At 67.2% G+C, this 57671-nt stretch carries 51 protein-coding genes and 3 tRNA genes (2 of these 54 only partly in view); 21 read left to right on the top strand and 33 right to left on the bottom strand.

The features are described from left to right. The 8 genes from RCH21_RS06310 to RCH21_RS06275 all read right to left on the bottom strand — a co-directional run. A protein-coding gene (locus RCH21_RS06310) for a glycosyltransferase family 2 protein (protein ID WP_326963642.1) crosses the window boundary here: on the bottom strand, nt 1-617 show its 5' portion. It extends 259 nt beyond the left edge of the window; the window shows 617 of its 876 coding nt (coding positions 1-617); its start codon is at nt 615-617; its stop codon lies off the left edge, out of view. A gap of 549 nt (nt 618-1166) precedes the next feature. Next, a tRNA-Met gene (locus RCH21_RS06305) sits at nt 1167-1243 on the bottom strand. Between the two features lie 54 nt (nt 1244-1297). Continuing rightward, nucleotides 1298-1369 (bottom strand) — tRNA-Thr (locus RCH21_RS06300). Between the two features lie 126 nt (nt 1370-1495). Further along, nucleotides 1496-3415 carry a DEAD/DEAH box helicase gene (locus tag RCH21_RS06295; RefSeq protein ID WP_442784675.1) on the bottom strand — a complete coding sequence of 640 codons (1920 nt, stop codon included), beginning with the start codon at nt 3413-3415 and terminating at the stop codon, nt 1496-1498. 334 nt (nt 3416-3749) lie between these two features. Next, nucleotides 3750-4406: an MOSC domain-containing protein gene (locus tag RCH21_RS06290; RefSeq protein ID WP_326963641.1), complete on the bottom strand. Its 657-nt coding sequence runs from the start codon at nt 4404-4406 to the stop codon at nt 3750-3752. 48 nt (nt 4407-4454) lie between these two features. Beyond that, nucleotides 4455-5129: a response regulator gene (locus RCH21_RS06285; RefSeq protein WP_326963640.1), complete on the bottom strand. Its 675-nt coding sequence runs from the start codon at nt 5127-5129 to the stop codon at nt 4455-4457. Further along, nucleotides 5126-6682: an ATP-binding protein gene (locus RCH21_RS06280; protein ID WP_326963639.1), complete on the bottom strand. Its 1557-nt coding sequence runs from the start codon at nt 6680-6682 to the stop codon at nt 5126-5128. Before RCH21_RS06280 ends, RCH21_RS06285 begins: the two co-directional genes overlap by 4 nt. Next, the gene (locus RCH21_RS06275) at nt 6682-8019 is read right to left on the bottom strand and encodes a glycosyltransferase 87 family protein (RefSeq protein WP_326963638.1); all 1338 of its coding nucleotides are present in this window, start codon (nt 8017-8019) and stop codon (nt 6682-6684) included. The genes RCH21_RS06280 and RCH21_RS06275 overlap by 1 nt, the downstream gene beginning before the upstream one ends. Nucleotides 8020-8165: 146 nt before the next feature. Between RCH21_RS06275 and RCH21_RS06270 the strand changes: the two genes are divergently transcribed. Further along, nucleotides 8166-9365, top strand: coding sequence for an amidohydrolase (locus RCH21_RS06270; RefSeq protein ID WP_326963637.1), 1200 nt, complete (start codon nt 8166-8168; stop codon nt 9363-9365). Between the two features lie 9 nt (nt 9366-9374). Next, nucleotides 9375-9791, top strand: coding sequence for a hypothetical protein (locus RCH21_RS06265; protein WP_326963636.1), 417 nt, complete (start codon nt 9375-9377; stop codon nt 9789-9791). A gap of 250 nt (nt 9792-10041) precedes the next feature. On the opposite strand, the gene RCH21_RS06260 is transcribed toward RCH21_RS06265, so the two are convergent. Further along, nucleotides 10042-11205, bottom strand: coding sequence for a cystathionine gamma-synthase (locus RCH21_RS06260; RefSeq protein WP_326963635.1), 1164 nt, complete (start codon nt 11203-11205; stop codon nt 10042-10044). Nucleotides 11206-11233: 28 nt separating this feature from the next. Continuing rightward, nucleotides 11234-12610, bottom strand: a complete 1377-nt coding sequence (locus tag RCH21_RS06255) for a cystathionine beta-synthase (RefSeq protein WP_326963634.1) — start codon at nt 12608-12610, stop codon at nt 11234-11236. Nucleotides 12611-12799: 189 nt separating this feature from the next. Between RCH21_RS06255 and RCH21_RS06250 the strand changes: the two genes are divergently transcribed. From RCH21_RS06250 to RCH21_RS06240, 3 genes are all read left to right on the top strand, one after another. After that, nucleotides 12800-13876: a tartrate dehydrogenase gene (locus RCH21_RS06250; RefSeq protein WP_326963633.1), complete on the top strand. Its 1077-nt coding sequence runs from the start codon at nt 12800-12802 to the stop codon at nt 13874-13876. Nucleotides 13877-13950: 74 nt separating this feature from the next. Next, a complete protein-coding gene (locus tag RCH21_RS06245) occupies nt 13951-14925 on the top strand; it encodes a DNA-3-methyladenine glycosylase family protein (protein WP_326963632.1) in 975 nt (324 codons plus the stop codon). 56 nt (nt 14926-14981) lie between these two features. Continuing rightward, complete coding sequence (locus tag RCH21_RS06240; protein WP_326963631.1) at nt 14982-15272, top strand: putative quinol monooxygenase; 291 nt, start codon at nt 14982-14984, stop codon at nt 15270-15272. 99 nt (nt 15273-15371) lie between these two features. Here RCH21_RS06240 and trxA read toward each other — a convergent pair whose 3' ends face one another. Then, on the bottom strand, nt 15372-15755 hold the full coding sequence (gene trxA, locus RCH21_RS06235) for a thioredoxin (protein ID WP_120147155.1): 384 nt from the start codon (nt 15753-15755) through the stop codon (nt 15372-15374). 88 nt (nt 15756-15843) lie between these two features. Here trxA and RCH21_RS06230 point away from each other — a divergent pair, with 88 nt between their 5' ends. Beyond that, nucleotides 15844-16275 carry a DUF1810 domain-containing protein gene (locus tag RCH21_RS06230; protein WP_326963630.1) on the top strand — a complete coding sequence of 144 codons (432 nt, stop codon included), beginning with the start codon at nt 15844-15846 and terminating at the stop codon, nt 16273-16275. Between the two features lie 40 nt (nt 16276-16315). Here the strand turns inward: RCH21_RS06230 and RCH21_RS06225 are convergent, their stop codons facing one another. Beyond that, nucleotides 16316-16756, bottom strand: coding sequence for a MarR family winged helix-turn-helix transcriptional regulator (locus tag RCH21_RS06225; protein WP_326963629.1), 441 nt, complete (start codon nt 16754-16756; stop codon nt 16316-16318). 96 nt (nt 16757-16852) lie between these two features. Here RCH21_RS06225 and RCH21_RS06220 point away from each other — a divergent pair, with 96 nt between their 5' ends. Continuing rightward, complete coding sequence (locus RCH21_RS06220) at nt 16853-17368, top strand: DUF6314 family protein (RefSeq protein ID WP_326963628.1); 516 nt, start codon at nt 16853-16855, stop codon at nt 17366-17368. 5 nt (nt 17369-17373) lie between these two features. On the opposite strand, the gene RCH21_RS06215 is transcribed toward RCH21_RS06220, so the two are convergent. Further along, a complete protein-coding gene (locus RCH21_RS06215) occupies nt 17374-18354 on the bottom strand; it encodes an acyltransferase (protein WP_326963797.1) in 981 nt (326 codons plus the stop codon). A gap of 349 nt (nt 18355-18703) precedes the next feature. On the opposite strand from RCH21_RS06215, the gene RCH21_RS06210 reads away from it, so the two are divergent. Then, the gene (locus RCH21_RS06210) at nt 18704-20809 is read left to right on the top strand and encodes an acyltransferase family protein (RefSeq protein ID WP_326963627.1); all 2106 of its coding nucleotides are present in this window, start codon (nt 18704-18706) and stop codon (nt 20807-20809) included. 112 nt (nt 20810-20921) lie between these two features. On the opposite strand, the gene RCH21_RS06205 is transcribed toward RCH21_RS06210, so the two are convergent. Both RCH21_RS06205 and RCH21_RS06200 read right to left on the bottom strand, forming a co-directional pair. Beyond that, a tRNA-Tyr gene (locus RCH21_RS06205) sits at nt 20922-21003 on the bottom strand. Between the two features lie 88 nt (nt 21004-21091). Beyond that, a complete protein-coding gene (locus tag RCH21_RS06200; protein ID WP_326963626.1) occupies nt 21092-21466 on the bottom strand; it encodes a hypothetical protein in 375 nt (124 codons plus the stop codon). 162 nt (nt 21467-21628) lie between these two features. On the opposite strand from RCH21_RS06200, the gene RCH21_RS06195 reads away from it, so the two are divergent. Both RCH21_RS06195 and RCH21_RS06190 read left to right on the top strand, forming a co-directional pair. Continuing rightward, on the top strand, nt 21629-22117 hold the full coding sequence (locus tag RCH21_RS06195) for a YajQ family cyclic di-GMP-binding protein (protein ID WP_120147161.1): 489 nt from the start codon (nt 21629-21631) through the stop codon (nt 22115-22117). Nucleotides 22118-22983: 866 nt separating this feature from the next. Then, the gene (locus tag RCH21_RS06190; RefSeq protein ID WP_326963625.1) at nt 22984-23988 is read left to right on the top strand and encodes a glycosyltransferase family 2 protein; all 1005 of its coding nucleotides are present in this window, start codon (nt 22984-22986) and stop codon (nt 23986-23988) included. 94 nt (nt 23989-24082) lie between these two features. Here RCH21_RS06190 and htpX read toward each other — a convergent pair whose 3' ends face one another. The 3 genes from htpX to RCH21_RS06175 form a co-directional block, all read right to left on the bottom strand. Continuing rightward, nucleotides 24083-24961, bottom strand: coding sequence for a zinc metalloprotease HtpX (htpX, locus tag RCH21_RS06185; RefSeq protein ID WP_326963624.1), 879 nt, complete (start codon nt 24959-24961; stop codon nt 24083-24085). Nucleotides 24962-25080: 119 nt separating this feature from the next. Beyond that, nucleotides 25081-26367 carry an MFS transporter gene (locus RCH21_RS06180; protein WP_326963623.1) on the bottom strand — a complete coding sequence of 429 codons (1287 nt, stop codon included), beginning with the start codon at nt 26365-26367 and terminating at the stop codon, nt 25081-25083. Between the two features lie 157 nt (nt 26368-26524). After that, a complete protein-coding gene (locus RCH21_RS06175) occupies nt 26525-27229 on the bottom strand; it encodes an alpha/beta hydrolase (RefSeq protein ID WP_326963622.1) in 705 nt (234 codons plus the stop codon). A 92-nt stretch (nt 27230-27321) separates the two neighbouring features. Here RCH21_RS06175 and RCH21_RS06170 point away from each other — a divergent pair, with 92 nt between their 5' ends. Beyond that, entirely contained in the window at nt 27322-27810 is a 489-nt protein-coding gene (locus RCH21_RS06170) for a Fur family transcriptional regulator (protein ID WP_326963621.1), read from the top strand. A 7-nt stretch (nt 27811-27817) separates the two neighbouring features. After that, nucleotides 27818-29305 carry a catalase gene (locus RCH21_RS06165; RefSeq protein ID WP_120147166.1) on the top strand — a complete coding sequence of 496 codons (1488 nt, stop codon included), beginning with the start codon at nt 27818-27820 and terminating at the stop codon, nt 29303-29305. A gap of 158 nt (nt 29306-29463) precedes the next feature. Here the strand turns inward: RCH21_RS06165 and RCH21_RS06160 are convergent, their stop codons facing one another. Continuing rightward, entirely contained in the window at nt 29464-30414 is a 951-nt protein-coding gene (locus tag RCH21_RS06160; protein WP_326963620.1) for an SDR family NAD(P)-dependent oxidoreductase, read from the bottom strand. 223 nt (nt 30415-30637) lie between these two features. Between RCH21_RS06160 and RCH21_RS06155 the strand changes: the two genes are divergently transcribed. Continuing rightward, complete coding sequence (locus RCH21_RS06155; protein WP_326963618.1) at nt 30638-31648, top strand: adenosine deaminase; 1011 nt, start codon at nt 30638-30640, stop codon at nt 31646-31648. Nucleotides 31649-31743: 95 nt separating this feature from the next. Here RCH21_RS06155 and RCH21_RS06150 read toward each other — a convergent pair whose 3' ends face one another. After that, complete coding sequence (locus tag RCH21_RS06150; RefSeq protein ID WP_326963617.1) at nt 31744-34299, bottom strand: MMPL family transporter; 2556 nt, start codon at nt 34297-34299, stop codon at nt 31744-31746. Between the two features lie 35 nt (nt 34300-34334). Further along, complete coding sequence (locus RCH21_RS06145; RefSeq protein WP_326963616.1) at nt 34335-34994, bottom strand: TetR/AcrR family transcriptional regulator; 660 nt, start codon at nt 34992-34994, stop codon at nt 34335-34337. 126 nt (nt 34995-35120) lie between these two features. Here RCH21_RS06145 and RCH21_RS06140 point away from each other — a divergent pair, with 126 nt between their 5' ends. Beyond that, nucleotides 35121-36095 (top strand): aldo/keto reductase, encoded by a 975-nt coding sequence (locus tag RCH21_RS06140; protein ID WP_326963615.1) that lies wholly within the window; start codon nt 35121-35123, stop codon nt 36093-36095. Between the two features lie 22 nt (nt 36096-36117). Here the strand turns inward: RCH21_RS06140 and RCH21_RS06135 are convergent, their stop codons facing one another. Then, nucleotides 36118-36864 carry a GAF and ANTAR domain-containing protein gene (locus RCH21_RS06135; protein WP_326963614.1) on the bottom strand — a complete coding sequence of 249 codons (747 nt, stop codon included), beginning with the start codon at nt 36862-36864 and terminating at the stop codon, nt 36118-36120. Between the two features lie 129 nt (nt 36865-36993). On the opposite strand from RCH21_RS06135, the gene RCH21_RS06130 reads away from it, so the two are divergent. Both RCH21_RS06130 and RCH21_RS06125 read left to right on the top strand, forming a co-directional pair. Then, nucleotides 36994-37908, top strand: coding sequence for a cation diffusion facilitator family transporter (locus RCH21_RS06130; protein WP_326963613.1), 915 nt, complete (start codon nt 36994-36996; stop codon nt 37906-37908). Then, on the top strand, nt 37908-38240 hold the full coding sequence (locus tag RCH21_RS06125; RefSeq protein WP_182976827.1) for an ArsR/SmtB family transcription factor: 333 nt from the start codon (nt 37908-37910) through the stop codon (nt 38238-38240). The genes RCH21_RS06130 and RCH21_RS06125 overlap by 1 nt, the downstream gene beginning before the upstream one ends. Before the next feature lie 77 nt (nt 38241-38317). Here the strand turns inward: RCH21_RS06125 and RCH21_RS06120 are convergent, their stop codons facing one another. From RCH21_RS06120 to RCH21_RS06100, 5 genes are all read right to left on the bottom strand, one after another. Then, complete coding sequence (locus tag RCH21_RS06120; RefSeq protein WP_326963612.1) at nt 38318-38776, bottom strand: DUF779 domain-containing protein; 459 nt, start codon at nt 38774-38776, stop codon at nt 38318-38320. A gap of 8 nt (nt 38777-38784) precedes the next feature. Continuing rightward, nucleotides 38785-40308 carry an acetaldehyde dehydrogenase ExaC gene (gene exaC, locus RCH21_RS06115; RefSeq protein ID WP_326963611.1) on the bottom strand — a complete coding sequence of 508 codons (1524 nt, stop codon included), beginning with the start codon at nt 40306-40308 and terminating at the stop codon, nt 38785-38787. 133 nt (nt 40309-40441) lie between these two features. Next, the gene (locus RCH21_RS06110) at nt 40442-42241 is read right to left on the bottom strand and encodes a M23 family metallopeptidase (protein WP_326963610.1); all 1800 of its coding nucleotides are present in this window, start codon (nt 42239-42241) and stop codon (nt 40442-40444) included. A gap of 142 nt (nt 42242-42383) precedes the next feature. After that, nucleotides 42384-43724 (bottom strand): GAF domain-containing protein, encoded by a 1341-nt coding sequence (locus tag RCH21_RS06105; RefSeq protein WP_326963609.1) that lies wholly within the window; start codon nt 43722-43724, stop codon nt 42384-42386. A gap of 62 nt (nt 43725-43786) precedes the next feature. Beyond that, complete coding sequence (locus tag RCH21_RS06100; protein WP_326963608.1) at nt 43787-45208, bottom strand: FAD-dependent oxidoreductase; 1422 nt, start codon at nt 45206-45208, stop codon at nt 43787-43789. A gap of 197 nt (nt 45209-45405) precedes the next feature. On the opposite strand from RCH21_RS06100, the gene rarD reads away from it, so the two are divergent. Beyond that, nucleotides 45406-46365, top strand: a complete 960-nt coding sequence (rarD, locus tag RCH21_RS06095; RefSeq protein ID WP_326963607.1) for an EamA family transporter RarD — start codon at nt 45406-45408, stop codon at nt 46363-46365. 10 nt (nt 46366-46375) lie between these two features. Here rarD and RCH21_RS06090 read toward each other — a convergent pair whose 3' ends face one another. From RCH21_RS06090 to RCH21_RS06075, 4 genes are all read right to left on the bottom strand, one after another. Then, entirely contained in the window at nt 46376-47218 is an 843-nt protein-coding gene (locus RCH21_RS06090; RefSeq protein ID WP_120147178.1) for a universal stress protein, read from the bottom strand. Between the two features lie 107 nt (nt 47219-47325). Beyond that, nucleotides 47326-48846, bottom strand: coding sequence for an APC family permease (locus RCH21_RS06085; RefSeq protein ID WP_326963606.1), 1521 nt, complete (start codon nt 48844-48846; stop codon nt 47326-47328). Then, entirely contained in the window at nt 48843-49736 is an 894-nt protein-coding gene (locus RCH21_RS06080; protein WP_326963796.1) for a universal stress protein, read from the bottom strand. Before RCH21_RS06080 ends, RCH21_RS06085 begins: the two co-directional genes overlap by 4 nt. A gap of 2 nt (nt 49737-49738) precedes the next feature. Continuing rightward, complete coding sequence (locus tag RCH21_RS06075; protein ID WP_326963605.1) at nt 49739-51202, bottom strand: flavin monoamine oxidase family protein; 1464 nt, start codon at nt 51200-51202, stop codon at nt 49739-49741. Nucleotides 51203-51288: 86 nt separating this feature from the next. Here RCH21_RS06075 and RCH21_RS06070 point away from each other — a divergent pair, with 86 nt between their 5' ends. Together RCH21_RS06070 and RCH21_RS06065 are read left to right on the top strand one after the other, a co-directional pair. After that, nucleotides 51289-51969, top strand: coding sequence for a TetR/AcrR family transcriptional regulator (locus RCH21_RS06070; protein WP_120147182.1), 681 nt, complete (start codon nt 51289-51291; stop codon nt 51967-51969). A 199-nt stretch (nt 51970-52168) separates the two neighbouring features. Beyond that, complete coding sequence (locus tag RCH21_RS06065) at nt 52169-52765, top strand: GNAT family N-acetyltransferase (RefSeq protein WP_120147183.1); 597 nt, start codon at nt 52169-52171, stop codon at nt 52763-52765. Nucleotides 52766-52849: 84 nt separating this feature from the next. Here RCH21_RS06065 and gabT read toward each other — a convergent pair whose 3' ends face one another. Continuing rightward, nucleotides 52850-54235: a 4-aminobutyrate--2-oxoglutarate transaminase gene (gene gabT / locus RCH21_RS06060; protein ID WP_326963604.1), complete on the bottom strand. Its 1386-nt coding sequence runs from the start codon at nt 54233-54235 to the stop codon at nt 52850-52852. Between the two features lie 24 nt (nt 54236-54259). Then, nucleotides 54260-55690, bottom strand: a complete 1431-nt coding sequence (locus RCH21_RS06055; protein WP_326963603.1) for a gamma-aminobutyraldehyde dehydrogenase — start codon at nt 55688-55690, stop codon at nt 54260-54262. A 167-nt stretch (nt 55691-55857) separates the two neighbouring features. On the opposite strand from RCH21_RS06055, the gene RCH21_RS06050 reads away from it, so the two are divergent. Beyond that, a complete protein-coding gene (locus RCH21_RS06050) occupies nt 55858-57285 on the top strand; it encodes a PucR family transcriptional regulator (protein WP_326963602.1) in 1428 nt (475 codons plus the stop codon). Between the two features lie 125 nt (nt 57286-57410). Next, nucleotides 57411-57671: the start of a sensor histidine kinase gene (locus RCH21_RS06045; RefSeq protein ID WP_326963601.1), read on the top strand. 984 nt of this gene lie beyond the right edge of the window; only the first 261 of its 1245 coding nucleotides appear in the window; the start codon lies at nt 57411-57413; its stop codon lies beyond the right edge, outside the window.

The raw sequence follows: 57671 nt of genomic DNA, 5'->3' as shown, positions 1-57671 counted from the left end.
AGGCCTGCCCTGGCGGCCCTGACAATCAGCTCCGTCTCGATCTCGAATCCGTCGGATTCCAGCTGCAGAACCTCCAGGCATTCCCGCCGGAACGCGATGTAGCCGTAGCAGAGGTCCGAGTAGTTGCTGTGCAGAACTGCGTTGGCCAGCCCGGTCAGCGCACGGTTTCCTGTACGCCGTAGCCACGTCAGGTCCTCCGAGCCTCCTCCGGTGACGTATCGGGAACCCTTGACGAAGTCGTAGTCGTGCTGGAGCGGAGATACGAACCAGCCGATCTCTTGGGGATCCATGCTTCCATCGGCATCGAGCATGACGATGATGTCACCCGTTGCTGCAGCGAATCCTGACCGCAGTGCCACACCTTTGCCCTTACGCTTCTCGTTCACCACCACGATGTCCTCGCGGAGTGCCTGCGCCACCCCGACGGTATTGTCCGTGGAACGACCGTCGACGATGACGACTTCGTCCACGTACGTGGGCATGCGCCGGAGAACCCAAGGAATGTTCCTGGCCTCGTTCAGGGTCGGGATTACGACGCTTATGGACGCTCTCCCCGGCGTTGCCGTCGGCTTGGAGAAGGAAATTGGGAGCTGGATCGAGATAGACAAATGCCTCACCACTTCTTGGCGTGTGTAGGGAACTTCGGCCGATGGGATGCGTTGCTGCAGGACGCACCGCACCAGCGCTCACCGGGCCTCGGTCCGTTCCGTGGTCCCGGCGACTAATCCAGCCAGCGCCCCTGAATGGAATTGGAATCCCACAAAGTGGCTCTGCCCGTTGTTGGAGAATATGCCGACCCCGTGGGGTAAACACCAGTAGTGAATACTCGCTTTGAAATCGCGCCATACCTAGGGAATTTCACGCCCCCACTCGAACTAGGGGTGGAGGGGTAACAATGTGGAACCCGTTAGGTACATTGGGGGAATTTCCCCTAAGCGCGTTAGGTAGGGGGGTACTTCCAGCTGCTGGACCGGAGTGCTCCGCTCCGACTCGAGGGACGGCTCAGCGGGACTGCTCAGCGGGGCGGCGGTCGACGGCGCACAGGTCCCCGGGGTGCTCGTGTTCACAGCGTCGAGGGCGCCTGTCTGCGGGAGGGCGGCCCAGCATCCGGACGATGGGCGCAGACAACGAAAAAGGCCCCGGAGCCGAAGCTCCGGGGCCTTTCTTGGTAGCGGTGGTGGGACTCGATCCCACGACCTCACGATTATGAGTCGTGCGCTCTAACCAGCTGAGCTACACCGCCCTAAATGAGGCTGCCCGCACCGATCCGATGATCGTCACGGGCCCCTCATTCACGAGCCCCCCACCGGAATCGATCCGGTGACCTCGTTCTTACCAAGAACGCGCTCTACCACTGAGCTAGGGGGGCAACAGCAAGAAACTTTACCAGTTCCGAGCCGCTGGTGCGAAATCGTCAGCTGCTCTCAGGAGCAGACCGGGATTCCCCAGCGGACCCATGCAGAGCATGGGCCCGCTGGGGTTCAGACGCTGCTTCCTACCACTGATCGGACGTTGCGCTGGAGCGCCCGGCTCCGGCTCCGGCACCCTTCACGTGACGTGCCTTGCGGTTGGCATCGCCCGCGAAGCGGGTGTCACCGTCGCGCTTGGGGAAGTCCTTCTTGAAAGGCTTCTTAAACTCGCCGGCGCTACGGCTTCCCGCGGGCTTGCGCCCCTTGTCGAGCTCGAGGTGGATGAGCTCACCGCCGATGCGCGTCTTGGAGAGTGCTCGCAGCTGGTCCGTCGAGAGGTCGGCAGGAAGCTCCACCAGGCTGTGGTCCGCGCGGATATCGATGCCACCGATCTGGGCGGAGGACAGGCCACCCTCGTTCGCGATGGCACCGACGATCGAACCTGGCATCACCCGCTGGCGACGACCGACCGCAATGCGGTAGGTGGCGTTGCCCTCGGTGAGCGTGCGCGTCGGGCCACGCGATCCGAATGCGTCCTTGCGACCGTCGGCCCGCTCGCGCTGTCCGGCGGGAGCGACAGGGATGTCCTGAACGAGGATCGGCTGGCCGCCCTGCGCCATGACGGCAAGGGCAGCAGCGATCTCGTTGGCGGGGACGTCGTGGTCACGCTCGTAGGTGGCGATCAGGTCGCGGAACAGCCCGACCTCCTTGCCTGCAAGGGTCTGCGTGATCTTGTCCGCGAACTTGCTGAGGCGCAGCTCGTTGATCTTCTCCGTGGAGGGCAGCTGCATCTGCTCGACCGGCTGGCGCGTGGCCTTCTCGATAGAACGGAGCAGGTACTTCTCACGAGGAGTGATGAAGAGGATCGCATCGCCCGAACGGCCCGCGCGGCCGGTGCGGCCGATGCGGTGGACGTAGGACTCCGTGTCGTTCGGGATGTCGTAGTTTACGACGAGCGAGATGCGGTCCACGTCCAGGCCACGGGCAGCAACGTCCGTGGCGACCAGGATGTCGATCTTGCCGTCACGCAGCGCCTCGACGGTGCGCTCGCGCTGCTGCTGGGGGATGTCTCCGTTGATGGCTGCAGCCGAGAAGCCCCGTGAACGCAACTTGTCCGCCAGGTCTTCGGTAGCAGCCTTGGTGCGGACGAAGGCGATGATGCCGTCGTAGTCCTCCACCTCGAGGATGCGGGTCATCGCATCCAGCTTGTGCGGACCCATGACCTGCAGGTAGCGCTGGCGCGTGTTGGTGCCGGTCGTCGTCTTGCCCTTGACCGAGATCTCGGCCGGATCGTTCAGGTACTTCTTCGCGATGCGACGGATGGCAGGGGGCATGGTCGCGGAGAACAGTGCAACCTGCTTCTCCGCGGGGGTCGACGACAGGATCTGCTCGACGTCCTCGGCGAAGCCCATGCGCAGCATCTCGTCGGCCTCGTCGAGCACGACGTACTCGAGGTTGGAGAGATCCAGCGAACCCTTCGAGATGTGGTCGATGACGCGACCCGGGGTACCGACGACGACCTGCGCACCGCGGCGCAGCCCGTTGAGCTGCGGTCCGTAGGGCGCTCCGCCGTAGACGGGAAGGACGGTGAAGCCCTCCATGTGCTTTGCGTAGGAGGTGAACGCATCGGCTACCTGCAGCGCGAGCTCGCGGGTCGGTGCGAGCACCAGAACCTGCGTGTTCTTGCTGGGGCCGCCGTTGACATCCGCCAGTTCCGCCATTTTCGACAGCGCGGGGACGGCGAACGCGGCGGTCTTGCCGGTGCCGGTCTGCGCCAGTCCGACGACGTCGCGGCCTTCGAGCAGCGCGGGGATCGTCGCAGCCTGGATGGGTGAGGGCTTCTCGTAGCCGAGATCGGTCAGCGCAGCGAGGATGCGGCCGTCGAGGTTCAGGTCGGTGAAGCGGATGTCCACGCCGTCGTCGTCGGACTCTGCCGCGGGAACCGCTGCGGTGGCCTCGATGACGGGGGTGGTGTCGATGATGTGCTCGGACAGGTTTTCAGGCACGGGGAATGATCCTCCAGGTAGGTGCCGGTCGGCCCTACGGACTGGAGTCCGGGGAGCCGAATGAACATAGAGTTCCGGCACTGTTTCAATCCCGAGGCCGAACTCCTCGTCACACGTGGTTCTCTGCTCTCTCAGCAGTGATGTGTGACTTTTCTTCTAGCCGGCGCTCCCTGATGAATCTGCTCGCGAGTCTGTGCTCCGAGCCCCAACACAACCTATCCGACCCTGAAGGGCGGAAGTAATGGGAATACCGGTGTGGGGATGTTTCAAGTCTACGGCACTCCCATGCCGGTGCGATCCAGGAAGGGCAGTTCGGGAGGTGACCTTCGGCACGTCAGGCCAGGGCGGCGACCTTCAGTCCCTGTAGTGCGGACTTGCGCACCTGCGGCGTGAGGGTGATCTCCCCTGCCTCGGCGGAATCGAGCAGGCGCTGCGCCTGCCGGTCGTCGAGGCCCGCGTAGACCTGCGCCGCGGAGACGCCGTGCCCCGGGACTCCGGTCACGCGAATCCCATCGCCGGCGCGGATGCTGCCCTTGGTCACGACGCTGAGGTACGTGCCGACCCGGTTGGCCTCGGCGAACCTCCTGACCCAGGACCTCTCCCCCAGGTAGCGCGCGAAATTGACGCACGGCGTGCGCGGCATGGTGACCTCGAGCACCACCTGCTCTCCGACCGCCCAGCGTTCGCCGATGACGGCGTTCGACGCGTCTATCCCGGCGACGCGAAGGTTCTCGCCGAACAGGCCCGGCGTCACCTCCCGTCCCAGCTGCCGTGTCCAGAAATCCGCGTCCTCCTGGGAGTAGGCATAAAGGGCCTTCGTGGGTCCGCCGTGGTGTTTCCTGCTCGCCTGGATGTCGCCGGTGAGGCCCAGCGGATGCACGTTCACCGGTCCCTCGACAGCACGCTTGTCGATCGCCGTGACACCGGTGGAGTCCTTCGTGGGCAGGAGTTCGTGCACGCGGCAGACAGCGAGGAGGCTTCCAGTGGTCATGGCGATCATCCTATGCGGCGCCCTTTGCCGACGCGGTGTGCGGCCGGGTCAGGGCTCGAAGCGGTAGCCCATCCCGCTCTCGGTGAGGAAATAGCGGGGCACGCCGGGATCGGTCTCGAGTTTCTTGCGCAGCTGCGCCATGTACACGCGGAGGTACTGCACGTCCTTCGCGTACGCGGGACCCCAGACGTCGAGCAGGAGCTGTTGCTGCGAGACGAGCTGTCCGGGGTGGGCGATCAGCCTGTCCACGATCTTCCACTCGGTCGGCGTGAGCCTGATGTCCCGTCCGTCCCTGACGACACGCCGCGCGCCGGCGTCGAGCGTGAAGTCGGGCGTCACGATGACCGGTGCATCGACGTCGATTGCTGCCCGCCGTGCCGCCGCCCGCAATCGGGCCAGGAGTTCGTCGAGGCCGAAGGGCTTCGTCACGTAGTCGTCCGCGCCGGCGTCGAGCGCATCCACCTTGTCCTGCGAGCCGTGCCTGGCTGACAGCACGATGATGTGCACCTGAGACCAGCCGCGAATCCTACGGATGACCTCCACGCCGTCGATGTCCGGCAGGCCCAGGTCCAGCACGATGATGTCCGGGTGATGCTCCGAGGCGGCGTCGAGTGCGGTCTCGCCGTCGACCGCCGTCACGCACTGGTAGCCATGGGCGCGGAGGTTGATCTCCAGGGCGCGCAGGAGCTGCGGCTCGTCGTCGACCACCAGCACGCGGGTCACAGCTCCACGACCCCGGTCGAGATGGGAAGACGAATCACGAGCGTAAGGCCCCCGCCGGGTGTCTGTTCGGCGTCGAGCACTCCGCCCATCACCTCCGTGAACCCCTTGGCCACCGCCAGGCCGAGTCCGACGCCCGCACCCGATGGTGCATCATCGAGGCGCTGGAACGGACGGAACATGGCCTCGACATCGTCCCGCGAGACGCCGTGCCCGTGGTCGATGACGCGCAACTCGCTCGCAGGGAAACCCTTGATCAGCGCCCTGCCTGTTCCACCGACAGAGGCGGTGACCTCGATGGCAGCGTCAGGCGCGTACCTCACCGCGTTCTCTACGATGTTTGCGATCACACGCTCCAGCAGGCCGGAATCCGCCTCGATCGCGGGCAGGTTCGGCGGGATGGTCACCTGCACCCGGTCCTGCGGCACATTGGCGAGTGCGGGCCCGACGACGTCGGTCCATTTCAGCGGTCGCACGTGCGGGTTCACGGCATCGCCCGTGATGCGTGACATGTCGAGCAGATTGTTGACGAGCGCATCGAGCCGGTCGGAGTAGTCCTCGATGGTCTCGAGCAGCTCGTCCTCGTCCTCCTGCGAGAAGGTCACATCGGACTGCCGCAGGCTGCTCACTGCGAGCTTGATACCGGCCAGCGGCGTGCGCAGGTCGTGGGAGACGGAACGCAGGATAGCCGTGCGCATGACGTTGCCCTCGACGAGCCTCCTGTTGGTGCGCGTGCTGGCGAGTAGCTCCTGGCGCTGGAGCAGGGATCGGAGTTGGCCGGCGAAGGCCCGCAGCAGGCCGCGCTCGCGGGCAGAGAGCGGGTGTCCGTAGAGGGCCAGGGAGAAATCTCCGTCGATGGGCTCCGCCGCAGTGGCCTCGGCCAGGGCCCACCGGTCGGAGTCCATCATCGAGGAGGCTCCCGAACTGCCGCGCTCGGCCGGTGTGGAGGAGGACGCTCCCCCGGGTAGCTGCGCCCTGACCGCGAGGGCCTTGCGTCCCACGGCGCTCCCATCGGGGGCCGCCGGCATCACGTCGTCGTCCGGTCCCGTCCGTCCGAACAGGACCACCGCATCGACGTCGAACTGGATCTGGACGTGCCGCAGGAATCCCTGCAGGGTGTCCTCCTCCGCCAGGGCGCCACGGGCCAGCTCGCCGAGCAACGCCGCTTCCTGCTGGGCCATGGCCGCCTCCCGGGACCGGCGCGCCGACAGCCCGACCACGAGGGAGACCGTCACGGCGACGGCGATGAAGATCAGCACCGTCGCGACGTTCTCGGCCTCGGAGATCTCGAGGGAGCCGAAGGGTTCGGTCGAGGTGTAGTTCAGGATGATGCTGCTCCACAGGGCCGCCAGTAGCGCCGGCCAGAGCCCGCCGATCAGCGCGACGGCGATGACCCCCGCGATCTGGAAGAGGACGTCCACCGCGAGCAGCGAGCTGCCCACCGAGAAGACGGCCACCTCGAGCAGCGGCGGGAGGACGAGGGCGACAACGCACCCGGCGGCGACCCTCAAGCGGCCAACGGGAGCCACGAGGGTCCGCCGGGATGCGGTCACCATCAGGGGTTGCGGCTGCCGGTGCCGTGGACGACGTCGTCGACAGGGCTGTCCTGCCACGCATCCTCCGCGCCTGTTCGCGGGGCGACCTGTCCGGCGGCCGCGGACAGCGGTGCCAGGGTCCGGGACAGGAGGACCCAGAACACGGTGACGGCGAGCGCGCAGACCACGCCCGCGCTGGAGGCCATCAGCCATCCGGTGGTCAGCTGCGAGTTGAGGTCCTCGGCACCGAGCAGCAAGCCGATGGTCTTCGGCGAGTAGATGAAGACCAGGAGTGTGACGACGAAGAGAACTGCCGCCGTCGCCCGTAGTCCGCGCAGTTCCGTCGGCAGCCCTGCCGCCTGCCCCGCAAGGACTGCCAGGACCACGACGATCCAGACCCAGTGGTGGGACCACGAGATCGGGGAGATGAGGAGCATGAGCACAGCGGTCATGGCCATCGGCAGGAACCGGTCGCCACGTTGCTTCGACGTGCGGATGATGTACGCCGTTGCCGCGACCAGCAGCAGGGAGACGAGCAGCCACGGGACGGTGGAGGGGAACCCGGGGCCCATGAAGTGGAGGATCGCGCCGCGGATCGACAGGTTGTCCACATAACCCTCGCCGCCGATGCGGCCCGTATCCCGAAGCATCTGAAGCCAGTACGTCGTCGACTCGGCGGGCAGGAGGAGGAAACCGAGGGCGATCGTGCCGAAGAAACCGCCCGCCATCGTGAAGAGCTGCTTCCACTCCCCGCGCACCAGGAAGTACAGCCCGAAGACCAGGGGCGTCAGCTTGACGCCGGCCGCAATGCCGGTGAGCAGTCCTGTGGGCATTCTGCGGTGAGGGCCCGAGAGCAGGTCGGCGGCGATCATCGCGAAGAGCAGGATGTTGACCTGGGAGAAGGCCATGGTCTCGCGCCACGGACCGAGCAGGCAGACGAGGCCGGTGCCGGCGATCGCCAGGGGTAGCGCGGACGGGTGGGCGACGACGTCGCGCACGCTGCGGAAACCGCCGAGGTAGCGCGTGATCAGCAACGACGTCACAGCGGCGACGAGAACGGACAGTCCGACGAAGAGGACGGCTCCCGTCTCGGCGCTGACGAGGGTCAGAACGGTGAAGGCGAGCGCGGCGAACGGCGGGTAGGTGAAGAGGAGCGAGCCCTCGCCCTCGCCGAAGGACCGCGTGTAGAGAGAGCCATCGCCGTCGACCACGGACTGTCCGCCCATCCGGTACACGCGGAAATCGAGGCCGATCACATCGGCCCAGGCATACGCCCACACCGCCAGCGCTGCGGCGACGACCACTGCGGCGACGAGGCCGAGCACCCGCAAAGCTGCCGGTGTACTGCGCTGACTCATGCTTGCCTTCCGGAGGTCCTGAGGTGGAGCCGGGCCCCCTCGAACCCGGGGAACGGCTCATCCAGTGTAGGCACGGCCCCCTCGAAGCCGTTCGCAGGCGGATATGGTGGAAATCACCCCTCCCCCTGCGAAAGGCCGATCCACCGATGTCATCCTCCAGCGGCACCACCGCTCCCGTCACAGCCATCACGAACGCGCACGTCGTCCCGATCGACGGCGAACCGTTCGACGGCACCGTCATCGTCGAGGACGGCCGGATCACCGCGCTGGGCGCTTCCGTCGCCGTGCCCGACGCCGCCACCGTCGTCGATGCGGGCGGCAAATGGCTGCTCCCCGGCTTCGTCGACGCGCATGTCCACCTCGGTACGCACGAAGAGGGTGAGGGCACCGCGGGAGACGACACCAACGAGATGACGCAACCGAACACAGCCGGTGTCCGGGCCATCGACGCCATCAACCCCTACGACCCCGGGTTCGACGACGCCCTCGCGGGTGGGGTGACCACGGTGAACGTCAATCCCGGGTCGGGCAACCCCATCGGTGGACTCGCTGTCGCCATCCACACCCATGGGCGCTACCTCGAGGAGATGGTGCTGCGCTCCCCCAGCGGCCTGAAGTCGGCGCTCGGCGAGAACCCGAAGCGCGTCTACGGAGGCAAGGACAAGATGCCGTCGACCCGCCTGGGCACGGCACTCGTGATCCGTGAGGCGTTCATGAAGGCCCAGAACTACATGGGCAAGGCCGACGAGAACGCGCGCGATCCTCACCTCGAAGCACTCGCCATGGTGCTGCGCCGGGAGATCCCCTGGCGCCAGCATGCACACCGCGCCGACGACATCGCGACAGCCATCCGCATCGCCGACGAGTTCGGGTACGACCTCGTGCTGGACCACGGAACCGAGGCTCACCTGCTCGGTGACGTCCTGGCGGAGCGCGGGATCCCCGTGTTGATCGGGCCCCTCTTCACCACGAAGTCCAAGGTGGAGCTGCGAGGCCGCTCGATCGCGAACCCCGGCAAGCTCGCGAAGGCCGGCGTCGAGATCTCGATCATCACGGACCACCCCGTCATCCCGATCAACTTCCTGGTGCACCAGGCCACCCTCGCGATCAAGGAGGGCCTGGACCGGGAGACCGCACTGCGCTCGATCACCATCAATCCCGCGAAGGTCCTCGGTCTCGCCGACCGCCTCGGCTCGCTCGCCGTCGGCAAGGACGCGGATCTGGTCCTGTGGAGCGGCGATCCCCTCGACGTCATGCAGCGCGCCCTGCAGGTCTGGATCGGCGGTGCCGAGGTCTACTCGTACGACACCGGGACGCACACCGCCACCGTCGCTCCACGGGGCTAGGTCATCCCCTTGGCGGGTCCCCTGCCGCGGCGGCCGTTCACGCTGCGCGCCGCGATCATCCTGTGGCTCGTGGTCTCGGTGCTGCTGGCGGTCGCGGCGGGCACTTTCGTCGCGTCGGCCGCTGCGCAGAACCTCGAGCGGGCCGGCCTCATCGGACTCGGGGCGCTCTTCGGGGGGCTCGCGGCCCTCCAGTTGCTCCTCCTGCTTCCGCTGCGTCGGGGCAGGCGGGGTGCCCGGGAACTGCTGAGCACCATCGGCATCATCGTGGGGGTGCCGATCATCGTGCGCGGGACGCCGGGGCTGTCCCTCATCGCGGGGGCCATGCTCGTCGCGGTGCTGCTCATGTGGTTGCCGCAGAGCAGCGACTACTTCCAGCTGACGCATCCCAAGGCCAGGAAGAAGTTCCGGCTCCCGGGGTCCCGTTAGTACCCGGCTTCTGGGCATGCATGACGCCGCAGCAGCCCGGCCGGCGCCGCCGCGGTCGCCGTCGTTCCCGGTTCCAGTCGCGCCGCCGCGGTCGCCGTCGTTCCCGGTTGTTGGCACCGAACCGCGTGTCGGGGCCCAACACGCCGGCGGGATCCTGTGTCCTGGTCGGAACGCGGGAACGACGGCGGTCGCACGGGCCCGGACGCACGAAAGGCCCCTCCGGAGGGAGGGGCCTTTCTTCGTCGAAGCCCTAGCGCAGGGAACCGATAGCCTTCTCGAGGTCGCCGATCAGGTCCTCGATGTCCTCGATGCCGACCGACAGCCGGATCAGGTTCTCGGGAACGGCGAGCTCCGTACCCTTGACGGACGCATGCGTCATGTCCGACGGGTAGTTCATCAGCGACTCGATGCCGCCCAGGGACTCCGCGAGGATGAAGACCTGCGTCGACTCCGCGACCTTCTTCGCCGCTTCCGCGCCTCCCTTGAACGTCGCGGAGATCATGCCGCCGAAGTCCTTCATCTGCGCAGCAGCCAGGTCGTGGCCGGGGTGCTCGGGCAGACCGGGGTAGTACACGCGCTCCACCTCGTCCTGTTCCTGCAGCCAGCGGGCGATCGCCATCGCGTTCGACGAGTGGCGGTCCATGCGGACCCCGAGGGTCTTGAGCCCGCGCGTCGTCAGCCAGGCCTCCATCGGCGCGGACACGGCCCCGACGGCGAACTGGATAAAGCCGATCTTCTCGGCGAGCTCGTCGTCGTTCACTACGACGGCCCCGCCGCTGGCGTCCGAATGCCCGCCGATGTACTTGGTCGTCGAGTGCACGACGACGTCGGCACCGAACGCGAGCGGCTGCTGCAGATAGGGCGACGCGAAGGTGTTGTCGACGACGAGCAGGGCACCGGCGTCGTGCGCGAGCTGGGCGGTGGCGGCGATGTCGGTGATCTTCATCATCGGGTTCGACGGTGTCTCGACCCACACCATCTTGGTGTTGTTGGCCGTGATGGCAGCCTGAACCGCGGCGACATCGGCCATGTCGACGGCCGAGTTGGTGATACCCCACTGCGACAGGACACGGTCGATCAGGCGGTAGGTCCCGCCGTACGCGTCGTTGCCGAGGACGATGTGATCCCCGGGACGCAGCGCGGCACGGATGAGTGCGTCCTCGGCGGCGAGGCCGGAGGAGAAACTGAAGGCGTGCTCGCCGCCCTCGAGGGCCGCGATCTGGGTCTGCAGCGAATCCCGCGTCGGGTTGGTGCCGCGCCCGTACTCGTAGCCGTTGCGCAGCTTGCCGATACCGTCCTGCGCGAACGTGGTGGTCTGGTACAGGGGCGGGATCACCGCTCCGGTCGTGCGGTCGGGGGTCTGGCCTGCGTGGACGGCTCGGGTGTTGAAGCCCTGGGCGTCAGAATGCGTCACGATGCTCCTGGAATGCGGATGAATGAGGTTACTTGCTCATATATGTCAGCAAGTCGTGACGCGTAAGAATTCCCACGGGCGACCCGACGAACGTCACCATCAGCGTGTCGCTGTCCTGGAGCCGCTCGCGCGCCGTGCCGATGGATTCGAGCGATCCGATGAGGGGCAGCCTCCCGTCCATGTGCTGGGAGATCTTGTCCGTCAGCTTCGCTTCGCCGTGGAAGATCTTTGCCGTCAGGGAACGCTCGTCGACCGATCCCAGCACCTCGCCCATCTTCACCGGAGGTTCCTGCGACAGCACCGGGATGCTGGAGACGCCGTACTCGTCCATGATCGAGATGACGTCGCGGACCGTCTCGGTGGGGTGTGTGTGCACCAGGTCCGGCATGGAGCCGCTCTTGGACCGGAGCACCTCGCCGACACTCGCGTCGTCCCCGCTGTCCATGAAGCCGTAGGACTTCATCCAGTCGTCGTTGAAGATCTTGCCCAGGTAACCGCGCCCGCCGTCGGGCAGGAGGACCACGACGACGTCGTCCGCTGTCAGGTCCTTCGCCACGCGCAGCGCAGCGACGACCGCCATCCCGCAGGAGCCGCCGACCAGCAGTCCTTCCTCGCGTGCGAGGCGCCGGGTCATCTCGAAGCTCTCCGCGTCGGTAACGGCGTGGATCTCGTCGGGGACGGCGGGGTCGTAGCTGTCGGGCCACATGTCCTCGCCGACGCCCTCCACGAAATAGGGACGCCCGGTTCCGCCGGAATAGATGGAGCCCTCGGGATCCGCACCGATGATGCGCACGGGGCCGCCCTCGCGGTCCGCGGAGACCTCCTTGAGGTAGCGACCGGTGCCGGTGATGGTACCGCCGGTTCCGACACCCGTGACGAAGTGCGTCACCTTCCCGTCGGTGTCGTTCCAGATCTCGGGACCCGTGGTCTCGTAATGGCTGAGCGGACCGTTCTGGTTGGAGAACTGGTCCGGCTTGTAGGCGCCGGGAATCTCGCGGACCAGCCGGTCGGAGACGCCGTAGTAGGACTGCGGGCTGTCGGGGGCTACTGCGGTCGGGGTGACGACGACCTCGGCACCGTAGGCCTTGAGGACGTTCCGCTTGTCCTCGCCGACCTTGTCCGGCACCACGAAGACGCACTTGTAGCCGCGCTGCTGCGCGACAAGGGCGAGGCCGACGCCGGTGTTGCCGGAGGTCGGTTCGACGATGGTGCCGCCGGGCTTGATCTTTCCCTCGGCCTCGGCGGCGTCGAGGATCTTGGCCGCGATGCGGTCCTTCACCGATCCGCCCGGGTTGAGGTATTCGACCTTCGCGAGGATGGTGGCTGCGATGCCGTCGGTGACGGAGTTGAGCTTGACCAGCGGGGTGTTGCCGATCAGGTCAACGATGGAATTGGCGTACTTCATGGATACAAAGTTACCGGCTGCAGGCCCCACCTCCGTGCCGCCGTTACGCCGCGGGACGCGAACCGGGCCGCATCGGGGCTCCGCAGTACCCGGAGCATGCTTCCGGGAGCGGAACACACGGTGCCAGTCGCACGGCAGCTGAGCCTAGGCTTGGATCCGTACGCCGTCCGCCGACAAGGAGCATCAGCCATGACGAACACCTATCGCATCGCCGTCATCGCCGGGGACGGCATCGGCAAGGAGGTCATGCCGGAGGGTCTGCGCGCGCTCCAGGCCGCCGCAGACCGTTACGGTTTCGCGGTGGACGCCGTCGAGTTCGACTACGCCAGCGCCGAGTACTACCTCGAGCACGGCCAGATGCTCCCTGACGGCTGGTTCGAGGAGCTGCGCACCTTCGACGCCATCTTCTTCGGTGCCGTCGGCTGGCCCGATGTCGTCCCCGATCATGTGTCCCTCTGGGGCAGCCTGCTCCAGTTCCGCCGCCACTTCGACCAGTACGTGAACCTGCGCCCGGTGAGGCTGCTCCCCGGCATCACGAGTCCGCTGGCGGGCCGGAAGCCGGGCGACGTCGACTTCTACGTGGTCCGCGAGAACACCGAGGGTGAGTACTCGAGCGTCGGCGGCCGGATGTTCGAGGGCACGGACCGCGAGACGGTCATCCAGGACACGGTGATGACGCGCACCGGGGTGGACCGGATCCTCCGCTACGCCTTCGAGCTGGCTCGGAAGCGCGGCGCCAGGCACCTCACCTCGGCGACGAAGAGCAACGGCATCTCCATCACCATGCCCTACTGGGACGAGCGCGTGGAGGCGATGGCGGCACACTACGACGACGTCCGCGTGGACAAGTTCCACATCGACATCCTGTGCGCGAACTTCGTGCTGCACCCGGACTGGTTCGATGTCGTCGTCGCCAGCAACCTCTTCGGCGACATCCTCTCCGATCTCGGTCCGGCCTGCACGGGGACGATCGGTGTTGCCCCGAGCGGCAATATCAACCCGGACCGCACCTTCCCGAGCCTTTTCGAACCGGTGCACGGCTCGGCGCCGGACATCGCCGGACAGGGCATCGCGAATCCCGTGGGGCAGATCTGGAGCGCCTCCATGATGCTGGACCACCTCGGCGAGGTGGAAGCTGCCGCTGGGATCCTTGCCGCGATCGAGTCGACCCTGGCATCGGGCGGCGACGCGCTGACCCGCGACCTGGGCGGAACCGGCACGACGGCGTCGCTCGGCTCGACCATCGCCCGGTCCATCGCGGGATAGACCGGGCCGCCACGCCCTGGGCGCCACGCCGCACCGGCCAGGAACCGGGGCCGTACCCGTGGCACCATGGATGAATGACCATCGCACCCGCCGTCGTGCCTTCGGGCGCGCAAGTGACGGAGTGGATTCCCGACGGTCCCTACAATCTGGCAGGGACCGTCGGCACGTTGCAGTGCGGTGCGCACGACCCGTCCTTCATCGTCCAGGGACCCGATCACTGGCTGGCGTTCCGGACCGTCGACGGGCCCGTCACCCTCCTCCTGCGCCAGCGCGGTCCCCTGAACGGAAGCAGGATCCACGCGACTGCCTGGGGTGCCGGCGCCGCCTCGGCCCTGGAATCATTGCCTCGCCTGCTCGGGGCCGACGATGACTGGAGCGCGTTCGACAGCCCCGAGGTCCGCGAATCCCTGCCCGAACTCGCGCGCAAGGGGAGGTACCTGAATCCGGGGCTGCGCCTGCCAGCCTCCGGCCGCATGCTCGACACCGTGGCCCGGGTGATCCTGGAGCAGAAGGTCACCGGTCTCGAGGCCAAGCGTGCCTGGCGCTACCTACTGGCCCGCTACGGCGACCCGGCCCCGGGCGCCGGAGACATCGCACCCGCAGCGCTCCGCCTCCCGCCGACCGCCGAGCAGTGGCGCCGCGTCCCGTCCTGGGAGTGGCACAAAGCCGGCGTCGACTCGAAGCGGTCGGCGACCATCCTCAAGGCCGCCCACGTGGCCAGCGGCCTGGAACGCCTCTCCACCCAGCCCGGCGGCGACGCCGTCCGGGCGGGCCTGGGATCGATTCCGGGAATCGGCGTCTGGACGATCGCAGAGGTGGTGCAGCGCACCCACGGCTGCCCCGACTCCATCTCCGTCGGCGACTACCACCTCGCCGCCTACGTGGGGGCAGCCCTCACGGGACGGCGCACCGACGACGCCGGCATGATCGAACTGCTCGAGCCGTGGAAGGGCCAGCGACAGCGCGTCGTCCGTTCCCTCTACGCGAGCGGCTTCCGTAAGCCGACCTTCGGGCCTCGCCTCTCCCCCGAGGATCACCGAGCGCGCTGATCCCGCACCTACCCGACGATGCTGCCCACGGCCCGGCCCCCAACTAGGGTTGGAGGATGAGCCAGCCCGTAGACGTCACCGCAACATTCACCCCGCTCGACGGCGAGTTCTTCCGCGTGAAGCTCGCCCTCGACATCGCCATCGAACAGGTGGTGCAGGAGCCCGGCTGCATCAGGTACGCGATCACGGATGCGCAGGAGGACCGGATCATCCTCTCCGAGCAGTGGGAATCGACGGAACTCCTCGACGCCCACCTCCGTGGTGCGGCAGTCCAGGACCTCGGCGAATCCCTGAGCGCACTCCTGGCCAAGCCGGCCGACGTCATCCGCTCCGACCACGAGGTCTGACCCGCCTCCCTGCCGCACGAGGGAAGCCCGCACTCATCGAGTGCGGGCTTCTCCAGTAGTGCTTCAGCCGGGTGACGCTTCAGCCGTGTGATGCTCCGGCTAGTCGGCGGCGGGCGCGGTGCCCTCGGCCTGCTGCGCGAGCTGCTCGTGGACGGCCTTCATGTCGAGGCCCTTCACGGCGTCGACGAGTTCGCCGAACTGCGTGGCATTCAGGGCGCCGGGCTGCGAGAAGACGAGCACCTTGTCACGGAAGGCCATGAGCGTGGGGATCGAGGTGATGCCCGCGGCCGCGGCGAGCGACTGCTCCGCCTCGGTATCCACCTTCGCGAAGGTGACATCGTCATGCTGCTGCGAGACGGCGTCGTACACGGGTGCGAACTGCTTGCACGGTCCGCACCATTCGGCCCAGAAGTCAACGAACACGATGTCGTTGCCCTCGATGGTTTCCGGAAAACTTGCCTCGGTGATATTGATTGTCGACATTCCTTAAGGCTAGCGAAAGCGGCAGACCGTGTCAGGCCTGTTCGCTACCGAAGAAGTGTCCTCACCCGCACGGATGACGGAGGAATACGTGACCGATCCCCACGACCTGACGCGGTTCGTCGAGGCGCAGGACGCATACGGCACCTACCTGCAGGCACTCGCAGAACTGCGACGCGGGCACAAGACAGGGCACTGGATGTGGTTCGTCTTCCCGCAGGTCCGCGGGCTGGGCAGTAGTCCGACGTCGGTCCGGTTCGCGATCTCGTCGCTCGACGAGGCGCGCGCCTACCTGGCCCACCCGGTACTCGGAGCCCGACTGATCGAGTGCGTCGACGCCCTCATCCAGCTGCCTGACAGTGATCCCGTCGCGGTGCTCGGGGGGATCGATGCCCGGAAGCTCCAGTCGTCCATGACCCTCTTCACCCATGCCGACCCGCAGGAGTCGCGCTTCCGGGCCGTGTTGGACCGCTACTACGCGGGCGCGGAGGACAGGGCGACGACGTCGCTCCTCGTTGAATGACGACGGCTGTGACGCTCGGGCTCCCGGCCGGAACACCCGGTCAGGCGGTCCGGCTCAGCTTCCCGATGACCGGCAGTGCGGCGGCGAGTAGGGCGCGGTCGTTGTCATCGAGGTGCGCCAGGAGTGCAGCGACGCGCTCATTGCGGCGCCGGCCGGCATCCTCCCATTCGGCGCGCCCCTTGTCCGTGAGCTTCACCAGGACGGCGCGGGAGTCGGTGGGGTCGGGCTGTCGGCTGACGAGTCCTGCCTGCTCCAGCTTGATGATCTGTTCGGTGGCCGACGGGACGCGGATGCCCAGGTTCGCGGCGACGCGGCTCACACGCAGCGGTTCCTCAGCGGCCATGCTCAAGGTGCTCATCTGCATGGAGGTGATCTCGCCGTCCCCATCCATGGACCGGCTCAGGTAGACCGCGTGCCGCAGGGTGGTGCGGAAGGACTGCGCGAGGGCCAGCAGCCGCGGGTCAGTTGGTGGAAGACTCATAATTAGGCACCCTAACATTCGGAGTGCAGTGACGCCAAGGTGCATGGCTTCGGATGCAGCGATAGCGTGGGAGGCACCGACGCCAGGGGGCAGGACATGCAGGACGCAGCCACACCGGATACCTTCATCGTCCCCACCGACGCCGGGGCGGCGAAACAGCAGGTGACCGCAATCCCACCCGTACTTCTGGGCGTCGAGGATCCCCTCCCGTTCCTGGCCGGACAATGGACGACGCACCGTCTGCTACTCGATCGCACCACCGGCATGACGGGGACGTTCACCGGGCTCACCACCTTCACCCCCGACGACGGCGGCCTGCGCTGGGACGAGCAGGGCACCGTGTCCTGGCCCTCCTTCGAAGGACCGGCCTTCCGCTCCTACCGCGTCCTGGGCGTGGGAGGTGCCGTGATCGACATACGTTTCATGGACGCCCGACTGCTGTGTCGCCTCGACCTCGGTACCGGTGCGGCTCGGGACGAACACGCTTGTTCCCCGGATACCTACCTCGTGGACTTCGCCGTGAGGTCGCGTGACCTGATCGACTACACCTGGGACGTGACCGGGCCCGCGAAGGACCTCCTGCTGACGACCACGCTCGAGCGCCGGGTCTGAGGCAGCTACAGCGCCCGAGACCTCGGGGGGTGTGGGGCTCGGTCCCGTGCGCGGCGCTTGAGCACGGGCAGCTCGAACAGCAGATTCACCGAGAGGTGATCCCGTGTCGAGTACAGCCAGGCCAGGCCGAGTGGAATTCCGATGCCGACCAGGAGCAGCAGCGGCAGCATGAACCACTCCCCTGCGAGCCCGACGGCGTCGGCGAGGGCGAGCGTGATCATGATCGGACCGAGGTGCGCCACATAGAAGACGATCGAGTAGCGTCCGATGAACTCCAACGCGGCAGTCGCGTGACCGGCTCGAAGCAGCGGGAACACCCAGCACACGACGCCGAGGGCGCCCACCACTCCCCATGCGTACTCACCCCGGTAGAGCACATCGCGACCTGCGGCATTGAGGACCCCCACGGTGACGGCCGCAGCGGCCGCCAGCACCAGCACCCAGGGCTTGCTGATCGTGCGCTCCACCAGTCGCACGTGCTGCGTGCACCAGGCGCCGAAGAAGAAGAACCCGGCGAGGAAGACCATGGTCTCCGAGCGACTCGCGTCCGGCAGGACCAGCGACACCGCGAGCAGCACGAAGGACATCATCAGCGGCGGCACCCGCCGCAGCGGATAGGCGACTATGTAGAAGATCAGGATGAACCACAGGTACCAGAGGTAGGTCGGCGAGAGAAAGAAGACCTGTGCCAGGGTGGCGGGCCGGAGATCCCCGCTCGCCGCCAGGATGATGACCGACCACAGGAGGTAGGGCCACGCCACCATGGAGATCTTGCCGGCGAAGTACTCGCGCCCCGACTTCGCGACCGACTGCGGCAGCAGCATCCCGGAGAGGAACATCAGGACGGGCATGCGGAAGGGCTCGAGGAAGAGGTTGACCTGGTCGACGCCCACGGTCGGACCGACGGCGACGCGCAGCGCCTCGCCTGCATGCAGCAGCACGACGAGCAGGATGGCGACGCCGCGCAGACTGTCGAGCCACCCTATGCGTGCAATGGTGGTACTGCTGATCGTGGCCCCCTGCTGTCGACGTTCACTTCACACATGCTTGCGGACACTTCGTTGCAGGACCCAGCCACGGATGGATCGACGTCGCCCCTTGATATCTCCGGACGAATGCTTTCCGAGTCTCCGGAGCAGACAGATCCACCTCCCGAACGGATCCGAAGGACTGCACCGGTGCTCGCCGCCGGCGGCTGACGGAGGTGCGTAGACGAATCCTCGACGATCGTCGAGGGCAGGCGGCCGGGCTCCGCAGGCAGTGACTGCACAGAATGGGAGTTATTTTTGAGGGAAGCAGGACTGGAAGTTGCACCGTCTTTTGGGAGGTCCTCTGTTGGCCAGTGATGTGCTCGCCACCGCGACACGCACAACGGATGCAGTGCAGAAGTCGGTCCTCCGCGCCGATATCCAGGGCCTGCGCGCCCTGGCCGTCCTGGCGGTACTGCTCTACCACCTCGACGTGCCATTCCTGCCGGGAGGGTTCGTCGGCGTCGATGTCTTCTTCGTCATCTCCGGGTTCCTGATCACCGGGCTGCTGCTCAAACAACTCGTCGTGGAAGGACGGGTATCACTTCTCGGGTTCTATGCGCGGAGAGCCAGACGCTTGCTGCCTGCGGCAACCCTTGTCCTCGTTGCTACAGGCGCGATCACGGTTGCGGTCCTGCCGATCACCCGTTGGGCCTCTATCGGGTGGGACATCATCGCTTCGGCGTCGTACGTACAGAACTGGCGGCTGGCCACGGACTCGGTCGGCTACCTCACGAGCGACGTAGCTCCCGGGCCCCTGCAGCACTACTGGTCGCTGGGCGTGGAGGAGCAGTTCTACCTGGTCTGGCCCCTACTGATCATCGTGGCCGGCTGGCTCGGAACGAGGACGAGGCATCAGCGCGGGCAGATCGCCATCGAGAATCTGCGCCCCTGGCTGCTCATCGCACTCGCACTTGTGCTCCTGCCGTCGCTCGCATGGTCGATGTACTACACGGCCGCAGCGCCAGAACCCGCCTACTTCGCCTCGACCACGCGTTTCTGGCAGCTTGCACTCGGCGCGCTCCTCGCCGTGGCTCACTCCCACCTGGAGAAGATACCCGGTCCTCTCGCGATGATCACGGGCTGGCTCGGGACGGCCGGCATCATCGGCTCCCTGGTGCTGATCGACGGGTCCGTCCCCTACCCGGGAGCTGCCGCCCTGCTTCCCACCGTCTCCACGGCCCTCGTGATCGCAGCGGGCGTCAAGCGGACCCCACTCGGACCTGAACTGGTCCTCGGCACCAGGCCGATGGTCTTCGTAGGGAACATCTCCTACTCCCTGTACCTCTGGCACTGGCCTGTCATCGTGTTCGCCACGGCGATGTTCCCGCAACCCCACTTCACCGGGAGCATCCTTATTCTCGGGCTCTCGATCGGCCTCGCGTACCTTACCTATCGATACGTCGAGAAGCCCGTCAGCGGGTGGAGCGCCCTCAGCGACGCCCCCGGCCGGAGTCTCTGCGCCGCAGCCGCCCTCATGATCATCGGTGGCCTCACGGGCGGGATGCTCGTTCACGCGGTCCGCACCGAAGTCGACAGGGCGGAGATTCAGAGTCTTCAGCCGGAACCGCTGCTGACCGGAGCCATGACGCTCCCGCAAGAGCCCCTCTCGTCCGAGCCCGAACCACAGACCGCAGCAGAAGAGATCGTGCCCGCGCCTGTCGTCGCGGCCGAGGACTTCCCTACGTGCGACTCGGCCAAGATCAGCGAAACCGAGGTCACGACCTGCGAATATGGCGACCAAGCGTCCGATCGCCACGTCGCACTCGTCGGTGACTCTCACGCGAAACAGTGGATCCCGGCGCTCGATCGCATCGCTCGCGACAATGGCTGGAAACTGACGGCGTACATCCACGACGCTTGCCCCTTTGCGACCGGCGAACTCGAGCGGAAGGGCAGGGTCTACGTCACCTGCATGGACTGGAATGCGCAGATGCAGGACCTGCTGAGGAATGACGCCGAGCTCAGCCTGGTCATCACCAGCAGCTATACGATGAGCGCCAGAATCGCCGGAGCGACGGATGACGTCGCTGCCATGGCGGAAGCGTTCCAGAGGTCCTGGCGCCCCTTCACCCAGCGCGGCGTCCCGGTCGCCGTCATCAGGGATACGCCGGCCCCTGATATCAACGTCCCTGACTGCGTCGCGGTGAATTCCACTTCCCTGACCGAGTGTTCCGTGCCGCGCAGGGAAGCGGCTGACGACAAGGGAGTCGCGCAACTGCGAGCAGCAGGGTCCCTTCCCGGAGTCACCTCGATCGATCTCAATCCCTTCATCTGTCCGGCCGAACAATGCCCGCCCGTGATCGGCGACGTCCTCGTGTACCGGGATGCCGATCATCTGACCGCTACATACGTGGAGTCGCTCGCCGACCGACTCGAGGCATCACTCGAGACGCTGGTCGCCGCCCGGTAGCTCAGCCACGGTTGCCACGCGCTCGGAGGTGCGGCATGAGCCCGGAAGCTTAAACACAAGAGGCCGGTACAGCCCGCTATTTCTAGCGGGCTGTACCGGCCTCTCCTTGCTGTGGCAGATGAGGGATTCGAACCCCCGTAGGCGTTGCCAGCTGATTTACAGTCAGCCCCCTTTGGCCGCTCGGGTAATCTGCCGAACGTCTTCATAGGAAGACCGCCCGCAGCAAGCGCGGGCAAGACAACTTTACAGACAAACCGCTCCAGTGACGAATCGGGCGGAGGTCTACAGGCCGGCAGCTACGCGGCGCTCGATCTGGGCGAAGAAACCGTTTGCCTGATCGGGCGTCACCATGCTCAGGAGGACCGCCCGGTCGAGGTCGCCGCGTACGCCGGCGAGCCGCTCCTCCGCCGATCGACCCACGCTGGTGGCGACGGGTGACACGACGGCCATGGAAGCCACCGGGTCGAGGTCGAGGATCGTGTCGCTCGCCTCGACATCGGAGTGACCCGAGCTCGCCGCTACCGTCCTCGGCGGGACGGCCGACGCGGGTCCCGCCACCAGACCCGACAGCGACGCCGTGACAGCTGCCGCCAGGAACGAGCCCGCCATGGCCTTGCGAAGGCGGACCCGGTAGCGGCGGCGTGGCGTCTGGGACATGGTTCATGCTCCTCGTGATGTTGTAGGTAGTGCCCACCGTGCCACCGGAGTGTGGGTGCCGGCCCGGTACGGACTGATTGCCGACTGTGAGGACCACCGCGCCGGGCCGCAAGGTTGCAGATAGTCTTTAGGGCAAGGATCCCAACCACCCGAGGAGGCACCGTGGCGAGCGAATCCACGTTCGACGTCGTAAGCAAAGTGGACAAGCAGGAAGTTGCCAATGCGCTGAATCAGGCGCAGAAGGAGATCGCGCAGCGTTACGACTTCAAGGGAGTCGGCGCTGAGGTGGACTTCAGTGGCGAGAAGATCCTCATGAAGGCGAATTCGGAGGAGCGCGTCCTGGCCGTCCTCGACGTCCTGCAGTCGAAGATGATCAAGCGAGGGATCTCTCTGAGGTCGCTCGACACCGGCGAGCCCTACCCCTCCGGCAAGGAGTTCCGCCTGGAGACCTCCATCAAGGAGGGCATCGCGCAGGACATCGCGAAGAAGATCAACAAGCTCATCCGGGACGAGGGACCGAAGGGCGTGAAGTCGCAGATCCAGGGCGACGAGCTGCGCGTCAGCTCCAAGTCCCGCGATGACCTGCAGTCCGTCATGGCTCTCCTGAAGAACTTCGAGGAAGCCGACCTGCAGTTCGTCAATATGCGCTAGCCCCCGGCAGCAGCTGCCGCTTCCATGCTTCACTCTGGTCTTCGTCGTGCCCACTCCCGGACACCAGGAACTCTCTGTCGAACGAGGGGTGGAAGGGTCCCGCATGAGTAGGGCGAGCCCTTCCACCTGTTGATTCGGACAGCATCAAGTACCGGTTGGTCGATTCAGGTATGCGGGGACCGGCAATTCAGGTAGGCGGGGACGGGGACACCCCGAAAATAAGCATTTAGGCTGACGTTCACCAGGCAGCCCTTGCGCTTCTCCTTCCGTTCATCTGGAGATCACGGCGGTTCCGCTTGGAGGACGGACTCTCGGAACGGCATCCAGCCGTCCCGAGGGTAGGAGACGGCCGTCCACCAGGGTGTTCGTGGGACCCCGCCCCGCCAGGGGCGTCAGGGGACCCTGCCTGGCTCCTGCCAGCTGATGCCGCGGGCTGCGACGCCCTTCCATTCGTAAAGTGGTGAATCCCTTGACCGTTACCTACCCTGGTCCACGAATGGTCTCCAGCCATGGCCCGCCGGCTCCGCAAGCCTCTGCGGGCGTCGTCGTCCCGACACTCCATGAAGCCGTGAAGCAACCGTGGGCGCTTCGCCGGACCCCCTCCTGCGCCGGTCAGGTCGTCATCGTCGACGGCTCTCCGATCGATCACAACGTCGAGGTCGCCAAGGCTTCGAACCCCCGGACCTTTCGCACCGGATGGCGTGCCCTTCGCACAGTCGCCGGCGAATGCCGCACGTCGGAGGCTTCCGCAGCAGGGCCACGACCGGAAGTTCTTCGGCGAGTGAACCACACCGATTCAAGCGTTCGTCTCCCGCGTACGCCAACCAAACCGCAAAGCGTTCTCGTCGTACCGAGAGAGGTGGGACATGTCCATGCCCAGTAGCATTCCAACCATTTCCGTAGTCATCTGCACATACACGGAGAAGCGTTTGAGCCTCCTGACTCAGGTCGTCGAGTCAGTCCGGCTCCAGACTCTCACCCCGGACCAGATCATCGTCGTCGTCGACCACAACGAGGACCTGTACAAACGCCTCCTCATGGACTTCCGGGACGTGGTGCTCGTCGAGAGCCAGGCACAGCCTGGCCTCGCCGGCGCACGCAACACCGGGGTCAGCGTCGCCACCTCGGAGATCATCGCCTTCCTGGATGACGACGCCGAAGCAGCTCCGGACTGGTTGGAACGCCTGTCCGTGTTCTACGACGACCCCGACGTGCTCGCCGTCGGCGGGCGGGTCGAACCCGTCTGGGAGACCGGCCGTCCCGCCTACTTCAGCGAGGAACTCGACTGGATCGTTGGGTGCAGTTACCGGGGCATGCCACGCATGGCAGCCGAGGTCCGGAACCTGATCGGTGCGAACATGTCCTTCCGCAGCGACGTGCTGGAGCATGTCGGCGGCTTCAATCACGACCTCGGCCGACAGGCCGTCAAGCCGCTCGGCTGTGAAGAGACAGAGATCTGCATCCGCTCGACCCTCGCCTCTCCCGGTGCCCGGATCGTCTACGATCCTGCGGCAGTGGTCAACCATCACGTGCCCACGTCCAGGGGAACGCTGAGCTACATGCTGACGCGCGCCTGGTCGGAGGGGCTGTCGAAGGCGCAGGTGAGCCATCTCGTGGGGCATAAGCGGGCTCTGAGATCGGAGCGCCGGTACGTCCGGACCATCCTCCCTCGCGCGGTGCTGTCCGGGATCCGGGATTGGGGAACAGGGAGGGACAGCGCCGGACTCGGCCAGGCAGGAGCCATCGTCGCAGTTCTGGCATGCACGACCGGAGGTTACCTCCGGGGACGCCAGATAGCCCACACCACCAGGTCACGAGCTGCACGGACGACGACAGCCCCTGAGGAGGCGTGGAGAACCGTTACCACCTGAGGCGAGGCGCAGGCCCCGATTCTCAAGAGCTGACGATTCCGGCAGATCCGGGCTCGTGCGAGCAATGGAGCGAGGAGTTGCCGGGCCGGCCGTGTCAGCCCTGCGGCCGGCCCGCCATCCCCTCGAGGCGCGCGATGCGCTGCTCCATGGGTGGATGGGTCGCAAAAAGCTTCCTCATGCCGCCGCCCTTGAACGGATTGGCGATCATGAGGTGCGAGGTGTTCACGAGCCGCTGGTCCTGCGGGAGCGGGGCGCGCTGGGTGCCGCGCTCGAGCTTGCGGAGCGCTGACGCGAGGGCCAGCGGATCGTCGGTCAGAATGGCACCGTCCTCATCGGCGTCGAACTCACGTGTGCGGCCGATGGCCGTCTGGATCAGGCCCGCAGCAAGGGGTGCGAGGATGGCGAGCAGGAGGCCCGCGATCGGGTTGCCGCCCTGGTTCCGGTTGCCGCCCATCATGCCCGTGAAAGCGAACATCTGGGCCACGGACGTGATGACGCCGGCGACGGCCGCAGCGATGGATCCGGTGAGGATGTCACGGTTGTAGACGTGCATGAGCTCGTGTCCGAGGACGCCGCGCAGCTCGCGCTCATTCAGGAGCTGCAGAATTCCCTGGGTGCAGCAGACCGCGGCGTTCTCCGGGTTGCGGCCTGTCGCGAAGGCATTCGGGGCCATGGTCGGCGAGACGTAGAGCCGTGGCATGGGCTTTCCTGCGCGCCCACTCAGCTCCCGAACGATCCGGTACATCGCAGGTGCCTGATGCTCCGTCACCTCGACCGCGCCCATGCTGCGGATCGCGATCTTGTCGCTGTTCCAGTAGCTGTACGCGATCGAACCGACGCCGAACAGGGCGAAGATCCAGATGAAGGACGAGCTGCCCGTGGCTCCGGCGATGACCGCACCGAAGACCAGGAAGATCCCCATGAGGGCACCGAACAACAACGCCGTCTTCGCACCGTTGAAATGGTTGTGCACGTCTCACTCCTCGCGATGTGGAGGCCACTCGGCCCATCAGGACAACGGCGCGCCGGGAAGGGCCGTTCCACCCATCGTAGGACGTTGCGCTGCACGCCCGCTGGGAGGGATGTTGCGGGTCAGGGTTCGGGGCGGCGGGAATCGTACTGCGCGAAGCGCGGCTGCCAACGCGCGACGGCGAGCACCAGCAGGGCACAGCCGAGCCCTCCGACGACGGCGGTCCAGCCCTCGCCGAGCCACGCCGCCTGGCTGCCTGCCACCATGTCCCCGAGGCGTGGACCGCCGGCGACGACCACGATGAAGACCCCCTGGAGCCGTCCGCGCATCGCGTCCGGCGTCGCGGACTGCAGGATGGTGTTGCGGAAGACGCTGCTGATGGAGTCGGCGATACCAGCCATCACGAGGCAGGCCGACGCCGGGAGCACCCACACCGAGAGCTCGCCCTCGCCCGGCACGGGAAGGGAGGAGGAACTGGCCATGACGACCACGAGCCCGAAGCCCGCCACCGATGATCCCCAGCCGACGATGGACCAGACGACCGCCTGGCCCTGCCGGTGGATGCGGCCCAGCGGACCGGAGAACAGGCCCGCCAGTACTGCCCCGAAAGCGCCCGAGGCCAGCAGGATGCCGACGGTCAGCTCGCCCCCACCTATCAGGACGGCTCCGACCGCCGGGAGCAGCGCGCGGGGTTGGGCGGTGATCATGGCGATGAGGTCCAGGATGAAGGTCATGCGGATGTTCGGCCGCGTGCCGAGGAACCGGAAGCCTTCGAGCACGGTCGCGAGGCCGGCCCGCCGGGTGGGTCCCTCGGGGGGCAGGGGCGGCAACCGGTAGACGGCCCACAGCGCGAAAGTGAAGGTCACGACGTCGACCGTGTAGGTCCACGCATAGCCCACCTGAGCCACGAGGAGGCCCGCGAGCAGCGGACCGACGGTGAATGCGAGACCGAAGGTGATCATGCTCAGGGCGTTGGCCGCGGGCAGCAGTTCGGTCCGGACGAGGCGCGGGATGATCGAGCTGCGTGTCGGCTGGTTGATGCCCGCCGCACCGGACTGGATGGCGATGAGGGCATAGAGCAGCCAGACGCTGTCGACGCCGATCCAGGCCTGCGCCGCGACAGCCATGGTCGTGGCCCACAGGGCGAAGCCGGAGTACAGCGCTACCTTGCGGCGGTCCTGTGCGTCGGCGATCGCGCCTCCGTAGAGTCCTGCGACCACCAGGGGCACGAGGGCGAAGAGGCTGAGCAGGCCGACGCTCAGGGTCGATTGCGTGAGTGCGTAGATCTGGAGGCTGACGGCCACGATGGTCAGCTGCGTGCCGATGGCCGAGAGCGCGGTCCCGACGTAGAGCCTGCGGAACGCCGGGGACTCCCTCAGCGGGGTGATATCGGCGAGGAGTCTGGGCACGGGGAAAGTCTAGCCGGGCATTGATTCGCTCCAGCAACGATCCGAGCGCTACGGCGCCCCCTGGAATCACCGCTCCGCGAGGCAGCGGGACAGCAGGCTCGCGCTGCCGCAGTCGGTCACGGATCGGCGAGGCGTCACCACGTCGGTTGGGGGCACGTCAGGCGGCGTCGCGCTCCCCCGCGCTGATGGCACGATCGATTTCCTGCAGCACCCGCGCGTCGGCGATCGGCCGGAAATGGCCCATGGTCTCGAGCTGGACGTTCCGGGCGCCCTCGACGAAGCTGCCACCGGGGATGTGTGGATCGAACCGACCGTAGATGGAGGTGATGCGCCCGTTGGATTCGAGGTCGGCCCGAAGGTTCCGCAGGGTGAGGTTGTGCGGCGAGAAGGCCCGGATGCTCGGCAGGATGAAGAAGTTGGCGTAGACGGACCCGGAGAAAGGAGTGTTGACGGCGACCAGGCGGTTGACCCGCGGGCCCGCGCTTGACATGGTCATGAGGAACTTGCCGATCAGGCCGCCCTTGCTGTGCGCCACGACGACGACGTCGGACAGGTCGTGCTCCTCGAGGTAACCGGCCGCAAGCTGCGCCATCGCCTCCACCGTGCCCCGGTTGTACCCGAGTTTCTGTACTACGTGGACGGAGTGGCCCGCGCCGTGCAGATGCTTGGCGATGGGCCGCATGAATTGCCAGGTCTCATATATTCCCGGGATCAGCAGCACAGGCGCCTTGCCCACGGGAGCTCCCGCCTCGGGCGACAGGTATTGGCCAGGGTCAGCCCTGAAGATGAAGCCGTGTACCTGCCAGAAGCCGACGTACGCGTAGTCCAGCAGCCAGGCCCAGCCGTGCTTGATGAGGTTCACGCTTTCCACGGTACCGATCGGACGGACCGCGTGGAGCGCAAGTTGGCGCAGCCTTATTATGAATTTGTAACTATTACTGGTTGACTGCGATCATGATGCAAACAGCCGGGGTCCCTGAGGCCCGAGTGGCCCGATGGTCTTCGGCCCTGCGTTCCGCCGGCCGTCGCGTGACGCGTCAGCGTCTCGCCGTCCTCGCCGCCGTCGAGCAGTCACCCCACGCCACAGCCGATGACGCCGCGACCGCCGTCCGTGCGGAACTGCCCCACATCACCGTGCAGTCCGTCTACGTGATCCTGGCCGATCTCACCGACATCAGCCTGCTGCGCCGTATTCAGACCCCGCATTCCCCCGCGCGCTACGAAACACGCGTGGGCGACAACCACCACCACGCGATCTGTACGGGATGCGGCCGGATCGAGGACGTCGACTGCGCGGTGGGACACGCGCCCTGCCTCTCACCCGACTGGTCACCCGGCGCGCATCGTATGACCATCCAGATCGCCGAGGTCGTCTACCAGGGCCTCTGCGACGACTGCCGTTCGGCAGCCCCCAGCCATCAATCATCCGATATCCAGGAATAGGAGCACTATGTCCGCGAACTTCAGCACCACCCAGTCCGGCGCACCCGTCATCGATGACAGCAACTCGTCAGCCCTCGGCCGCGATGGGGCGATTCCCCTGACCGACCACTACCTCATCGAGAAGCTGGCCCAGTTCAACCGCGAGCGCGTTCCCGAGCGCGTGGTCCACGCCAAGGGCGGCGGAGCCTTCGGCGTCTTCGAGACCACCGAGGATGTCAGCATGTACACCCGGGCTGCGTTGTTCCAGAAGGGCACGACGACGGAGACCCTCCTCCGCTTCTCCTCCGTGGCCGGCGAGCAGGGCTCCCCTGACACCTGGCGGGATCCCCGGGGCTTCGCGCTCAAGTTCTACACGTCCGAGGGCAACTACGACCTCGTGGGCAACAACACCCCGGTGTTCTTCATCCGCGACGGCATCAAGTTCCCGGACTTCATCCATTCCCAGAAGCGCCTGCCCGGCACCAACCTGCGTGACGCCGACATGCAGTGGGATTTCTGGACGCTCAGCCCGGAGTCCGCGCACCAGGTGACCTGGCTGATGGGAGACCGCGGCCTGCCGAACTCGTGGCGCACCATGAACGGCTACGGATCGCACACCTACATGTGGATCAACGAATCGAACGAGAAGTTCTGGGTCAAGTACCACTTCAAGTCCAACCAGGGCCACGAGGTTCTGACCGTCGACGAAGCCGAGACGCTCGCCGGCTCGGACGCCGACCACCACCTGCGGGACCTGTCGGAGAACATCGCCAAGGGGAACCACCCGAGCTGGGACCTCAAGGTCCAGATCATGCCCTACGACGATGCGAAGAACTACCGCTTCAATCCCTTCGACCTGACGAAGGTCTGGCCGCAGGCCGACTACCCGCTGATCCCCGTCGGCAAGCTTTCGCTGAACCGGAATCCGGAGAACTACTTCTCGCAGATCGAACAGGCCACGTTCGCGCCGTCCAACTTCGTGCCTGGCATCGCCGCGAGCCCGGACCGCATGCTGCAGGCGCGGATCTTCTCCTACGCCGACGCCCACCGCTACCGCGTGGGCACCAACCACGCGCAGCTGCCCGTGAATGCGCCGAAGAACGAGGTGCGCAACTACTCGAAGGACGGCGCAGGGCGTTACCACTTCAATTCCCCCTCGACGCCCGTCTACGCGCCGAACTCGGTCGGTGGCCCCGCGGCCGACCCGGCCCAGTACGGCGCGCAGGGTGGCTGGGAGAACGACGGCGATCTCGTTCACGCGGCTCACTCGCTGCACGCCGAGGATGACGACTTCGGCCAGGCCGGGACGCTGTACCGCGACGTGTTCGACGACGCGCAGCGCGCCCGCTTCCTCGAGACCATCACCGGTGCGGTGGGTGGAGTCCAGAGCGACGAGATCCGCGCTCGGGCGGTCCAGTACTGGGCCAACGTCGACGCCGAACTGGGTGCGAAGCTGGCGGCCAATCTAGGCCGTGGCGTCACTCCGGCCACCGAGTCGGAAGCCGCCCTCTACTAGGGGTCGAGTACCACGTTGATCAAGGAGAGGGGCGGGCCCAAATGGGCCCGCCCCTCTCCTTCGTGTGCATGCAGCGATAACCGCGGGCCGGTTCGTTCTCCCGACCGCAACTGTGGGCCGGGGTCGAGCGGCCGGTCCAGACCCTGCCCTCGTCGGAATCAGCGCCGCGCATCCCGCAGGAGTTCCAGGGACACGTCCCACAGTCGCTCGGCGTTCGCCGCATCCAGGGCATAGGGGCGCACACCGTAGACGCCGTCGATGATCTCCGGGACGATCTCCGCATCACCGCAATCCTCCAGGTACCGCCCGCCGATACTCCTCAGCAGGGGTGAGGTCGCGGCGAACACCGAGGTGGCGGCGCCCTGTTCAGGGGTTTTCGCTGTAAGGCCGGCCGAGGCCACCTGCGCCTTCGTCGCCGCCAGGACCTCAGGATCCCAGTACCTCTGGAGGTTCGTCCAGATACCGCCGGGCATGACGGCGTTCGCTGTGATGCCGTCCTCCGCCCACCGCCGCGTTGCTTCGACGGCGAGCAGCACGTTGGCCGTCTTCGACTGCCCGTAGGCGTGACCGGCGTCGTACGGCCTGCGCTGGAAGAACAGGTCGTCGTAGACGATGTCCGACATGCCGTGTCCGCTGGAGCTCACGGACACGATCCGCGCCCCGCCCGCTGCTGCCAGGGCATTGTGCAGGCCGATGGCGAGCGCCGCATGGCCGAGGTGGTTGGTCGCGAATTGCAGCTCCCACCCGAGCGTGGTCCGCAACTCCGGGGTCATCATGATCCCCGCGTTGTTGACCAGGATGTGCAGGGGACCCGACCAGTCGTCGGCGAACCGGTCCACTGAGGCAAGGTCCGCCAGGTCCAGCGCCCGGACCTGGACCACAGCGCCCTTGCTGGTGCGGCCGATATCCTCGGCGACGCGCTGCCCCGCCCCGACGTCCCGGACGGCTATCGTCACGTCGGAGCCTGCATGCGCCAGGGCTCTCGCAGTCTCCACGCCGATGCCCGAGGCGCCCCCTGTCACGATCGCGGTCCGGTTCGAAAGGTCGATACCCTCGATGACCTCGAGCGCAGTGGTCGCCGCGGTGAACGGAGAGGTGATGGCGTTCATGAGATCCTCCTGGCGTCGGACCGGATATGCGTCCCGCCCGCCCTGGGTAGTAGGTGTCCACGCGGACGCTGATGGCCCCGGTGCCGAGCCCCTGTCCTAGGCCCCGTGCTAGCCACGAACAAGTCCCGCACGCTGCCGTTCCTCGCTAGTCGAACCCTACGCGAGCCGGCGAGCGGTGGAATGTGGTTCGCCGGTGGACGTCTGGGCCTCCTAGGCTTGAGTGATGCCTCTCCTGCCCTGCGCCGAACTCCACCTCCATATCGAGGGGACCCTAGAGCCCGACCTCGTCTTCGCGCTCGCAGCCCGCAACGGGATCACCCTGCCCTATGCGGACACCACCGATCTCGCAGCCCGCTACGCCTTCACGGACCTGCAGTCCTTCCTCGACCTGTACTACGCCACCATGGACGTGTTGCGAACCGAAGCGGACTTCGCCGACATGACCCGCGCCTACCTGCGCAGGGCCGCGGCGGCGGGGGTCCGCCACGCAGAGATCATGATGGATCCGCAGGCTCACCTCGCTCGCGGCATCAGCCTGGAGACCTGCGTGAACGGCGTGGCTTCGGTGCTGGCGACCAGCGAGGCCGATCTCGGTATCAGTAGTTCCCTGATCGCGGCCTTCCTGCGCGACAGGCCCGCAGAAGACGCGCTCGGCGTACTACGGGACCTCCTCGCCATGGACGCTCCCATCGTCGGCATCGGTCTCGATTCGGCGGAGGTCGGCTTTCCGCCGTCGCTCTTCGGCGAGGTGTACGACGTCGCTCGCGCAGCCGGCCTGAAGTGCGTTGCGCACGCGGGCGAGGAGGGACCGCCGGCCTACGTCTGGGAAGCGCTCGACGTCCTTCGCGCCGACAGGATCGATCACGGCATCCGGAGCCTCGAGGATGGCACGCTCGTGGCGCGGCTCCTCGCCGATCGCGTTCCCCTGACGGTCTGCCCGCTCTCCAATGTCCGGCTCCGGGCCGTCGGTACCATCGGCGACCATCCTCTGCCCCGGATGCTGGAGCTGGGGCTCAACGTCAGCATCAATTCGGATGACCCTGCCTACTTCGGTGGTTACGTCGAGGACAACTTCGCGGCCGTGACCAAGGCCTTCGGACTCAGCCCTGACGAGCTCGCGACGCTCGCCGCCAACTCCTTCCGGTCAGCCTTCCTGGACGATGAACGGCGTGCGGTCCTTCTCGCGGAGGTAGAGTCGTGGCGAGTGTCGCAGCACCGTCCGAACCTCCAGTAGGGAGCAGCTCCCGCCGCTTGGTGATCGGGCCGGGGAAGGTGCAGGTGGCCGACCCGACGAGCATCCACGCATCCGCCAGGGCTGATGCGACGCGCTCACACCGGCACCGGCTCCTTCTCCTCCTCCGCGTTCTCGCGCAGGAGCTTCGCGCCCTCGACGTCGACATCCGGGAGGATCCGCCCCAGCCAGGCCGGCAGCCACCATGCATGCCTGCCCAGCAGGTACATCGCGGCCGGAACGAGCGTCATGCGGACGACGAAGGCGTCCAGCAGCACGCCGAATGCGAGCCCGAATCCGATCGGACGCACCATGGCCAGATGGGAGAAGACGAAGCCGGCGAACACGGACACCATGATGATGGCAGCGGCCGTGACCACCCGGGCGCCATGGCTGAATCCGATGCGGACCGCCGCCTTGGGATCGTCGCCATGGACGAATGCCTCCCGCATTCCGGACACGAGGAACATCTGGTAGTCCATTGCGAGACCGAAGAGCACACCGATCAGGATGATGGGCAGGAAACTCAGGATCGGGCCGGGATTCGTTACGCCGAAGAACTCTCCGAGCCAGCCCCACTGATAGATCGCGACTGTTGCCCCGAAGCTGGCCAGCAGGGAGAGCAGGAACCCGGCCGTCGCGATGATCGGAACGAGGATGGACCGGAAGACGAGCAGCAGCAGGATCAGCGAGAGCCCGACGACGATGCCGAGGTAGACCGGCAGCGCCTCCATGAGCTTGGCGGAGACGTCGATGTTCGCCGCGGTCTGACCCGTGACGGCGATAGCGACGCCGGTCCGCTCCTCGAATGCGTCGGTCGACGAGCGCAGGTCGCGGACGAGGTTCTCGGTGGTCTCACTGGCCGGCCCCTCTTCGGGGATGACCTGGAAGATCGCCGTGCGGCCGTTCTCGCTCACCGTCGCGGGAACGGAGGCCGCGACGTCGGGAACTTCACGCAGGAGGTCGTTCACGTCCAGCTGAAGGGCCGTGAGCTCCGCCTCGTCGGCCGTCTCGGGCAGGGAGGCGACGACGATCAGCGGACCGTTGGTTCCTGCTCCGAATCTGTCGCCGATGGTGCTGTAGGCCTGGAACGCCGTCGAGTCGGCGGGCTCCGTCCCGCCGTCGGGCAGCCCTACGCGCAGTTGCGCAGCCGGAATGGCGACCACGCCCAGCAGGACCACGCCGGCGAGGACCGTCAGGACGGGCTTCCGGGTAGCGAGCCCGCCCCAGCCGGCGCCGTTCGCGGCGCGCTGGTCGGCGAGGGACGTTCCGCTGTCGCTGTCGAGCGGAGCCGCAGCCGAGTGCTTGTGGCCGCGCGCCTTGGCCCAGCGGCTCTTCGAGATGACCCGCGGCCCCATCAGGGCGAGCAGGGCCGGTGTGAGGGTCAGCGCCACGAGCACCGAGACGGCGACCGTACCGGCGGCCGACAGGCCCATCACGGTCAGGAACGGCAGCCCGGGAACCGCCAGCGCCGCAAGCGCAACGATCACCGTGATGCCCGCGAAGAGGACGGCGTTGCCCGCCGTTCCGGTCGCGCGGGCGATCGACTCCTGCATCTCCATGCCGTGCAGCAGCTGTGTCCGGTGCCGGTTCACGATGAACAGTGAGTAGTCGATGCCGACGGCGAGGCCGAGCATCAGGGCGAGGACCGGCGAGATGCTGTTCAGCTCGACGACGCCCGAGAGGGCGAAGGTAATCCCCACGCCCACGCCCACGCCCACCACGGCCATGAGGAGCGGCAGACCGGCAGCGATCAGCGTGCCGAGCATGACGATGAGTACGGCGGCGGCGACGGCCAGGCCGAGGGCCTCCGTGGCACCGACGATGCCGGAGACGTCCTCGACGATCTCCTTGCTGTACTCGACCGTCACACCCGCGGACTCGGCCTCGGCGGCCTCCTTCTGCACCGCTTCGCGCAGCTCCGGCGAGACGCCGTTTATCTGCTGCTCGAACTGGACGCTGGCGACGGCGGTGGAGCCGTCCTCGGACAGGAGGCTCACCCCCGAGGAGGCGTCCAGCTGCCTCTGGGCGAGCTCCAGTTCGGTCCTGCCGGACTCGAGCTGCTCGCGCCCGTTCTCGAGTTCCGTACGGCTGGCGTCGAGCCGGGCCTGTCCCTGCTGGAGCGTCTGCTCGATAGCTGCCACCCGTGCAGGCCGCAGCAGAGGACGGGCCTGCTCGAACTGGGCTCGCTGCGCGTCGAGCCGCGCCTGCCCCTGCGCAAGCTGCTCCTCCCCCGCGGACAGCTGTTGCTCGCTGGCTTCCAGCTCGGCCCGGCCGGACTCGATCTCCTGGGCCCCGGCCGCTACCTGATCGGCGACGTCGAAGGGATCGACGACGCCCCGGAGGCCGTCGAGGGCTCCGACCCCGGCGAGCGCCGACTGCACTCCCTCGCGTTGCTCGGCCGAGAAGGCTGCGCCGTCGTCGGTCGTGAAGACCACCGTCCCCGTGCCTCCCACAGCCTCGGGGAGTTCCTCCCGCAACCGGTCGGAGATGCGCTGCGACTCGGTCCCGGGGATCGTGAAGTCGTTGGTCAGGGTGCCGGAGAAGGCGGCTGCGGCGCCACCCACGGCAAGCATGATCGCAAGCCAGGCGGAGATGACCCACCATCGCCTGCGGAACGCGAATGAGCCGAGCCGGTAGAGGAGAAAAGCCATGGCGTGGTCCTTGCGGAAGTCGGGGAGTGTAGGGGTCAGGAACCGGCAGCAGGGCCGGCGGAGGTGGCTGTGGGATCGACGAAGCCGTCGCGCAGCATGGTCAGGGAGGCGAGGATGCGCGCCTCGAGCTGCTCCCCCGAGTCGTCGCCGGACTCGGGAGTGCTGACCGCCCAGTCCCGCATGGCTGCCTTCGTGCAGGACAGGACGCACCCCACCAGGGCCGTGAGGTAGAGGTTCGATGCGGGAGCCCCCAGCCGACGACGCAGTGCCCCGACGATGCGGGCTTCGGCACGCTCCCATGAGTGCAGCTGGGCGCGCAGAAGATCGGGATTCGCATCCCCCATCCGGAAGAGCTCGCCGTGCAGAGACAGGCCCTCCATCCGCGTGGTCTCGCTGAAGGACCGGATGATGGCCTCGAACAGCGGCTCGTCCTGGGGCCGCTGCCCGAAGACCTCGAGGGCCAGCTCGAGGAACGTGTCGGTGCGGACGGTCAGCGAGTCCTCGGCACTGTGGAAGTAATTGAAGAACGTTCGTCGGGAAACACCCGCCCGGGCGGCAATCTGATCCACGGTGAAGGCACCCGGGCCGACGGACCGGGCGAGGTCGAGGGCCGCATCGGCGATCGCGCGGCGCGTGTCGATCTTGTTCTGTTCGCGGCGGCCCAATGGCTCTGCGTTGTCGGTTGTACTCAGCACTGTTCAAGCGTAGGGGAGAATTTGCACACCGTGCAACAAGCCTCCGCGGGAAACTCTCCACCGCGCACCATACATTCCGGCGTACCCTGACCGAGGCACCATTCCTTTCGACCCAAGGCGGCCTCCATGAAGACCATCACCCTCGGCTCCGGCCTCGACGTCTCGCGGCTCGGGCTCGGCTGCATGGGCATGTCGGCGTTCTACACCGGCAGCGGCAAGGACGACGCGGGCGCGACGACGACGCTGCACCGCGCCCTCGAACTGGGCGTCACCTTCTTCGACACCGCCGAGATGTATGGACCCTACGCCAACGAGGAGCTGGTGGGCCGCGCCCTCAAGTCCAGGCGCGACGACGTCGTTATCGCCACGAAGTTCGGCACCATCCGCCACACGGCCGGAGACGCAATGGGCCTCGACGGAAGTGCGGAGAACGTGCGCCTCTCGGTCGAGGGATCGCTGCGGCGCCTCGACACCGACTACATCGACCTCTACTACCAGCACCGCATGGACCCCTCGGTACCCGTAGAAGACACCATGGGCGCTCTCGCCGAGCTCGTCGAAGAGGGCAAGATCCGGCACATCGGACTGTCCGAAGCCGCCCCGGACACGATCCGCCGGGCAAACGCCGTCCATCAGGTAACCGCCCTGCAGACCGAGTACTCGCTGTGGAGCAGGGATCCGGAGCGCGAGATCCTCCCCCTCGTGCGTGAACTCGGCATCGGCTTCGTCCCGTATTCGCCGCTCGGCCGCGGCTTCCTGACCGGGACCATCCGCTCCGTGGACCAGCTCGACGAATCGGATTTCCGCCGCAACAACCCGCGCTTCGCCGGCGAGAACCTGCAGGCCAACATCCGGATCGTGGAGCACGTGGACGAGGTCGCACGGCAGGTAGGCGCGACTCCCGGTCAGGTGGCCCTCGCCTGGCTGCTCGCGCAGGGCGACGACATCGCGCCGATACCCGGCACCAAGCAGGTCCGCTACCTCGAGGAGAACGTCGCCGCGGACGGCCTGATCCTGTCGCAGGAACAGCTGGCGCAGCTCGACGCCGTCGCCGCACCCGTCGGCGAGCGCTACGAGGACATGACCGGCGTCGACCGCTGACCCGTGGACGGCACGGCTCGGCTCAGCTGCGCGCCCGACGCCGGACGGGCAGGTTCCCCGTGCCGGCCAGTGCATCGGCCACCGCGAGCAGTTTGACGTTGGTGTCCGCGGAGACCTCGGCGAGCATGATGAATGCCTGGCCGGACGTGATGCCGTACCTCTCCATCAGGATGCCCTTCGCCTGTCCGATCAGGTCCCGGGTGGCGATGGCATCCTTGAACTGGTGCAGTTTCTGCGCGTCGGCGAAAGCCACGGCGGCGTGCGAGGCAACCAGCAGGCCCACGTACTCGGACTCCTCCGTGAAGGCGTGCGGTGCACGCCCGACGAGGTTGAGCGCGCCGAGGTTGTCCCCCTTGACGAAGAGTTGGAAGGAGAGCATGCTGCCGGCCCCCGCTGATGCGGCCTTGGCCGAGAACTCCGGCCAGCGGGCCTCGTTGCGCATGTCAGGGACATTCACGGTCTGCTCCTCGTACACCGCGCTCAGGCAGGGTCCTTCTCCGGTCCGCTCCTGCAGGTCGTCGATGATCCGCGCGAGGTCGCCCGACGGCGCCCGGGACTCGACCCGGCGGCGCCCCGTCACGAGGGTGATGGACGCTTCGTCGGCACCGGGAACGAGTTCGATGGCGGCACGCACCAACCGATCCAGCACGGCGTCCTCGTTGTCCTCGCGCTGCAGGGAGCGGGCGAGATCGCTCAACCTGCCGGCGACGTCATCCGCCGGCGCGCTCCAGGCATGGTCAGGTGGATCAGGCCGATCGTCCGATGCCATGAGAGTTCCCCTGCCTTGATCAGCGTCGTCCTCGGAGCGGACGGCCCGCTTCGTCGGCGGCCGCGGACACTCACCGTACCAGCGCCACACGTCGCGCAGCCGGTTCAGCGACCGCTGTACTATCTTCCTATGGGTTCGCACCACCACCACAGTCCGACGACGGCCCTCCGGGGTCCGCTGGCGGGCGCCTTCGGGATCACGCTCGGCGTCTTCGTCCTCCAGGTGGTCGGCGCGCTGTGGACAGGTAGTCTGGCACTTCTCTTCGATTCTGTCCACGTGCTGACCGATGCCGCGGGTCTCGCGATGGCACTCGGTGCCGCAACACTCTCCACCCGTCCGGCGACGCCGCAGCGCTCGTGGGGCTTCCGGCGGGCCGAGGTCATCGCCGCCCTGCTGCAGGCGGCATTCCTCCTCGCGGTCGGTGCCTACGTGCTGGTCGAGGGCGTGCGTCGCCTGATAACCCCGGAGAATGTCGCGGCACCGCAGATGATCGTCTTCGGTGTTGTCGGCCTTGCCGGCAACCTCGCCGCCCTCGGGCTCCTGTCGCGACACCGCGCTGCGAGTTTCAACCTGAGGGCGGCATTCCTGGAGGTGCTCAACGACGCTCTCGGATCTGTGGCCGTCATCGTCGCCGCCGTCGTCATCACCCTCACGGGGTGGATGCGGGCCGACGCCATTGTGGCCCTGTTCATAGGTGTGCTGATCATCCCGCGGACCCTGAAGCTGCTGCGCGAGACCATCGACGTGCTGCTCGAGTCCACTCCCGCGGGGATCGATCTCGAGGAGGTGCGAGCGCACATCGCCCGCCTGCCCCAGGTCCGCGACGTGCACGACCTCCACATCACGCAGATCGCCACAGGGCTGCCCGTCCTGACCGCGCACATCGTCGTGGACGACGGCTGCTATCGGGACGGCTCGGCCCACGCCGTCCTGGACCAACTGCAGGAATGCGTGAGCCGGCACTTCGACGTGAGCATCGACCACTGCACCTTCCAGATCGAACCGATGGGCCACGTTCCCCACGAGACGGAGCTGACTCACTGATGCTGCAGACCCTGACCTCCACCTCCGTGCTCGAGCGGGTGGGTACCGCCCTGTCCGACCCGACGCGCGTGCGGATCCTGGTGGCCCTTCGGGACGCCCCCGCATATCCGAGCGAACTCGCCGAATCGCTTGGCGTGAGCCGCCAGAGCCTGTCGAACCACCTGTCGTGCCTGCGCGGATGCGGGCTCGTCGTCGCCGTTCCCGAAGGCCGCCGTTCCCGCTACGAGCTCGTGGATCCGAAGCTCGGCCACGCGCTCACGGACCTGCTGGGGATCGTCCTCGCCGTGGAACCGGAGCATCACGGCCACCCCGGCTGGGTTGCGGGACGCTGATCGGCCCGGGCTGGAACCGCACAGCTCACGCATGGAGGGACCCGGCGGCATCGTCCACCGGGTCCCTCCATGACCTTTCAGATCGCGCTGGCGATGTCCGGCGTCGCCTGATCCATGAGCCGGGACCGGATGAGGAACCTCTTCCCCTCCGGCGACTCGACCGAGAATCCACTGCCCCGTCCCTGTACGACGTCGACCGTCAGGTGAGTGTGGCGCCAGTATTCGAACTGCTCGCGCGACATCCAGAAGTCGATCAGGCGGGGTCCGTCGGCGTCGTCGGCCGCTCCTGCGTCCGCCCTGCCGTCAGCGCCCGCCGTGATATCGAGGACTCCGAGCAGGACATCAGCTTCCGCCGTGATGAACTCTCCGGCCGGATAGCACATGGGCGACGAGCCGTCGCAGCACCCGCCGGACTGGTGGAACATCAGCGGACCGTGGATGAGCCAGAGCTTGTCCAGGAGGTCGACTGCGCTGTCCGACAGTGCCACCCGGGAGAAGGACTCGCCCGGAATGGTCACCGAGGCTTCGACGGTCATCGCATCTCCTAGAAGAAACCCAGCTTGGATTCCGAGTAGCTGACCAGCAGGTTCTTGGTCTGCTGGTAGTGATCGAGCATCATGGCGTGGTTCTCGCGGCCGATTCCCGAGGACTTGTAGCCGCCGAACGCTGCCCCCGCCGGGTAGGCGTGGAAGTTGTTCACCCAGACGCGGCCCGCCTGGATCTCACGACCCGCGCGGTAGGCCACGTTGCCGTTCCTCGACCAGACCCCGGCACCCAGTCCATAGAGGGTGTCGTTCGCGATCTCCATGGCCTCGGCGTAGTCGTTGAACCGAGTCACCGATACCACCGGACCGAAGATCTCCTCCTGGAAGACCCGCATGTTGTTCGTTCCCTCGAACACCGTGGGCTTGACGTAGTAGCCCTCGGCGAGATCGCCGCCGAGTATGTTCCGCTCGCCGCCGATGAGCACCTTCGCACCCTCCTGCGCGCCGATGTCCATGTAGGACAGGATCTTCTCGAGCTGGTCATTGGAAGCCTGCGCGCCGACCTGCGTGTCCGTGTCGAGCGGGTTGCCCTGCACCATCTTGTCCACACGAGCAATCGCATCGCTCATGAAGGAGTCGTACATTGACCCCTGCACCAAGGCTCGCGAAGGACACGTGCACACCTCGCCCTGGTTGAACGCGAACAGCGCGAAGCCCTCGAGTGCCTTGTCGTAGAACGCGTCATTGCTGTCGGCGACGTCCGAGAAGAAGATGTTCGGGCTCTTGCCGCCGAGTTCGAGCGTCACCGGGATGAGGTTCTGGCTGGCGTACTGGCTGATGAGCCGGCCCGTCGTTGTCTCCCCGGTGAACGCGATCTTCCGGATGCGCTTCGACGAGGCCAGCGGCTTGCCCGCCTCGACGCCGAAGCCGTTCACCACGTTGATGACGCCGGCGGGGAGGATGTCGCTCAGAAGCTCCATCAGCACCAGGATCGATGTCGGTGTCTGCTCTGCCGGTTTCAGCACGACGGCGTTGCCCGCGGCCAGGGCCGGCGCCAGTTTCCACACAGCCATGAGGATGGGGAAATTCCACGGGATGATCTGCCCCACGACGCCGAGCGGCTCGTGGTAATGGTAGGCCGTCGTGTCGTCGTCGAGCTGGGAAATTCCGCCCTCCTGGGCGCGGATGGCGCTGGCGAAGTAGCGGAAATGGTCTGCGGCCAGCGGCATGTCGGCCGCCAGGGTCTCACGCACCGGCTTCCCGTTGTCCCAGGTCTCAGCGACCGCGAGCAACTCGAGGTTCGCGTCGATGCGGTCTGCGACACGGTTCAGCACTGCTGCGCGTTCCGCCACGGACGTCTTGCCCCAGGCGGGAGCCGCCTTGTGCGCAGCGTCGAGGGCAAGGTCGATGTCCTCGGAGGTGCCCCGCGCCACCTCGCAGAAAGCCTTGCCCGTCACAGGCGAGATGTTCTCGAAGTACTGCCCCTTGATGGGGGCTACCCACTCACCGCCGATCCAGTTCTCGTACCGCGGCTTGAAGCTGACCTTCGATCCATCCTGGCCAGGCTGGGCATAAACAGTCATTGTCCACTCCTTGAACTCCGTGTGAGCAGGACGTCGTCTTCCCTTTTCACAGCGTAGGAGCCCGAGGGTTGCATCAACGTTGCATGGCCGCCCCCGGCCCAGGCGAGCGTCGAAATAGCGCGAGACGCGCCGACTATCCCTGCCCGGCTGGTGCTGGCACTGCGTCAGAGGCGGCCGGGATTGTGGCTGTACCCGATGGCTCGGCCGCTGTCGTCGTGGCCGCGTCCGACGCGGGGGCCGGCGCTCCAACGGGGTCACCGGCGTCAGTCGCGTCGCCGGGAGTCCCGCATGAGGGCTCGTCGTCGTTCTCGGGGTCGGTACCAAGCTCGAGCTCCGCGCGCGTGGTGGGGTCGGTACCAGGCTCAGGCTCGGCACCCGTCGTCGGATCGGCTGGGCCGCCCGATGGGTCTGTACCCGGAGCAGCCGGATCAGGCGTCGCTGGATTCTCTGCCTCGGACTCGGCGACCCTCGAATCGGTGTCGCACGAGGTATCCGGGTCTGCATCGGCGGGAACCGTCGGAGGGACCTGAGGGTCCGTCGGAGCCGGCGTCGTGTTCTCAGGCACGGGGGGCGCGGGGGCCGGAGGAGTCGACGCGGGAGGAGTCGACGCGGGAGGAGTCTCTGGCGCAGGAGTCTCTGGCGCAGGAGCAGGAGCGGGAGTCTCTGGCGCAGGAGTCTCTGGCGCAGGAGCAGGAGCGGGAGTCTCTGGCGCAGGAGCCTCGGGCTTGGGCGCAGGAGCCGGAGCCTCGGGCTTGGGCGCAGGAGCCTCGGGCCTGGGCGCAGGAGCCGGAGCCTCGGGCTTGGGCGCAGGAGCCTCGGGCCTGGGCGCAGGAGCCGGAGCCTCGGGCTTGGGCGCAGGAGCGGGAGGCTCGGGCCTGGGCGCAGGAGCCTCGGGCATGGGCGCCTTGGGCACGTCAGGAACCTTCGTTTTCTCCGGAGCACGCGGCACAACGATCGTGTCCCCTTCGCGCGCGTCATGACCAGCGGCTCCCGAAGGAGCGGAGGGACCCGAAGCGACAGGAACCACGCCGGACTCGAGGAATGGCGCCACTTGGTCCGACCGCGTGGAGGACTGCGCCCAGGCCGGAACGACCGTGGCACTGCCAGAACCGGGGGTGTAGTCCTTCAGCTCGCCCTTCCGCACACCATGCTTGCCCTGGAAGAGCTTCCAGCGCAGCGGATCGACGTGCTCACCATCGAGGATGGTCTCGAAGTGGAGGTGGCATCCGGTCGAGGAACCCGTCGTGCCGACTTCGGCGATGGGATCGCCGCCCTTGACGGCATCGCCCTCCACGACCGAGATGCCCTGCAGGTGGTTGTACGTCGTGATCAGGCCATTGCCGTGATCGACCTCGACACGGTTGCCGCCTCCCCACGGGTGCCACCCCACCGCGCGCACCGTCCCGGAATCGGCCGCATACACCGGCGTGCCGCACGGAGCCGAGTAGTCCTGACCGGTATGGAACTCGCCGGCCTCGCTCGTGATCGGGCTGGTGCGGAAGCCGAACGACGACGTCGGCGTCAGCTCGCCCAGGACGGCGAACAGATTGCCGGCCGGAAGACGCTCGATGCCCTGGGCCGAGAGTGGTTCGCCGCTCGTCGGGGCCTCGGCAGCTTTTTCCGGCGCTACCTCGGCTTCTGGCGCTACTTTGGCGTGGAACGTGGTCGGATCGAGCGCGTCGAGGCTGTGGAGCGGCGAGAGAAGGGAGGTTCCCACTGTGCCCGTCGGCGACAGCGCATCATAGGTGAAGAAGCCGGACAGGCTGGTGCGGGTGGCATCGGAGCCCAGGGCGGTAGCCGAATCCCACGACTGTGGGACGATTCCCTGGAACCCGACGAAGCACACCACCATCGCCAGGGTCGCATTCATCTTCGTGCGGGAGGGACCCGTACCCCGCGCCTGCACCCTCGGGTGCTGTTCAGCTTGCGTCACGAAAGTCCCCTTGTAGCTGTGCTGCGCCAGGTGTGCTGGACCGGAAGGCAACACTGCCCACCGTGATCATCAACCACCATGCGCAACGATAGACCGCGGACAGCCTTCGAGGCGATGGTTTGTGGGAATCGGCGGCCAGAATTCACGAGAACTTGAGCTTTGAAGCGGATGGCACCATCAATTCGGCCTCCAACCGCTCCACATGGGCGACGACGACTGCTCGCCTGGGTGAGCGCCGCGGCAGGACACGGAGTGCGAGGCTCCATGATTCGACGTCATCCTCGGCCTCCGGCAGGGCGAGGTACTGCAGCACGGTCTCCGGAGCGCCATCGGTGAGGACGGCGTCCCGCAGGAGGGTGGAGACTTCGGCGCGCAGGCGCACGATGGCCGGTGCCTGCGAGCGTGGAAGAACGGGCCCGCGATAGATGGCGAGCGCCATGCGGTGAGCGCCGCGCCGTAGGTAGTTCAGTACCTGCACCGCGTCCACGACCAGCTCGCCCGGGAGCCGGTAGGGCCGTGACTGCGGCACGATGCCACCACCGTGCTGCGTGAGGGCCTTGCGAAGGCGAAGCATCTCGGCGCGGACCGTCGTGCTGGAGGCGTTCTCCGGGTAGGCCATGACTGCCAACTGGTCCGCTGTGAGGCCTTCGGGGTGGAGAGCGAGCAGGGTGAGCAGCTCGGCGTGTCTGAGGCTCAGTTCGAGGGACGCACCGCCGGCGTGGACCACGCCATGATCCGTACCCAGGATCTGCAGGCTGTCCCGGTACAGGGCTCCGGCCGTCGGAGCCCTGTACCTCTTCGTGCCCGACAGGCGGCTCTGGAGCCGGTGGATGCTGAGCTGGGCTTCGGCTGCAGCGACGGCGGCCTCGACCAGGGCCAGAGTGTGGGTGGCAACAGCTTCGGCCGCGCCGGTGATGTCGATGACGCCGAGCACCGTGCCCGAATCAGGGTCGTGGAGCGGTACTGCCGTGCAGCTCCATGGGTGTACCTGCGGGTTGAAGTGCTCGGCGCCCGCGATCTGCACGCTGCGCTGGAGGGCGAGAGCGGTACCCGGGGCACTTGTTCCGACGGTCGCCTCGGACCAGTCGGCTCCGGCCATGAAGAGCATGCCCTCGGCCCGACGCCGGAGTTCCCGATCGCCGTCGACCCAGAGGAGCCGGCCGTTTTCATCGCCGACAGCCACGAGCATGCCGGAGTCGAGGCTTGGCTGCACGAGCAGGCGGTCGATGACGGGCATGATCGCTGCGAGGGGATGTCCCTGCCGATACGCCTCGAGTTCCTCTTCGGAGCAGTACAGGCTGGCGTGCGCCGAGGAGGGGTTGGGGAAGAAGGTGAGTGATCTCAGCCAGGAGTCCTGCACAATGCCCCGGAGGTTCCCGTCGACACTCTCACCCTGGCCGAGCGCCTCGTGCGCGGCGAAGGCTCTTCGCTGCAGGACGTCGGAGGACAAGTCCGGTGGGGCGATTGAACGGGACGGCGACATCGGCACTCCGCTTCGTGACCTGTCCCGCGTAGGAGCGCGGGACAGGTCACAGTGTAGCCGGACTAATCACCGCGGGAAATGGTCACCATGTCTTCTCGGGGAACCAGCTTCACGCGCTCCCGGACGACCTCGGCATTGCCCGACGTGTTCACGAAGTTGGCGCCGAGCTTCATCTCGTGCGCGTCCAGCTTCAGCCATCCGTCCCACGTCGTGTAGCGAACCCCGCGCTCCTCGAGGAGCGTGATGATGGCGTCCTCCGAAGGGTCCTCGGCGGGCGGCAGGTTGAGCCGGTCCTCGAGCAGGAAACCGATGGTCTCCAGTGCATCCCCCTTGGTGTGGCCGATGAGGCCCACGGGACCACGCTTGATCCAACCCGTGGCGTAGATGCCCGGGACCGGCTTGCCGTCCTCGTCGATCACACGGCCACCCTCGTTCGGGATCACGCCGCGCTTCTCGTCGAAGCCGACCTCGGGCAACTCCGATCCGAAGTACCCGATGGCCCGGTAGACGGCCTGGACGGGGTAGTCGACGATCTCCCCGGTTCCGCGGACGTTACCGTCACCGGTGAGCTCGGTGCGCTCGAACTTCATGCCGGCGACCTTCCCGGGCGTCTCGGCGGAGTCGTGGATCTCGACGGGCGAGTGCAGGAAATGGAGGTGCAGGCGGCGGGACGCACCCGTCGGCTCGTCCTCGACCAGCCAGTTGGTGAGCGTCTTCACCATCGTCTTTGTCTGGTTGTTGGTGGCGATCTGCTCCTCGGAGCCCGCATCGAAGTCGAAGTCCTCGGGGTACAGGACGATGTCGACGTCGCGCGAGTGGGACAGCTCGCGCAGTTCCAGCGGCGTGAACTTAACCTGCGCCGGTCCACGGCGACCGAAGACATGGACGTCCGTGACGGGTGACGCCCTGAGCCCCTGATAGACGTTCTCGGGGATCTCCGTGGACAGGAGGTCGTCTGCGTGCTTCGAGAGGATACGGGCGACGTCGAGGGCCACGTTGCCGTTACCGATCACCGCGACCTCCTTCGCCTCGAGGGGCCAGTTCCGGCTGACGTCGGGGTGTCCGTCGTACCAGGAGACGAAGTCGGCGCCGCCGAAGGAGCCATCGAGCTGCACGCCCGGTATGTCCAGGTCGGCATCGCGGATCGCCCCGGTCGCGAAGATGACGGCGTCGTAGAAGCGACGGAAATCGGACAGGGTGAGGTCCCGGCCGTAGTTGATGTTGCCGAGGAACCGGATGTCGCCGCGGTCCAGCACCTTGTGCAGGGCATTGACGATCCCCTTGATGCGGGGGTGGTCAGGAGCAACCCCGTAGCGGATCAGGCCGTACGGTGCCGGGTACTGGTCGAAGAGGTCGATGCTGACGGCGAAGTCCCCGCCCTGGACCTCGTTCGACTTCGTCAGGATGTCGGCGGCGTAGACGCCGGCCGGACCGGCGCCGATGATCGCGACCCGCAGCGGTCGTGCCGCAGCTGAGGTAGACACTGAATAGCCTTCTTCCGGTGGAGATGCTCCTGATGGATGCCGTTGCGCAGAATAAGCGCACAGTTCCCTATTCTAAATGGCGCCGGCCAACAGCGCGTCAAACAGTGGCGGGGATCTCGCCGGACTGGCTCCGCCCATTCCCGGCCCTCGGGGAGGAACCGGGAATAAATGGTCCTGATGGGCGGGTTTCCGCCCTCGTGAGTGGAATCGATGGGAAGACCAGTCGTCCGGCGCGGAGCGAGAACTCCGTCGGTATTCTCTTCGGTATCAGCGCCTACGGACTCTGGGGACTCCTGCCGCTCTACTTCCTGATCCTCGCGCCCGCCGGACCCATCGAGATCGTGGCGAACCGCGTCCTGTGGTCGCTCATTTTCTGTGCACTCCTGCTGACGCTCCGGCGCTCATGGCGACCGGTCATGACCGCGCTGCGCACCCCGCAGGTCTCCGGAACGCTGGCGGTCGCCGCGCTGCTGATCGCCGTCAACTGGTTCGTCTATACCTACGGCGTCACCTCCGGCCAGGCCATCGAGGCTTCGCTCGGGTACTTCATCAATCCCATCGTGTCGGTCCTTCTGGGCGTGTTCGTTCTGAGGGAAAAGCTGCGGCGGCTGCAGTGGGCGGCCATCGGCATGGGCCTCCTCGCTGTGGTGGTGCTGGCCGTCGGTTACGGCGCCGTGCCCTGGATCGCCCTGACGCTCGCCTTCTCCTTCGGCCTCTACGGATTCATGAAGAAGCGGGTCGGTTCACGCGTGGACGCGGTCTCCAGCCTCAGCATCGAGACGCTGGTCCTGACCCCGATCGCCGTGGCCGTCATGCTCTGGCTGAGTTCCAGGGGTGAGGCGACGCTTGTCACCGAGAGCGCGGGCCACTTCTGGATCATGGCCGCCTCGGGTGTCATCACCGCCGTGCCGCTCATCTTCTTCGGAGCCGCAGCGCGTCGGCTCCCCCTCACCACGATCGGCCTCCTCCAATACCTCGCCCCCGTGCTGCAGTTCCTGCTGGCCCTTCTGGTCCTGCATGAGGAGATGCCGTTCGAGCGGTGGATCGGATTCAGTCTCGTGTGGGTCGGCCTCATCCTCCTGACCATCGACATGCTGCGGACCGTCCGACGCCAGCCACGGCTGGCGAAGGTCCCGCAACCGGCGACGGCGGCCTGACCGCCACTTCTCAGAGCGGGGGGCGCACCCAGTCGCGGGGTACCACGACCATCGGCACCGGCAACGCGCGCAGCATCTTGTTCGCCGTGGCGCCGAGGAAGATCTGGCGGTGCTGGGCGAGACGGCTGGAGCCGACGATCACGAGCTCACCCGGATCCCACTCGATATCGTCGATGGCCTGTTCGATGGTCCGACCGTGCGCCACGATGATCGAGGCCTCGTGCCCCTTCGGCAACTGCTCGACGGCGCCGGCGAGCACCGAGTGGGCGTGCTGGTGGGCTTTGTTGATGGCCTCGCCCGAGTCCGCGGACTCGGTCACGTCGAGTGCGACGAGGGAGACGAGGCGCAGCGGGAGTCCGCGGCGACCGGCCGATTCGACGGCGACGTCGAGGGCACCTTCGGCTCCTGCCCGTGCTCCGACCGCGCAGGTCATGCGGGTGAAGGTGGCGCGGTGCCGGTAGCCGCGCGGCGCGAGGGCCACCGGGACCTTCGAACTGTGCAGCACGGCGTTCGCGACGCTGCCCACGGTGAAGCGGCGCAGGAGTCCGTTGCTGGAGGCGCCGATGACGATCAGGCCGGCGTCGACGTCGTCCGCCACCTCGAGCAGGCCCTGCGCGAAGGAGTCGGCGAGGCGCACGTGCGTGGCGACCTCGACGCCGTCGGGCACGCCCTCCTTCGCCCGGTCGAGGGCTTCCTGTGCGCGCCGGCTGCCGGGCGCCATGCTGCCGTCCTGGGGCCAGTCCAGCACGGTGACGAGATCGATGCCCGCGGACTGCGTGAGGGCCAGCGAGGTGGCCAGTTCCAGGGCGTCCTGCCCCCGGTCGTTCTCGGTGTAGCCAACGACGTAGCGCACGGCGGCTTCCTTCTCCTCGGTCGGACAGGTGTGGCGCGGCCGACAGGCGCCCGCGGAGTCGGTTCACTCTAGCGCAGGGCCTGTCGGCCGGGAGGTCACTCCTCCACCTACTCCTGCGGAGCGGAACCCTGGGTCAGCACTTCCTGCCGGAAGAAAGCCGGGTTGATGCGGGACCACACCAGCATCAGCACGGCGCCGAGCAGGATCACACCGATTCCCAGGATGAACACCATGCCGATCCCGAACAGCTCGGAGCCGGACCCGTATGCGGGGTCCATGGAGTCGACGGCGGTCTTGAAGAACATGACCATCAGGATCACGCCGCCGAGCAGCGGGGCCAGGAACCGGAACAGGGTGTTCCTGATGCTCGAGAAGGCCTGGGCACGGAAGTACCAGACGCAGGCGAGCGCGGTGATGCCGTAGTAGAAGCAGATCATCAGGCCGAGGGCGGTGATGGTGTCCCACAGCGCGTTCTCCGACACCAGGCGCGTGAACACGTAGAACCCCGCCGCGGCTACGGCCGCCGCCACGGTGGCATAACTCGGGGACTTGTGCTGCGGGCTGATGCGGCCGTAGCCCTCGGGCAGGGCCTTGTAGTGGCCCATGGCGAGCAGGGTACGCGCCGGGGAGACGAAGGTGGACTGCAGTGAGGCGGCCGAGGAACTCAGGACGGCCATGGACATCAGGATGGCGAACGGACCCATGACGGGTCCGGCGAGCGTCGCGAAGATGCTCTCCTGGTTGTCCGGGTTGCCCGCGCCGAGTTCGCCGTCGCCCACGCCGGCGAAGGCAAGGGTGGCAAGCGCGACCGTGAGGTAGATGACCACGATGACGACGACGGTGAGGGCACCCGCGCGTCCCGGCGTCTTCCTCGGATTGGTGGTCTCCTCGTTCATCGTGAGGGTCACGTCCCAGCCCCAGTAGATGAAGATCGACAGGGAGACACCCGCGGCGAAGGCGGAGAAGGATCCGACAGCGAAGGGGTTGAACCAGTCCGCGCTGATGCTGGTCGCATCGAAGGCGGTGCCGTTGGCCACATGCACGAAGGCCGCGATCGCGAACCAGGCGAGCACCACGAGCTGGAAGGTGACAAGGACGTACTGGACGGTCTTGGTGGCTTCCATACCGCGGTAGGAGACGTAGCAGGCGAGGGCGATGAACACGAGCGTCGTTGCGATGTTCACCGGCAGGTTGAGGGTGAGTTCCGCAAGGGCGGGGTTGTTCAGGAGTTGGGAGAGCATCAGGTAGAAGAAGTCGACCGCGACGGCCGCCAGGTTGGACAGGACGATCACGGTGGCCGCGATGAGGCCCCAACCTCCCATCCAGCCCACCCAGGGCCCGAAGGCGCGGGTGGCCCAGGTGAAGGACGTACCGGAGTCCGGCATGGAATTGTTGAGCTCGCGGTAGCCGAGGGCCACGAGGAGCATGGGGATGAAGCCTACGAGGAAGATGGCCGGCAGGTTCACCCCGACCTCTGCGACCGTTGGGCCGAGGGCCGCGGTCAGGGTGTAGGCGGGTGCCACGCAGGACACCCCGATGACGACAGCGCCCAGCAGCCCTACGGTGCCGGAGTCGAGGCCTTTCTTGCTCAGCCCTGTTCCCCTTTGTGTTGTTTCGTCGACGCTCATGCATCCGCCTCTGTGGGTAAGGCGCCCGGGCCGGAAGTGGAGCCGGGCGTTGCGTACGTACGCGGGACGACGACCATGGGGATGGTCAGCGTACGCAGGATCTTGTTGGCAGTGGACCCGAGGAAGATGCGCATGTGCTGCGCGAGGCGGCTGGAACCGACCAGCAGCACCTCCCCCTCGTCCCAGGCCATGGCCTCGATGGCTTCCTCGATGGAGGAGCCGCGTGCGGTCTCGACGCTGACGCGTCCACCGGCTGCGAGCGACGACGCCGTCTCCGCGAGCCGGCGGTTCGCCTCGTCCTCGGCCCCGTCCGGATCCGGCTGGCCGGCGTCGAGGGAGACGAGGGACACGAGCCGGAGGGGCAGGCCTCGGCGCTCCGCCGAGGACACGGCGACGGACATGACGGCGTCGGCCCCGGCCCTGCGTCCGACGGCGCAGGTCAGGCGCGTGACCGGGTCCGTCCTGCGGTACCCCTTGGGGGCGAGCGCGACAGGGACCGGAGACGCATGGAGGAGGCTGCGGGCGACGTTCCCGACGCTGAAGCGTGTGGCGAGGCCGCGTGAGCTTGCCCCGATGACGATCAGGGAGGCCTCCGTGTCCTCCGCAGCCTCGATGAGCCCCTGCGCGTTGGACTCCGAGCGGACGACGACGCCGCGTGCGGTGATGTCCTCCGGCACCAGCGCGAGCCCCTCGTCCATCCACTCGCGCATCTGGTCGGACAGGACGCTGTCGAAGCCCTTGTCGGGCGGATAGGTGCCGGCGTAGAGCGAGTGCTCCGGCGTCACCAGCACGAGGTCGAGGGTCGCGTCCTGGCGGCGCGCGAGGGCGACGGCGAGGCAGACGGCGTCGTGCCCGCGCTCATCCGCGGTGTAGCCGACGATGTAGCGCATGGTCACGATCCCTGCACTGTACCGGCGGCCTGGAGGCCGGACGTGAGCGCGTCATGGATCGCGGCGGCCGTGCGCTGCCCCATCCGGATGGCGCCGTCCACGTGCTGATAGCCCTCCGCCGCGATATCGGAGCAGGACCAGTGGATGGACCCCACGGGCGTGCGCTGGTCGCGACCGTAGCGGTGCAGGCCACCGAGATCGTAGCTGGAGGCGTAGGCGCCGCGCGTCCACTCCTCCGAGGCCCAGTCCGACTCGTAGTACACCTCGGGCTCGACCGCCTGCGGACCCAGGAACCCGGCGATCGAGGCCAGGATGCGCTCGCGTCGCTCATGCGGCGGGAGTTCGAACATCGCGTCCGCCTTCTCGTCGGAGACGAAGCCCACGAGGGTGCCGCGCGGGTCCTCGAAGTTGCTGTTGTCGTAGACCTCCTGAACGATCGATCCTGCGCTGAAGCCCGTTCCGGACAGCCCTTCCTCGCGCCAGAAGGGTGTTGCGTAGACGGCATGGACCTTGATGACGAGTCCGAGCGACTGGTGCTGGTGCATCTGGTGCTGGCGGCGGGGCAGTGGAGGTTCGTAGCTGATGCGCGAGTACAGGTTGGGCGGGACGGCGACGACGGCATAGCGGGCCTGCACGGTCGTGGTGTCCGAGACCACGGTGACCCCCTCGGCGCCGTCGGCCCCCTCCATGCCGCTCCAGCGCAGGGTGCGCACGGGGCTGGAGAGGATGACGTCCTCGCCGAGCTCCGCGGCCATGCGTACCGAGACCGACTGCATGCCGCCCACCACCCGCTTGTCGAGGATGAAATCCTCGTCCACGAGGTTGGAGAAGGAGCCCGCGGTGGCGGCCATGAGGATGGCCTGCAGGGTCGAGAAGGAGTGGGCGGGCTTCGTCAGCATGCCGCCGGCGATGAAGAGGCCGATGTTGTCGCAGGCTTCCTCGTCGTCGGATTGGCGGCGGAGCCAGTGGTGGAAGGAGATGGTGTCGAGGGCGCGGGCGTCCGGGTGGTTCCAGGGCGCCTCCGGACCGGCCTCGGCCACGAGCTGGTCCAGGAGGTCGATGAGGCGCTCCATCTCCTCGCGGGTGTAGTCGCCGACAGGAAACATGTCGCCCGAGTAGCGGATGGGCTCACCGTCCGGCCCGATGTAGACCGAGTCGCCCTCGCGGTAGCGCGGGAAGGTGCTGAGCCCGAGCTCGTCGAGGAGTCCGATGAGTGCGGTCTGGTCCGGCGAGACCCACTGGCCGCCGACCTCGAACACCGCGCCGTCGATGATGTCGGTGTGGGTGCGGCCCCCCACACGGTCCCTCGCCTCGATGACCGCGACCGAGTGGCCGGCCTTCTTCAGCTCCCGTGCCGCGGTGAGGCCCGAGGGCCCCGCTCCGATGATGACGACGTCGCGCTCGATGGTCTTCACGTTGTCCTTCCGGGCCTCCATGACGCAGACCACAAAATGAATGACATTCATTATTTCGCCCTACTATAGCCAGAGGTGCCCCACGAGGGAAGGGAGCACCCGTAGAGTTTGACGATGCTGCAACAGGATCGGGAGCCATGACTTCAGCGACTTCAGCCATACCTGCGCCACGACGTGCCGGGCGCCCCCCGCGCCGCGTCCTGTCCAAGGACCTCATCACGGGAGCCGCACTCGACCTCATCGCCTCGGAGGGGTACGAGGGGCTGACGATGTCGGGGCTCGCCCGCCGCCTCCGGGTGGCGCCGTCGGCGCTCTACAACCACGCGGAGTCGAAGCAGGAGGTGCTCGGCTGGGTCCAGGACCACGTCATGACCATGGTGGACTTCAGCGGCTTCGCCCGCGAACCCTGGGACGAGGCCGTCCGCCAGTGGGCCTGGTCCTATCGTGAGGTCTTCGCCCGGCACGCGCCCCTGGTTCCCGTGATCGCCGTCATGCCGGTGACCGGCGCCGCCGACACGCTGCGCATGTACGAGGAGGTGGCCCGCGGGTTCCTCGATGCAGGGTGGCCCGAGGATCGCATCGTGCCCGCGATCGTCGCCCTCGAGTCCTTCATCTACGGGTCGGCGCTCGACGTCGCAGCGCCCCGGGACATCTTCGACTCGGGCACGCTGGCGGACCAGTTCCCCGTCTTCACGGCGGCGGTGCGTTGCGCCTCCGCCGCCGCGGGCTCCGGGAGTGCGGCGGACGCGGCCTTCCGTACCGGTCTCGACGGCATCATCGCGGGCCTTCGGCTGCAACTCGCCGCCTACTCGTCCTGAGCCGGTGACTCCGTCAGGGCGCACGACCATCCCTGCCGCCGGACGTGGGCCGGCGCAGAAGCAGCACCCGCGTGCGCGCGTCGGTAGGCATCCCACTGATTGCTAAGGTACCTAGCTTTACGGTTCCCGAGATAGCTGTTACGGTTCGAGGACGGTCAAGCAACGGCCCACCGTACTCTGAACATCCTCGAGGTTTGTCATGACTGTTGCCCCTTCCTCCCTGGTCACCGAGCTGCCCGCCGGGCCCGGGTCCCCGAGCACCTGGTCCGACCAGGACGAGGCCGCCTTTGCGGCTCCGGATTCGCCCGCCGCCCTCGGCCCGGACGTCCCGGACGTCCCTCTCGACCTCTCGGGCGTTACCACCCGCGAATTGCGCATCCTCTGCAACCAGCTCTATCGGGTGCTCGACACCGATTACCCGCCCTTCGGCGTGCAGGACGATTACGAAGCGGTGGTGCAGGCCCTCGCGGATCGCGAAGCGCGTGCTGCAGAGCGATCCGAGAGCGTGAAGCTGCGCGAGAAGTTCCGCGACAACCCCGTGGGTTCCCGCTTCGAGCTCTTCCACGACGGCACCATGGTCGGCTACCTGAAGTACGACATGCGGGCGGGACGCATCCGGTTCCTCGAGACCGTCGTCGGAACCGAGTACCGCATGTCGGGCCTCGAGCCCGTGCTCATTCGTGGCGCACTCCTGAATGCGCACCGTCGTCGCCTGGCGCCGGTACCCTACTGCAGGCATGCCCAGGCCTTTCTCCTGGATAACCCTCAGTTCCGAGCGCTGATTCCGTCAAGCTGATCCACCGCTGGATAGACGAAGGCCCCGCAGCCAAGCTGCGGGGCCTTCGTCGTCCTACTCAGGTCGTCGTACTTCGGGGACCCGTCAGCCGCCGTTGACCGTCCGGATCGCCCGCTCGAGGACGTCGAGTCCGTCCGCGAGCAGATCATCGGTGATGACGAGCGGCGGCAGAAGGCGGATCACGTTGCCGTAGGTACCACAGGTGAGGATGATGACTCCCTCACGCAGGCACTGGGCCGCGATGGCCTTGGTGGCCTCCGCGTTCGGTGTCTTGCCGCCCTGCTCCACGAACTCGATGGCCAGCATGGCGCCCCGGCCGCGGAGCTCACCGACGATGCTGGACTCGCCCAGCTCCGACTGCAGGGCAGCGAAGCGTTCGGTGACCTGGGCCTCGATGGAGCGGGCGCGGCCGATGAGGTCCAGCTCCTTCATCGTGGAGATGGCGCCGAGCGCCGCCGCACAGGCGACGGGGTTCCCACCGTAGGTGCCTCCGAGACCGCCGGCGTGGACGGCGTCGAGCAGGTCCGCCCGGCCCGTGATCGCAGAGAGCGGCATGCCGCCGGCGATTCCCTTCGCCATCGTGATGATGTCGGGCACGACACCCTCGTGGTTCACGGCGAACCACTCGCCCGTCCTGCAGAAGCCCGACTGCACCTCGTCCGCGATGAAGACGACGCCGTTGGCTGTGGCCCATTCCGCCAGGGCGGGCAGGAAGCCATCCGCGGGAACGATGAAGCCGCCCTCGCCCTGCACCGGCTCGATGATGATCGCGGCGACCGACGTCGCGCCGATCTGCTTCTCGATCATCGTGATCGCGCGCTGCGCCGCCTCGGGGCCCGTGATGGCCGGACTCTCCTCACGGAAGGGGTAGCTCATCGGCACGCGGTAGATCTCGGGTGCGAACGGACCGAAGTTGGTCTTGTACGGCATGGCCTTCGCCGTCAGCGCCATGGTCAGGTTGGTGCGTCCGTGGTACGCGTGATCGAAGGCGACGACGGCGTCCCGGCCGGTGGCCAGGCGTGCCACCTTCACGGCGTTCTCCACGGCCTCGGCCCCCGAGTTGAACAGGACCGTGCGCTTCTCGAAGTCGCCCGGGGTCAGCTCGGCGAGCTGCTCGGCGACGGCGATGTAGCCCTCGTAGGGCGTGACCATGAAGCACGTGTGCGTGAAGTGCTCCACCTGCTCCTGGACAGCCCTGACGACGGCAGGATCGGACGCGCCGACGCTGTTGACGGCGATACCGGAGCCGAGGTCGATGAAGGAGTTGCCGTCGACGTCCCGGAGGATGCCGCCGTCGGCGTCCGCCGCGTAGACGGGCACGCCCGAGGCGACGCCCTTGGCCACGACGGCGGCGCGGCGCGCGGCCAGCTCAGTGGACCTCGGGCCCGGGAACTCACCGTTGATGCTTCGCTTCTGCTCGAGACGGAAGGTCGGAGCCACGGTTCCGGATGAGGTTGCGAAAGTTGTCATGGGGATTCCTTGTCTCTGGGACGCCTAGGCGTCCAGCACGCTCATGACGTGCTTGATGCGGGTGTAGTCCTCCACGCCGTACATGGAGAGGTCCTTGCCGTAGCCGGAGTTCTTGAAGCCGCCGTGCGGCATCTCGGCTGTGAGCATGATGTGCGTGTTGATCCAGACCGCGCCGAAGTCGAGGTCCCGCGAGACCCGCATCGCGGTACCGTGATCGGTGGTCCAGACGCTGGAGGCCAGGGCGTAGTCCACCCCGTTGGCGAGCGCGACGGCCTCCTCCTCCGTGCTGAAGGTCTGCACGGTGACGATCGGGCCGAACGTCTCCTGCTGCACCACGGGGTCGTCCTGCCGCGCGCCGGTGATGATCGTCGGCTCGAAGAAGTAACCCTTGTCGCCGGCACGCTTGCCGCCGGTCGCGATGCTGCAGTGCGCGGGAATGGCCTCGATGACCGCATTCACCGCGTTGAAGTGGTTGATGTTGTTCAGGGGCCCGAAGTAGTTCTCCGAGTCGTCCTCGCTTCCCGTCGTCAGGGTCGCCGTGTGCTCGACCATCGCGGCCACGAGTTCGTCGTGCGCCTCCTCCTGCACCAGCACGCGGGTGATGGCCGTGCAGTCCTGTCCGGCGTTGAAAAAGGCGAACTCGGTGATGGCCTCGGCGGTCTTCTTCAGGTCCGCGTCCGCGAAGACGACGGCGGGTGCCTTCCCACCGAGCTCGAGGTGTGCCCGCTTGAGACCCTTCGCCGCGCTGGTGGCGACGGCGATTCCCGCACGCACGGATCCGGTGATGGACACGAGGCCCGGCACGGGGTGCTCGATCATCGCGGCACCGGTCTCACCGGTACCGAGTACGACGTTCAGGACGCCGTCCGGCAGGATGCCCTGGGTCAGGCGCGCGAGCACGAGCGTGGACTCGGGTGTCGTGTCACTCGGCTTCAGGACCACGGTGTTGCCGGCGGCGAGCGCCGGTCCGATCTTCCAGATGGCCATGAGGAACGGGTAGTTCCAGGGCGCGACCTGCGCGACGACGCCGATCGGCTCCCGGCGCACGTAGGAGGTGTGGCCCTCGAGGTACTCGCCCGCGGACTTGCCCTCCATGATCCGGGCTGCCCCGGCGAAGAAGCGCAGCTGGTCGGCGCCGACAGCCACTTCTTCGGCGGCGATCATCGCGCGGACCTGGCCCGTGTTGCGGTGCTGCGCCTCGACGAGCTCGTCACTGGCTGCCTCGACGGCGTCGGCGAGCTTCAGCAGCATCAGCTGGCGCTGGCTCGGGGTGGTGCGCTTCCACGTGGTGAAGGCGCGCGCGGCGGCCTGCATGGCGTCGTCGACATCGGCGGGCGAGGAGACGGGCGACTGCGCCACCACCTCGCCGTTGGTCGGGTTGACGATGTCGAGGAGCTCTGTGCCGGCGGGCGTCACGAACACGCCGTCGATGTAGTTCTGAAGGGTCTCAGCCACGATGCAGTGCCTTTCACGAGGGGTGTATCCGCGCACACCCGGAGGTGGGGCGGTGCACCGGTTTCGACAAGACGCTACCGGCGTGAGGTAGCGCCCGCCACGTATACGTGCACAGCGATCGCCACCCATGGCCGTGCACTGGTACAGTCAGGGCCTACTCTGGTTGCATGGCCATCACACTGTCGGATCTCCTCGCCGATCCATCCCTCGGGCTGACCGCAGAAGGCGGTGCCCACGCTCCCGTGCAGCCCATCCAGTGGGTGGCCGTGACGGAACTCGAGGACCCCCGGCCCTTCCTCAACGGCGCCGAGGTCGTCCTGACGACAGGGGTGCGCCTGAAGACCGGCGCCGCCCAGCGAGCGTTCGTTCAGCGGGTGCACGAGGCCGGTGCTCTGGCCATCGGCTTCGGAGTCGGCCTCACGCACCGCAGGATTCCCGCAGCGGTGCTGGCGGAGGCGGACGCCGCCGGACTTCCCGCGTTCAGCGTCCCCTATGAAGTCCCGTTCATCGCCATCGGCAAGAGGGTCGCCGACGCCCTGTCCGCCGATCAGTACGCAGGACTCGAGGAACTCCTCGAAGGACACGCAGTCCTCGCATCAGCGCTCCTGGGCGCCGGAGGCCTCGGCGCGCTTCTCGGCGAGTTGGCTCGCATGCTCGGCACCGACGTCGTGCTGTTCCAGTACGGAACGCGCATCGCCGGCGCCGGCTCCGGCGGCACGTCCGGCACCCCTGGAACGACGACGGAGTGGCACCGGCTACCGATCGCCACCGGGCTCAAGGACCGCTGCACCCTCGCCCTCGCCGAACCCTACGCACATGCCGCCGTCGTCGACTACGCGCAGAGCCTGATCTCGGTCGAACTCACCAACCAGGCCAGGAACCGGACCGGGACCCGGACCGCTACGGGGCAATTGCTGGAGGACGTGGTGCGGGGGGCGCTTGCGGGGGCCGAGGCGACGGCGCGACTCGCCAGTTCGGGCATCGATACGACGGTGCGGCACAGCGTGCTGATCGTCGACGTCGCCTCGGGACAACGCCGTGCGCTGCGGACCCTGCCCCTCCCCTTCGGCTGGGAGGGGACCTCCGCCGGGCTCGTCGACGAGCGGCTCGTGCTCGTCCTGCCCACCCCCGCGGCGCCCGATCCGGCCGACCTCAGCCGCTACCTGCATGGCGCGGGGCTCACCTCCCGCATCGGAGTAGGCGGCACCTACGCGCAGCCGAACGGCCTGCGCTGGAGCTACTTCGAGGCCCACGAAGCACTGCAGCGCGGCCAGGCGCTCAACCTCGCGGATCGACTCAGCCTGACCTCGTTGCTGATGTCCAGCGCCGATGTGCCGCTCGCCGATCTGGCCGCCGAGACCCTGAAACCTCTCGAAGCTTTCGACGAGGCACACCGGGCGGACCTGGTGTCCACGCTCAAGCGGTACCTGGACCTCGACGGCTCGGTGGCCGCCGTCGCCGCCGACCTCGACCTCCACCGCAACACCATTCGCTACCGGCTGCAGCAGGTCGTTGCCCTCACGGGATACGACCCCTCGGTCACGGCTGACCGCGTGCATCTCTACCTCGCCCTCCGCGTCCGGGCCCTGGGGTGAGGCAGCCGGGCAAGGCACCTGTTCCGGCGCGTCAGCAGCGATCAGGTTCACATCCGGCCGAACGACCGCGCTCGTGGCACAATCGGACCCACACGCACCGGTCTTCCAATTCTTCAGGGGTATAAATGTCCGTGCTTCAGGTCCACGAGGTGGCATTACAGGAGCTCGCCCGCCAAGCAGTCCTGCAGGAGTACCGGCTTCCCTACGGCGAGGCGGACGGCCTCCCCGTGGAAAAGCGCGACTACGAGACGCCCCCCGAGCTCCTCAACCTCGTGAAGCTCGCCGTACGCGTCAGTGGCATGGACATGGGTGTCATCAACATCATCACGGCCGACCAGCAGCACCAGATCGCTGCGGTCGGGGTGGATGCGGGAGTGTGTTCGCGG

It is taken from the genome of Arthrobacter sp. PL16, assembly GCF_035985055.1.
Classification (GTDB): domain Bacteria; phylum Actinomycetota; class Actinomycetes; order Actinomycetales; family Micrococcaceae; genus Arthrobacter_D; species Arthrobacter_D cheniae.
Note: the sequence above shows the minus strand (reverse complement) of the source record. Positions and strands in the feature narration are given on the sequence as shown.

Bases quoted from the DNA above. Each gene is read 5' to 3' on its own strand.
- RCH21_RS06290 (WP_326963641.1), bottom strand. From the start codon at position 4,406: ATGACCACTGGAAGCCTCCTCGCTGTCTGCCGCGTGCACGAACTCCTG.
- RCH21_RS06280 (WP_326963639.1), bottom strand. From the start codon at position 6,682: ATGGTGACCGCATCCCGGCGGACCCTCGTGGCTCCCGTTGGCCGCTTG.
- RCH21_RS06275 (WP_326963638.1), bottom strand. From the start codon at position 8,019: ATGAGTCAGCGCAGTACACCGGCAGCTTTGCGGGTGCTCGGCCTCGTC.
- RCH21_RS06270 (WP_326963637.1), top strand. From the start codon at position 8,166: ATGTCATCCTCCAGCGGCACCACCGCTCCCGTCACAGCCATCACGAAC.
- RCH21_RS06255 (WP_326963634.1), bottom strand. From the start codon at position 12,610: ATGAAGTACGCCAATTCCATCGTTGACCTGATCGGCAACACCCCGCTG.
- RCH21_RS06250 (WP_326963633.1), top strand. From the start codon at position 12,800: ATGACGAACACCTATCGCATCGCCGTCATCGCCGGGGACGGCATCGGC.
- RCH21_RS06245 (WP_326963632.1), top strand. From the start codon at position 13,951: ATGACCATCGCACCCGCCGTCGTGCCTTCGGGCGCGCAAGTGACGGAG.
- RCH21_RS06240 (WP_326963631.1), top strand. From the start codon at position 14,982: ATGAGCCAGCCCGTAGACGTCACCGCAACATTCACCCCGCTCGACGGC.
- trxA (WP_120147155.1), bottom strand. From the start codon at position 15,755: ATGTCGACAATCAATATCACCGAGGCAAGTTTTCCGGAAACCATCGAG.
- RCH21_RS06225 (WP_326963629.1), bottom strand. From the start codon at position 16,756: ATGAGTCTTCCACCAACTGACCCGCGGCTGCTGGCCCTCGCGCAGTCC.
- RCH21_RS06220 (WP_326963628.1), top strand. From the start codon at position 16,853: ATGCAGGACGCAGCCACACCGGATACCTTCATCGTCCCCACCGACGCC.
- RCH21_RS06200 (WP_326963626.1), bottom strand. From the start codon at position 21,466: ATGTCCCAGACGCCACGCCGCCGCTACCGGGTCCGCCTTCGCAAGGCC.
- RCH21_RS06190 (WP_326963625.1), top strand. From the start codon at position 22,984: ATGTCCATGCCCAGTAGCATTCCAACCATTTCCGTAGTCATCTGCACA.
- RCH21_RS06170 (WP_326963621.1), top strand. From the start codon at position 27,322: ATGATGCAAACAGCCGGGGTCCCTGAGGCCCGAGTGGCCCGATGGTCT.
- RCH21_RS06165 (WP_120147166.1), top strand. From the start codon at position 27,818: ATGTCCGCGAACTTCAGCACCACCCAGTCCGGCGCACCCGTCATCGAT.
- RCH21_RS06160 (WP_326963620.1), bottom strand. From the start codon at position 30,414: ATGAACGCCATCACCTCTCCGTTCACCGCGGCGACCACTGCGCTCGAG.
- RCH21_RS06155 (WP_326963618.1), top strand. From the start codon at position 30,638: ATGCCTCTCCTGCCCTGCGCCGAACTCCACCTCCATATCGAGGGGACC.
- RCH21_RS06150 (WP_326963617.1), bottom strand. From the start codon at position 34,299: ATGGCTTTTCTCCTCTACCGGCTCGGCTCATTCGCGTTCCGCAGGCGA.
- RCH21_RS06140 (WP_326963615.1), top strand. From the start codon at position 35,121: ATGAAGACCATCACCCTCGGCTCCGGCCTCGACGTCTCGCGGCTCGGG.
- RCH21_RS06135 (WP_326963614.1), bottom strand. From the start codon at position 36,864: ATGGCATCGGACGATCGGCCTGATCCACCTGACCATGCCTGGAGCGCG.
- RCH21_RS06130 (WP_326963613.1), top strand. From the start codon at position 36,994: ATGGGTTCGCACCACCACCACAGTCCGACGACGGCCCTCCGGGGTCCG.
- RCH21_RS06125 (WP_182976827.1), top strand. From the start codon at position 37,908: ATGCTGCAGACCCTGACCTCCACCTCCGTGCTCGAGCGGGTGGGTACC.
- RCH21_RS06120 (WP_326963612.1), bottom strand. From the start codon at position 38,776: ATGACCGTCGAAGCCTCGGTGACCATTCCGGGCGAGTCCTTCTCCCGG.
- exaC (WP_326963611.1), bottom strand. From the start codon at position 40,308: ATGACTGTTTATGCCCAGCCTGGCCAGGATGGATCGAAGGTCAGCTTC.
- RCH21_RS06105 (WP_326963609.1), bottom strand. From the start codon at position 43,724: ATGTCGCCGTCCCGTTCAATCGCCCCACCGGACTTGTCCTCCGACGTC.
- RCH21_RS06085 (WP_326963606.1), bottom strand. From the start codon at position 48,846: ATGAGCGTCGACGAAACAACACAAAGGGGAACAGGGCTGAGCAAGAAA.
- RCH21_RS06080 (WP_326963796.1), bottom strand. From the start codon at position 49,736: ATGCGCTACATCGTCGGCTACACCGCGGATGAGCGCGGGCACGACGCC.
- RCH21_RS06075 (WP_326963605.1), bottom strand. From the start codon at position 51,202: ATGAATGTCATTCATTTTGTGGTCTGCGTCATGGAGGCCCGGAAGGAC.
- RCH21_RS06070 (WP_120147182.1), top strand. From the start codon at position 51,289: ATGACTTCAGCGACTTCAGCCATACCTGCGCCACGACGTGCCGGGCGC.
- RCH21_RS06065 (WP_120147183.1), top strand. From the start codon at position 52,169: ATGACTGTTGCCCCTTCCTCCCTGGTCACCGAGCTGCCCGCCGGGCCC.
- gabT (WP_326963604.1), bottom strand. From the start codon at position 54,235: ATGACAACTTTCGCAACCTCATCCGGAACCGTGGCTCCGACCTTCCGT.
- RCH21_RS06050 (WP_326963602.1), top strand. From the start codon at position 55,858: ATGGCCATCACACTGTCGGATCTCCTCGCCGATCCATCCCTCGGGCTG.